Here is a 56,228-nt window from a genome sequence, read left to right on the forward strand (position 1 = left end):
GACCTGCTCAGGACCACCCACCAGCAGTTCGGCGCCGTAGGCCAATGCCTCGTTGTATTCCTTGAGGACGTCGAGCACTTCTTCCTTGGGAACGGAATCGGTTTCGAGCATGGCTTTGGAAACGGCTGCTATCTCATTCCGTTCCATTCGTTTGAAGACTTCCGCCGTGAATTTCTCGCCAAGAGCGAGCAGCACGATGGCCGTTTTCTGTGGTCCTGAAAAATCTGCCATGGGTTTATGCCTCCTGGGTCAGCCAGGTTTTGAGCAGATGCACTGCCTGGTCAAGATTGTCGTCGGACAATTCGATAGCGTGATTCTTGGCATTTTCCAAGCGTCGAGTTGTATCCAGAGCTTCTTCGTCCACTTCTTCCTCTTCAAGGGCCAACCGTTCGGCACCGGGGAGTCCGGCCATTTCCTCGATTTCCTGCTCAGCCACACGGGGTCGAATCAGGGCCATGACGACCGGGCGGACAACCAAAATGAGGAAGAGGAAGATCAACAATCCGTTGAGAAATGGTTTGCCCAGACGCTGGGCATATTCCAGCATGGTCCGCATGAGTGAGTCGCCATCATAGAGTTCTGGTTCGCCAAAGGAGATGTTACTCACTTCGATGGTGTCGCCGCGAGCACTGTCAAAACCGACGGCATTGGCGATCAGGGTTTGGATGCGGGCGAGTTCTTCAGCTGATCTGGGAGTATAGGTCGATTCGCCTGTTTCAGCATTGGTCACCCAAGTGCCGTCCACGATAACCGCGACAGTCAGGCGTTTCAACTGCCCGACAGGCGTGATGATATTTTCTTCCTGTTTGTTGATTTCAAAGTTGGTTGTTTTGGTCTCTCGGGTGGAGTCCTGGGTGGTGCGGGTGCCGGAAAAACCGTCGCCCCGGAAGTTCGCATCGGGTTCGCCTCCGGCCAGAGATGCGGCACCGGCAGTGGATTCCTCACTGGTTGTCTCGGAACGAACCACTGCGCCATCCGGATCATAGACTTCCTTATGGACAGTGCGTTGACTGAAATCGAGGTCCGCATTGACGCGGGCGATGACCTTGTCCGGTCCGACCGCCGGGCCGAGCAGTTCGATGATGCGGCGTTGCATCAGGGCTTCCACGTCGGCCTTATGCAGCATTTGCGCGCTGGACAGGGACAGGCCAGACGATTCGTCGCTCGGCGTGTACAGCGGACGGCCTTTCATGTCCGTAACCGTAATATATTTTGATTCCAAGCCTTCCACAGCCATGGAGACCAGATTGACAATCCCCTGGACTTCATCTGATTCGAGTTGCCCGCTGTCTTTCAACTGGAGCACGATGGATGCGGACGGTGCGGTCTGATCCTCAATGAACAGCGACTTCTGGGGAATGACCAGATGGACGCGGGCTTTGAGCACCATGGGAAATTCTGTGATGGTTCGGGCCAACTCCCCTTGCAGGGCACGCTGGTAATTGATGTGCTGGACAAAGTCGGTTTGTCCAATCTGGACTTCATCGAAAATTTCGAAACCAATACCTTGACCATGCAGGTTGCCTTCTCCGGCGACCTTGAGTCTGAGCTCGTAGACTCGATCAACGGGGACCTTGATGGTCTTGCCGTTGTTTTCAAGGACGTAGTCTTCTTTGGCAGCCTGCAACATGCCCACGACCCTGGATGCGTCCTCAGGGTAGAGATTGGTCATTAATATCCGGTAGTCAGGCTTGTTCATCCAGTAGATCATGAGCGCAAAGGCGATCACCACTGAAGCGGCCAGACCACTGATGAGGATACGTTGGGACATGGAACGGTCATTCCAGAACCCGGAGGCTTTTGACCAATATTCGGCAACAAACGGAGGCATTGTCTCTCTCCAATAGATTGAGCGTTTTCGTTATCTGACGAGTGATGTCCGCTTAGAAGGGCATCTGCATGATTTCTTTATAGGACTGCATGATCTTGTTTCGCACCGCGCCGGTCATCTGCATGGCCATGCTGGCTTTTTGCATGGAGATCATCAGCTCATGAACATTCTGGCTTTTGCCGGTTGCGAATTCTTCGATCATCACTTTTTTATCTGTCTGGAGGTCATTGACCGTATTCAGAGATTCCTTGAGTGTGTCATTGAATGCCTTGGCTGGTTCCTGTGGTTTTTTCAGACTGTTGGTGACAGTGTTGTTGACCGTCTTGAGACGGGAACCCATGGCATTTTGATAGGCGTTGATCGCGACACTTTTGACAACCATAATTCAATACTCCTTCAGGCTTAACCCAAGCCGATTTGCAGGGCTTTCTGGAACATGCGTTTCGCAGCCTGAATGGACTGCACATTGGCTTCGTAGCCGCGCATGGTCTGCATCATGTTGGTCATTTCTTCAACCACGTTGATATCTGGGTACGTCACATATCCCTGCTCATTCGCGTCAGGGTGATGCGGTTCGAAGACCTGCTTGAAAGGTCGTTGATCAGCAGTGACGCCAAGGACCTTGACGCCTTTCAGGTCACGATTGAGTTGATTGTGCATTTCCTGGGCAAATGGTGAGTAGACGGGAGAAGCCTCGAACGACACGGATTTGCGTTGGTAGGGACCACCGTCTTCGGTCTTGGTGGTTCGAATATTCGCCATGTTCATTGAGATGACATTCAGCTGGGCACGCTGGGCCTTGAGGCCGGATGCGCTGATGTCCATTGCTGTCATTAAATCCATATTACTTCGCTCCGTCCATTATGACTTTACCCATACCATTGAAATTCTTTTTGATGACCATGGCCAAGGCGTTGTACCGCATGGTGTTTTTGGCGTTGGTGGCCATTTCCTTGTCCAGATCGACTGAATCCTGCCCGTAAATTTCACGAGCCTTGAAATCCTTCAAACCGTCGCCGACGAATCCGTCCGGGTTGAATGTCGCGGGAAGGTGTGCCTCCGAGGTGCGGGTCATTTTGCCGAGAGCGTCCTGATTGAGGGCCTTTTGCAATTTGTCCTCGAATTCGATGGACCGGGCTTTGTACCCCGGGGTGTTGAGGTTGGCGATGTTGCCGGTGACGAGATTTTGACGTTGCAGTTGAAGGTCCATGACCTTCCCTGTCAATTGAATATGTCGTTCAAAAAGCTGTCTCATGCCTTGCTCCTCCTGCATTCCCTGTGATGTTCTATTTCCTGACAGGCATGTTTTTCCGTCAGGTTCGCAAAGAGATAAGCAACTCTCGTTCCAAACAAATAACATATTGAAATAAAAGAATATTTATTGTACACACACGTCGTAGAGGGTGGAGGGGGCCTTGTCGTTGGCTTGGGTGGTTCTTTTTTCGGTTGCTGTCGGGGCAGATTCTTCCGTCCGGGTGGGCGCGTCGAATGGGCGTTGAAAATGAAATAAGGGTGTTTAGTCTCTATAAAATCAGTATTTACAAAAGTTTATATTGTATTTATGTGATTTTGGAGCTTCTTGAAGACTGATTTTGGCACAAGCATTGCTAAATCAAATGCGGTCAGCTGTGACCGTGTATATTTTTTCACCCTGTTTGTCGGGTAAAGGAGAAATGGAGGGAACATTATGAGTGGCCATTTGGACTACGAAATAAATAAAGAGCTTGGTGAATGCTACCTATTCATGGGTGAGCTGGACAAAGCGGAAGAGTATTACAACAAAGCGGTGAGTTCCAATGGGGTGCATCCTGATCCCTATCTTGGGCTGGCGACCGTTGCCGTTCAACGCGGACAACTCGAAGACGCCATGACCATGTACGAGAAGGCGCATTCCATCGAGCCGTCCGACAAGAGTCTTTCCGGCATCGGGCTTATCCGGCTTGAGAAGGGTGAAACTGAGGAAGCGTATTCCCTGTTCACTGAGGCCATAACCCGGAATCCGGAAAATATGGTCGCCTTGTTTAGTCTTGTTCGGTTGGGACATGAATTGCAGCGTTTGGAAAAGATCGTGCCTTACCTGGAAGCGTATCTTGAAATCGATCCGGACAAATTTGAAGTGCGGTATTCTCTGGCGGGAAGCCTTGTGTGTCTCGATCGGAAAGATGCGGCCCGGGTTCAATTGGAGACGATCCTTGAAGCTGATCCGTCCCATGAGGCTGCCAAGGAAATGCTCGATCAGTTATAAGTCGAGTCGTGTTTTCCCTCCTTTTGGTTTTCCGTTCCGTCATGATTTGTGATTGGTGGAGCGGAGAACCGGCCTAGAAGGACGGGTTGGAAAGGAGAGGATTACTTAACCCGCTGTTTCGATATCAGTTTGCCGGTCGTGCTTTTGGGCCTGCCCTGTCTTTCGAATAGGCGTTTTTTGGCGTTCTGTAGCCATTTTGTTCGATTTTTCACGTGCGTGAAAGCTTGCGTTTGTGGCTTGAATCTGGCACAGCCTCTCAAAACAAGAAGAGAGGTTTATGATGAAAGTGTTACCTGTCAAACGAGCGATCTTATCTGTAACCGATAAGTCTGGACTCGCCGAATTCGGCCGATTTTTGACGGACAATGACTGTGAACTGGTGTCCACCGGAGGCACCAAGAAAATGTTGAAAGAAGCCGGGTTGCCGGTAACGTCCGTGTCAGACGTGACCGATTTTCCGGAAATTCTCGGTGGACGGGTGAAGACGCTGCATCCCCACATCCATGGTGGTATCCTGGCCGACAAGGACAACGAAGGACACATGGAAACATTGCGGGATTTCGGTATCGAACCGTTTGATCTCGTGTGCGTCAATCTCTATAATTTCGCTGATGCCGTGGCCAAAGGTCTGGATCTCAAAGCCGCTGTCGAGCAGATCGACATTGGCGGACCGACCATGTTGCGGGCCACTGCCAAGAATTTTCATTCCATCTGTGTGATTCCCGACCCCAAATATTACCCGGTAGTCCAAAAGGAAATCGAGGAAAACAACGGCATTTCGTTGGCGTTCCGTAAGGAAATGGCTGCATTGACCTTCAAGTTGGTCAGTGAGTACGATGCCATGATTACCAAGTACTTGAGCGAAAACGACGCGTAGAGTGTTTCGTGATGCGCCTTGCGAGAGCGGGCCATTTTCGTCATTGGACAGTCTGTGGCTGTCCGCCGATGAATCTGACCTTTTTCCCCAAACCTTACGGTTTTGAGGAAGAGAGAAAGTGAAAGGTTGCGGCCATTGTGGGAGACGGCCATGTCGTATTCCGCAGGTTTTCTTTCGATTTTGATCGGGTCAGAAAACGTGTCGAGTTTCGTTTGAAAATATTATAAACTTCGCCGAGCAGAAACATGAATCGGCCCAAGGTGCAGTGCTCATTGGGTCGATTCTCGGTTTTGCTCGGCGTTCGAAGTATTTAGGCAATGCCGAAAATCCTTTTTGGCGGGGCCATTGCGAAGAGATGCAAGGAGTATCACCATCGCTCAGAAACCAAAGGGCAACCTGCAAGGGTTGAAACCCAATCAGATAAAACGGCTTTCTCGACTCTATCAACGGCAATTTCCCACATCGTCCTGTTATACCAACGAGCAGGCCCGGGAATTGGCGGAAATCAGTGCGGAGACAGGACGCCAATTGGGCGTGCTTATCGATCGCCAGGGCAAGGTCGGCATGGTGCTGGTCGGTGACAATCGATCAATTTACATTCCCGAACTTCCACGCAAGCGATTGTCTTCAGGCCGGCTTCGTGGTTTGCGGTTGTTGCATACCCATCTTTCCGATGAATCCCTGTCTCAGGAAGACCTGATGGATATGGTTTTTCTGCGGCTTGATTCCGTGGCTGCCTTGACTGTGAAGGAAGGTTTTCCCGAAGCAGTGCAGGCCGCGCATTTGCTGCCACCCAACCCTGATGAAAAGAGTTACGAACTCTATGCCCCCGCGCAATGGGATCGATTTGATCTCGATTTGGGGAATATTGTCGAGGCGTTGGAAGACGAATTTAGTCGGCAGTTGGCAGGACAAGGCACGGAATCTGACGAAAATCGGGTGTTGTTGGTCAGTGTGGACAAGACCCCGCGTCCGGTGCAGGAACTCTCCTTGGAAGAGTTGGCCGAACTCGCGGACACAGCGGGATTGATCGCTGCCGGGACCATGATTCAGCGCGTGCGGAAGCAGAATCCCAAGTTCATCATGGGCAAGGGCAAGCTCGCCGAGTTGGAAGTTCACGCGCTTCAGGCCAATGCGTCGATCATTATTTTCGATCAGGAATTGTCACCCACGCAGATTCGGAATCTGGCCAAGGTCACGGAACGGAAGATTCTGGACCGGACTCAGCTTATTCTCGATATCTTTGCCCAGCACGCCACGAGTCGGTCTGGTAAATTGCAAGTGGAGATGGCGCAGCTCAAATACACCTTGCCCCGACTGGTGGGAAAAAACCGGGCCATGTCTCGGTTGATGGGTGGAATCGGTGGACGCGGTCCGGGTGAGACCAAGTTGGAAATCGATCGCCGTCGAGCCAACGATCGGTTGACCCGGTTGAAAAAGGAACTCAAGCAGGTTCGCAAGCGACGGACCCAGACCCGGGAACGCCGTGCCAAGGCCGGGCTGCCGATTATTTCTCTGGTGGGCTACACCAATGCAGGAAAATCCACGCTGTTGAACACGTTGACGCAATCGAAGGTCATTGCGGAGGACAAGTTGTTCGCCACCCTTGATCCGACCAGTCGTCGTATCCGGTTCCCGCAGGAGCGGGAGGTGGTACTGACCGATACGGTCGGGTTCATTCGTCGATTGCCGCCGGATCTGAAAGAGGCATTTCGAGCGACATTGGAAGAACTGGAATCAGCGGATTTGCTGGTGCTTGTTTGTGACGCGTCCCACCCGGAAGTCGAGGAGCAGGTAGATGCTGTGCGGTCCATTTTGCATGAGATGGAGCTGGACGATATCCCGTCCATTCTCGTGTTGAACAAATGGGACAAGCTTGATGCCGAAGGGCGGGAAGTCATGCACAACGTGTATCCGGACGGACTGCCAGCCGTGGCCGTCAGACGGGCCAGTCTCGAACCAGTGGTTGCGTCGATGTTGCGTTGTATCCCGTGGGAAAGAAAAGGCTACTAATCTTTTTTTGTGTCCAGTTTGGCCGCGCAGGTGCCGCCGACTTTCCATCCATCGTAGGACGTCTGACATTCAAGCGGTTCTACATGGATGGTCACTTCGGCGTGGGCGAGTTGGGATTGAATCAGCCCTTCGATAAATCCGCACAGATCATGTGAGTCCTTGACCGACATATCGCCCGGGACCAGCAAGTGGAAGTCGATGAATCGTTTCTGGCCGGATTTGCGGGTGCGCAGGCCGTGAAAACTGGTGTCGCTTTCCGTGTAGCTGCGAATGGCGTTGGCAATGATTTCCAGTTCTTTTTTGGGAAGTGCATCGTCCATGAGACCGCCGATTGACCGTTTGAGCAGGCTGACGCCGGTGAAAACGATATTTACGGCCATGATGATCGCGATGATCGGATCAAGAATTTTCCAGTCCGGCATGACAATGATGACAGCCAGTCCCGCGACCAGTCCGATAGAGGTCCAGACATCGGTCAAAAGATGTTTGGCATCGGCTTCGAGGGTAATGGAATCAAACCGTTTCGCCGCCTTGAGCATGACTCGGGCGACCGCGTAATTGACCACGGAAGAGAGCAGAGCAAGAATCAGTCCCGGGCCGAGGTTTGTCAGTGTTTGTGGAGAGAGAAAACGGCTGATGGCCGCGTATCCGATGCCGAAGGCTGCCACAATGATGAGCGCGCCTTCAATACCGCTTGAAAAGTATTCCGCCTTGCCATGCCCATAGGTGTGGGCTTCGTCCGCCGGGCGCATGGCTATGGTGATGGCCGTGAGCGCGAGCACTCCGGCAGTGAGATTGACAACGGATTCCGTGGCGTCCGAAAGCAACCCAACAGAATCCGTCATGGCCCAGGCTCCGAATTTGAGAGCCAGGGTCAGAATCGACGCCCCGATCGAATATATGGCGTATCGTTTGGGGGAGTCGGCGGCCATTTCCTATTCCTTTGGTTTGATCCAGGGGTTTTCTTCACCACGAGCCAGTCTGCGGATATTGTCCTTGTGTCGCCAGAACAGGATAACCATGACAATAAGGGCGACCGGGACATACCCGAAATTGCCGGTCAGGGCCATGAAGATGGGCAGGGCCAGTGCAACGGTCAATGATCCCATGGAAACATGGCCGGTCAAGGCGACCATGCCGAGACACAGAGCCGCAGAAAAGAAGGTTGCCCATGGTGCCAGCGCAAAAAACGCGCCGATGGTCGTGGCCACGGCCTTGCCGCCTTTGAAGTGCATGAAGCAGGAAAAAATATGACCGAGAATGGCCGCAAGTGCAACGAAGCTCAAGGCAAGGTGCGAATCGATCCAATTGGCGGCGAACAAGACAGGGAGCATCCCTTTCAGGACGTCCAGTACCAGGGTCATGATGCCGTATTTGGTGCCGCAGAGCCGGGCGACATTGGTTGCGCCGGTGTTTTTGCTGCCACCTTCACGAGGGTCGGTGCTGCATAGCGTCCTGGCGATGACCAGTCCAAAAGGAATTGATCCGAGAATATATGCGATAAGTATGCTGACGATAAATGCCATGATGTGTTCTCCTGAAAGTTCAATCAATTCAGTATAGCTATTTTCTTTTCAGATGAAAAGTGCGTTATTCTTCAAGTGCTTCGCCCAGCCGAATTTCGTTATTCAGCGGATCGATCTTGGTGAAATTGATCTGGAATTGCTGGCCGGGATAGAGCTTGTCACCGAGCATCTTTTTGGGTGCACGGACATTGACCTGCAAATGAGGCATGGCAAGGGTGGCCATGGGACCGGCTTCTTCGACCAGTACCGCTGATTGATATTTTTTCCGTTGTTTGGCGAGGTACACGAGTTTCCAATATCTGGGACGGAATCGTTGCACCGTGCTTACGGACTGAATCCGCATTTTTAGATGAATGATGAGTTTTTTCAGTGTGTCCGTATCCAGCCGAGGCGTGCCGTCCGCAAGGAATGTGCAGACTTGGGACATATTGATGAAATCCGTGTAGCGGCGCAGGGGGGAGGTGATGGGGGCGTAAGCCGGAACACCCAGTGCCGCGTGTCGCTTGGGATTGGTCTCAAGAGTCGGTGGCAACAGCAGTTTGACCGCACGCAGGATGGCTGCCGGTTCCGTGAAGATGCCGGCTGACTCCTGAGGCAGTGCGATGTCCTGCGTTCGATACAGCAAGGGAACATTGTTCTCGTTGGCCCACAAGGCCAGGCCCGAATTGGCCAGAATCATGAATTCACTGATGACCAGTTCCGAACGAGGGCTGGGCGTCTTGAGTGAAATATCCACTGATGCCTGTTGCCCTTCACCAGTGACGGTGACAATGGGTTCGGGCTTGCGGATGACACAGGCACCTGAAGCGATTCGGCGTTCGATCAGTTTTTCGGCGACTTCATGGGCCAGAACCAGTGATTCGTCAGAGCCGTCCCGAATGGCCGCGTCAGCGAATTCATAGGTGATATTGGCCTTGACGGAAATCCAGGCCGTCCGAGGGGTGACGGAGAGCAGTTCGCCTTCATCACTCAGCGTAAAGTCGGTGATCATGCCCGGACGGGTTTCGCCTTGAATCAGGCTGTACAGTCCGGTGCCCAGTTGTTCCGGTAGCATGTGACTGGTGCCTTCTGGCAGGTACAGACTGGTGGCCCGATGCAGGACCGCTCTGTCCAATGGTGAACCAAAGGTCCAGTGAGCGTCGGGGCGAGCCAACGCGATGGAAACGACATAGCCTGTTTCAGTTTTTTCAATACGAAATGCGTCGTCGATATCGCGGGTGGTGCTGGCGTCGATGGAGATGAAGTCATCCACTTCAGCCGGAGCAGCCTGATTGGAAAAGTGTTCTTCGAGTTCGCTGATTTCATTGAGAAAGGATTCAGACCAATCATTGCCCCATGCATATTCGGCCTCGTCCAGATGATAGTTGTGGTGGCGTGGCAGTATACCCCAGCTTTGGGCCAGGAGGAGCGGAAGATGTGGTTGGTCTGGCAACCCTTTACTGATGGCCGCCCAGATTTTTTGTTCTGTCTCATCCAGGGTCTCAGCGACCTTGTGCCTGAGAATCTGTTCAAGGGTGGACACGAGTTCCTGATCCATGGTCGGGATCTGCGGAGTGCGTCCCTGACTGTGAGCCGTCCAGAGGGTCCGAAGCAGTTCTTGTCCGGCAGAGGAGACCGCTTCCCGGGCCTTTTCCTCGGCTTTTTGGTGCATCTTCAAGGCGACTTTCTCAGCAGACCAGATTTCGAAATTCGGTGGGCGGAACTTGAAATGGGTTTTTGCCTGGAGCATGGCCCGACCCAAAGCCGCCAACTGGTCAGGGGTCGGCTCTTCCCACAACAGTCCGGCAAACCACGTCAAGGGGGCTGCATCCACTTCGCCCTGAGCGAGTTCCCAGAGTTCCATGACATCGAGTCCGGCCTGGATTTCTCCCCGGGTTGCCTGATGGTCATTGAGGGTATTTTGGATGTCCTGCCGGGATAGGTCCGGTGAGCATATCGGTCCGTGCCAGGGGAGGAGGCGAGCCTCTGGAAGTTTCATTTCGCGTTTGTTGATGGTGAGCAGGCGGAGCTTGCCGGAGGCCTCTTCGAGTACCCAGGCCAGTTGCGGCTGATCGCCATGCATGAATTCCACCACGGTTCCGGGACGAAGAGTCGGGCTGAAGGATGTTCTTTTTGCCATATATTTTTCGATGCCTTTTGTGGTCAAAGAGCCGTCATTGTATCATGAAAGGATTGTCAATGTCAGTGGGGTCGCGTAAGAGTGACCCATGAATATCACACCCATTGAAATCGTTGGCTTGATTGCGGGTTTTTGTACCACGTTTTCTTTTTTGCCGCAGGTTATCAAGACCTGGCGAACCCGGTCCGTGGACGATATTTCCCTACGCATGTATCTGTTGCTCTGCTTTGGCATTGTGTTGTGGCTGTACTATGGCCTGACAATGCGCTCCGTGGCGTTGGTCCTTACCAATGGGGTCAGTTTTATCCTGACCGCGTCCATTCTTGTCATGAAACTCCTGTTTGGTAAACGCCGTTAACAGACCTGCCGTGGGGGCGTAAAAAAGGCTTCGCCGAACGTCTTGCTCGACGAAGCCTTGGCTGTATTCGTGGACGACAGGATTAGTGTTTGAAGGAACGTTGACCGGTGAAGACCATGGCCACCTGCGGGCTGGCCTCGTTCACTGCGGTGATGACTTCGCTGTCGCGGATGGAACCACCGGGCTGGGCAATGGCTGTCACGCCCTGGTCCATACACAGATCCACACCGTCGCGGAACGGGAAGAAACCGTCAGAGACCACCACGGAACCGGGCAGGCCACCACGGGCCTCTTCTGTCCGTTTCTCAATGTCGGTCAGCTTGGCTTTCATGTCCGCATCCTTGATGGCTGCCAGTTTCAATTCAAACAGCGACATCCCCAATTCTTTGGACGCGAGCAGGTCAGAGTGCTTGATGTATGCCTTTGTCACGGCCAGAAGCACGCAACCGACGCGGTCCTGTTCGCCGGTGCCGATGGCTGTGGTCACGCCGTCCTTGACAAACAGGACGGAGTTCGAAGTGACACCAGCTTCCACGGCCCAGGCAAAGAGCAGGTCGTCAGCTTCCTGCTTGCTCGGAGCACGGGCAACAAAAGAATTTCCGTCTTTTTCCGCAGTGGCCGGAATGAAGTCGTCGGCCTTGAGAATGGCGTTGCGGAAGGAATACTGCAAGACGATGCCGCCGTCGGACAGGGCTTTGATATCCAGGAACGGCATCGTGGACAGACTTTGTACCTCTGCAATGCCGGGGATTTCCAGGATTCTGAGATTTTTGCGTTTTTTGAGTTCTGCCAGAGCGTCGTCATCGAACTTCGGTGCGGCAACCACTTCAAAATAGACGGAATTGATAAGCTCTGCTGTGGCCAGATCAATGGGACGGTTCACGACAACCGCACCGCCGAAAGCGGCGATTCGATCCGTCTCAAAGGCGCGCTTCAAGGCAACGGTGATGCCTTCATCGGTCCAGGCCGCGCCGCAGGGATTGTTGTGTTTCAGGATGAGTGCGGCGGGTTTTGCTGACAGGTATTGCAGAATATTCAGCGCGTTATCCACATCGGTCAAGTTGGTCTTGCCGGGGTGCTTACCCGCTTGGAGCATGTGCTCCTCGGTTAATGCGGAAACCAGGCCCTGGCCTTGTCCGATAAATTTGACGCCACCCACTTCAAGCTGACCTTCAGCCAGTTCGTAGAGTGCTGCGGGTTGGTCCGGATTTTCTCCATACCGCAAACCCTTGGTTTCCCCATCGATTTCCCAAGTACGTTTCTTGAAAACCAATTCCTGGTCGCCCAGCGTGAGTTTCATGTCCGCTGGAAAAGGGTCCTGCTGCACGGTATGGTACATTTTTTTCAAATCACTCATTGTCAACTCCCTGTTGTGCTCATGTGAGGGGGCGGTCATATCACAGCTTGTTTCGACGGGCAATAATCGTTCAAGGCCCTTCGTGGAAATCGGTCAATCCTCTTCAGAGACGAACTGTCCTTGAATGGTGGTGATGAACGCACGGGAAAAATCGTGGTGCTGGGATGTGTGAACCGGGCGTATTGTGAAGCGAATCGCACAATTAAATGGAAATGTGTGTGGCTATAGATGGTTTCTTGACCGCAAGGATTGTATGACTGCATGGTATGGAAACAGCGGTCTGAAGTGGGATAGGAAAGATTTTTGGGGCCAAAGTCATGGCTGTTTTGTGCAAAAACAGGCATGACTTTGCCGTGGCGGTGTGGTGGGATGTTTGGTATGGAGAACATCCCGGCTTTTGCTGTTGTACAAATCAAGGAAAATCGATGTCTGAAAGTTATATGGAAAAGGCGCTGTTGAAATTGGCCCGTCAGATCAATGCGTTTGACGAGGCTTCACTCATGAGCCTTTGGGAGAAATATGCGGAAAAGGTCCGCCATTTCGAACCCACCAAACGGTGGGAAGAATCTGTAATCGTGTTTAACCTCATTCAATCCACCCGACTGAAAAATCAGCTTTTCAATTACAATTGGGCGCAGTCTCGTCTGCCGGACGCAGCCTCGCATGAAATAGATTTTGCCGCGTTGACCTCCCCGGAACATTCTGGAACAGCCCCGGATTCCGAAGCGTCGGGTGCGGGACCCGAGTTGGTCGCTGATGAGCGGAAAAAACGTCACACGGGGAAGTTGCTGACATTGACCCCCAAAAAAAACACATAATTGCCAGTGCTGTCAGTTGACAGACGCACGACTTTATACTTACGGATGATAACCGTTTGTGCGCGCAATTTACGCCGGTTCAAGATATCCGGCTATTCAAGGAGCAATTCATGGCCAATATAGTGGTTTTCGGTTCCCAATGGGGGGACGAGGGTAAAGGCAAGATCGTTGATATGCTCGCCGAGAAGTCGGACGCGATTGTCCGTTTTCAGGGCGGGAATAATGCCGGTCATACCTTGGTAGTCGATGGAGAGCAGTGCATTCTGCATCTGATTCCTTCCGGCGTTTTGCATCCCGGTAAGCAGTGCCTTATCGGAAACGGTGTTGTTTTGGATCCGGTTGTCTTTTGCGAAGAACTGGACAAGTTGGCGGCAAAAGGGGTGGACGTGTCACCTGCTCGCATGATGGTGAGCAAGAAGACACACGTCATCCTGCCATATCATTGTCACATGGACGCGGCCCGGGAAGGAGCCAAGTCCTCTGACGGCAAGATCGGCACCACCGGACGAGGCATCGGTCCTTGTTATGAAGACAAGATGAGTCGGTGTGGCATCCGTGCCGGAGATTTCAGTAATCCTGAATTGCTCAAGGCCAAGATCACGACCGCACTTGTGGAAAAGAATGTGCTTTTTGAGCATCTGTATGGGGTAGAACCTCTGGATGCCGAAGCGGTATTCAATGAAATTTTGCCTGTGGCCGAGCGAGTGCTTCCCTATTTGGGCGACGTGTCGTCCGCCATTCAGGAAGCCCAGGGGCATGTCCTGTTCGAAGGCGCGCAGGGCACCCATCTCGATATCGATCACGGCACCTATCCGTTCGTGACATCCTCCAATACCGTGACCGCCAATGCCGCATCCGGCTCGGGCTGTTCGCCGCGAGACCTGGAGCGTATCATCGCCATCGTCAAGGCGTACACCACGCGTGTCGGTTCCGGACCGTTCCCTACGGAGCAGTTCGAGGAAGACGGTACCTACTTGCAGACCCATGGACACGAATTTGGGGCAACCACTGGACGGAAACGTCGGTGTGGTTGGCTTGATCTGGTGGTCCTCAAGGAGTCTGTCCGATTGAATGGACCGACCGAATTGGCCATCACCAAACTGGACGTGCTGTCCGGCTTGAAAGAAGTCAAACTCTGTGTCGCGTATGAGTACAACGGCGAACGAATTGCGTATCCGCCGCAGGAACAGAATGGTTTGGCCCATGTCACGCCCGTGTATGAAACCATGCCCGGATGGGATGAGGACATCACCGGCGCACGGAGTTGGGATGACCTCCCGGCCAATGCCGTGGCGTATCTGAAACGGATTGAAGCGGTTTCCGGTGTGAAAATCGGTATCGTGTCTGTTGGTCCTGATCGGGTACAGACCTTTTAAGTTTGGAGGTAGGACATGTCATTGAAAGGTGATCCGCTGGCTGCTCTGGTTGGGCACGACCACGCGGTTAAACGCCTCAATGCCATTGCTCACGACCCTCCCCAATCAATTGTCATCGAAGGTGGCGACGCGGATTCCCGCGTCGCCCTTGCCTTGTATTGGGCCATGCGGTTGAACTGCGCGTCCGGCTCCGTCCCGTGTGGACAGTGTGCGGCGTGCAAGCAGATCGGTGATCTTGCCTTCAATGATTTGGTGTTTTTTGATGGTCGGGAAGGGCTGATCAAGGTTGATCCGGTTCGGCAGATGCGGTCCACCTGGGGGCAGCCGCCCAATGGTGACGGCTACCGGGTGACGATTTTTGCCGAAGCCCAGATGTTCATGACCGAAGCGGCCAACGCGTTGCTCAAGTCACTTGAAGAACCTCGTCCCGGCAATGTCTTTGTCCTTGCCGCTCCGCAACGGGAACGGTTGTTGGAAACCTTGATTTCCCGGTCTTGGGTTGTCACGCTGGCTTGGCCAGATGTGCGTCAGAATTCGCCGGAAGTTTCTGAATGGGTTCAGGCTTTGGTGACATTTTGGCAAACTGGCCGAGGCTGGTTCGCCCGAACTTCATCCAAGGGGGCCGTGGACAAACATCTTGCCATGCAGGTGGTGCTCGGAATGCAGCGGGAACTCCGCGAAGCCATGTCCGGCTCGTGCGGAACTTCAGTGTCTGTTTCGTTAGCCAATTCTCAGGATTTGCCCTCGTTGAGACGGATCGGTCTGGTGCTCGACAAGGCCCAGGAAGCCTTGAATACACAAGTGCCAGTCAATCCTGCCATGGTGTTGGATTGGGTGGCCACACGGATGGTAAAATAAATGCATATACTTCCATTTTCCAATCATGACACTGAGGCGATCGTTGCCTTGATTACGTCTATTCAGATCGATGAATTTGGTGTGGAGACGTCGGCTGAAGATCAACCGGATTTGCGTACCATCCCGGAATACTATCAACATGGTGCGGGGAATTTCTGGCTGGCCTTCGAAGGGGATGAACTGGTGGGCACCATTGCCCTGCTGGATACCGGAAACGGGCTGTGTTCACTGCGAAAGATGTTTGTGAAAAAGGCATATCGTGGCAAGAAATATCATGTGGGGGCCTCTCTGATGCAAACGCTGCTCGACTGGGCGCGGGAGCGTGTTGTTCAGGCCGTGTACCTCGGGACTGTGGATGTGTATCATGCCGCGCACCGATTTTATGAAAAGAACGGATTTGTCGAGATTCCCGGAACTCAGTTGCCGCAACAGATTCCGGTCATGGATGTGGATGTGAAATTTTATCGGTATACTTTTTAATTTTTTCGGCAGTGAAAAGAAAGCCGCCCGGACCTGAGTTGGTCCGGGCGGCTCTTTTTTTGTGTCGTGTCGAACGGGTTATGCTTCGACCTTTTTACCCAGGAAGCGGACTGCCAGTCCGGTCAGGGCGATGCCGACAGGCAGAGTGATGTAGACCGGCATTCCGAGACCAGCCGGAATGTAGCCTGCCACAACAGCGATGATCGCAACCGTCGAGGCATACGCGAGCTGCGTCTTGACGTGATCGATATGGTCACAGGCCGATCCCATGGAAGACAGGATGGTCGTGTCCGAGATCGGGGAGCAGTGGTCGCCGAAGATCGCGCCGGTCAGGACTGAGCCGATGTTCAGGATGACGTAGTTCGGATCGCCCTGGAGCGCAAAGGCGAGCGGAATGGCCAACGGCATGAGGATCCCCATGGTGCCGTAAGATGTTCCGGTGGCGAATGAAATGATCGATCCGAGGACAAAGATGATGGACGGCAGCAGGAAGGGCGGCAGTGTGTCGGACAACACATTGACCAGATACACGGCGGTGCCCAGTTCCTTGATAACGCCGGACAGGGACCATGCGAGCAACAGGATGACGGCGGTGATGTTCATGGACTTCACACCCGTGACCCAGGTCTCGATGGCTTCCTTGATGGGCAGAATCCGTTTCATGACGGCCATGGCTATGGCGACCATGCTGGCGATCAGTGCGGCCTGGAACAGCACCACGGAGGCATCGGATGCGCCGAAACAATCACGCATGGATGCGAAGCTCAGCGGTGAGGCCTTGATGGCCGCCATCTGTGCGGGGTCGTCAATAGCTCCATATCCGTTGAAATAGAAACCGAGGAATGCGGTGACGATCAGGGTTCCGATGGGAATGATCGCGTTCCAGATGGACAGTTTGATACCCGGAACCGGTTCGAGACTGGATGACTCTTCGGCTGCCATGGGGGTGGAATTGTCGGCAATGACCTTGCCTTCGGTCCGGGCACGCTTTTCGGCTTTGTACATGGGGCCGAATTCCCGCATGAACCAGATGGTGAAGAGGATGAAAACCAGAATGAAAATGTTGTAAAAACGGAATGGAATGGTTTCCACGAAAACGCCATATGCGTTGGCGTCGATAGGAATCATCTGGTATCCGTCACGGATCAAACCGACTTCGTAGGCCACCCAGGTTGAAATCAGAGCGATACCCGCGATAGGAGCGGCTGTGGCATCGATGATGAATGCGAGTTTTTCGCGGGAGACCTTCATGCGGTCCGTGACCGGGCGCATGATTGGGCCGACGGTCAGGGAGTTGGCGTAATCATCGAAGAAGATGAACAGACCCATGAGCCAGGTGACGAACTGGGAACTGCGGGGTGTCTTTGCCCGTTTGACCAGTGCATCGGCAATAGCCTTTGCGCCGCCCATTTTTGAGACCAGGGCGATCAGTCCACCGATAGCCAGGCATTGCAAGATGATACCTGCGTTCCAGCTGTCGGCCAGAGAACCGAGTATTTCGCCGGAAAACCGCAGGAATGCGTCGATCAGGGCGTGGTAGATGTCCCACCCTCTGATATCAAGCATGAAGCAACCGGAGAATACGCCGAGAAAGAGTGACAGGACGACGTTTTTGGTGATGAACGCGAGAACAATGGCAACCACAGGTGGAATCAGCGTCAGCAGACCGAAAATTTCGGCATTGGCTGCGCCTTTGGAGGCGTCGGCAGCCATGGCGGGGACGGCACACATGGCCATGACCGCAAGACAGCCGAGAGTAAGCGTCAGAAATTTTTTCATGAAATCCTTTCCTTGAACAACAGTTAGACAAAAAACAATCGGGTTGGTGCAGGGTAAAAGCGATGCTTTGAGCGCTGCGCGCACTTGCATAGACCATATATCAGGACTTGTCGATATAAAGTCCGAAGAAGAAGAGTCCTCTGCGTGAAGAGTGGGTCGTGACGGGCCTTCTTGAGGTGGCGGAGACGGACGGGGTTTGTCCGTTTTGGCATTCGGTATGTGGTTTCCTTCATGGCGAAAGCGTGAGCGAATAGTGCTGTAATATTCAGCGGATGGTGAAAGAGGTGCGAAGCAGGAGCGTGTCTCGTTGTTGAATATCAGCGTCTTCGGATGACTCTTTCAGACCTGAAAAACAGTGTGGTAGTAGGCTGGGAAGCCGCTTAAACGCTCGTTTTAATCCCAAAAAGACTTTGACTCGAATATGACAATGGCCTATCGTCGCCGACTATTACTGATTACTATTTTAGAGCATTCAATCAACCTTTCAGGAAAGATAGTTATGTATACACTGCGTACTCTTCCGGGAGACGACGTTCGTCAGATCATGTGGCGTTTTGCTGAACGTTTCGACCTCCAGATGTCGGTGCAGTCCGCCCGATCCATTGCCCGCAGCACGGTTGCCAAACTCGTGGCTGAAGGCGCGCGTAATACGCACGAGTGGACCGATCAGAAAAATGATCTTCTGACTGCATTCGATCAGTCCGGTTTGACCGCACTGTTCATGGACCCCCATCAGGGTGGTTTTATCGAAGGCCCCAAGAATTTCGCCCTGGCCCTGGTCGCTTTTGAGCTGGCCTGGGTCGATGCCGGTGCCGCAACGTCCTCGTTGGCATCCAATCTGGCGTTGGCTCCCATCCATGAGAAAGGCACTCCCGAACAGCGTGATTATTATATGTCCAAATGTGTCCCTCCCCAGCCGGGCGAGGACCGTGAAATCTGGCGTGGCGCATTCGCGTTGACCGAGCCGCTGCCATACGTGGGGGTGGATACCGGCGTATTGTGCGGCAAGGCCTCCGTGGCCGACTGGACCGACGGCGAAGAGCCGATGCTTCAGATCGACAAGCGTGGCCGGTTCATCACCAACATGGATTTCGCCAACTTCGTGACCGCTGCCGTTGAATCGAATGACGATCGGATCAAGGGAACCTTCATGGTCATCCTTGAAGATACCGATGAAGGTATTTTCGATCGAGGCGCACCGACCTTGAAGATGGTGCATCAGCTGTCCTCCACTCGTGATCCTGTCTTGAATCTCAAGGTTCCGGCCTCTCGGATTATCGGTGGATACGATGTGGTTGATGGCGTGATCGTTCCCAAATACAACCATTCCGAAATTATCGGGGCCGTGTTCCACCGGACCCGTATCCCCGTTGGGCTGATGACTTCGGCCAAACTGATTTCTGCTGTGGAGCCGGTCATTCGGTATCATCGAAATCGGTTTCGTGGTGGTGACGCCTGTTCCGAAGGCTCTCCCCGTTTTGACAAGGGGCTTCAGATCAATGAGGACGCACTCCAGCGGCTCGTCGATCTGTGGGCGTCCGGCGAAGCAGGGTGTTCCCTGGCCTTTGGCGCGTCCCGTCTGGCCGATCGTTTTGATCCCATTGAAAAGGCCAAGGAAGCACATTTCGAAGCGGAAGGCGTGACCTCTGTTCGCAAACAGATGGGCGTTTTGCGCAAGCTCAAGGAGCAGGTTTTCGAGTTCATTGATCTTGAATACACCCCGGAAGCCGAGCGCGATCAGGTCCGGTATGCCGAGTTGCAGTCCGACACATTGGTCCAGTATGCCTATATGGAAGCCCTGGCCGGTGTGCTTAATCCCGGTGTCAAGCTGTGGAATACCGGCGAAGGTGCCAACAAGATGCGAGAAGCCGTGGCGTTGGTCGGTGGATACGGTATCACCGAAGACTGCCCCGGTTTCCTGATGCAGAAGTGGACGGATTGCCAGCTCGAAGCGACCTACGAAGGGCCGGAAGCCGTGCAGCGTCGTCATCTGACCATGACCATGACATCGGATGTTTTCCAGCATATTATGGAAAATTGGGTGAAACAGATGCAGACCGCTGGTCAGCAGGTACCCGGTTTGGGTGGATATGTCATTGCCTCGGCCATGGAGCTGTGGCAGTGGACGCTCAATCATCTCAAGACCGCCAAGGATGATGATGGCCGCAAGCTGTATCATAACAAACGCCAAGGTGTGACGTTCGCCATGGCCGATGCGCTTGGCTGGTTGCTTGGACCCTATTATTTGGCCATGGATGTCATGGAATTGATCGAAAAGGGTCCCATGTCTCCAACGCTGGCTGAAGGGCTTGATGATCTGACCGGATTCTACAAGGATCTGTGTCATATTCAGGCCGCCCGTGCCGCAGGTGAAGTCGCTCGTATCTGCACCGAACTGGTCTACGGATTCAACACCTGTTCGTGTAACCAGCCGGCTGCCGAACCAGGTGGCCAGTCCACATGTGCCGGTCGTGAAGATCTGGTTGATTTCCGCGCATTGAAGGCCAAGGTCGATATGTGCATGGCAGGGTCTCGCATGGCGAAAGATCGTGCCGGACATGCCCTGACCGAGGTCATGATCCCGGAAGCGCTCGATTATCCCATTGGTTAAATCATGTTTGCGAGGGGAAAATGTGAAAACATTTTCCCCTCGTTTTTTATTGATAGTTCAGTGAAAGAATGACTGTTCGCACGCCAGTATCTGTGCTGGGCGACAGCCACGGTTTCGGATATTTCCAAGCGTCCTGTCCCAGGAGGCTTGAGCCGTCGGAGGCATTTGTATGAGTGATGAAACTCCCAGAGCAGCAATGGAAACTGATATCGTCTGCGTCGGCTTTGGTCCGGCTGCGGGCGGTTTTTTGACCACATTGACCCGTGGCCTGATGAACGAAGACGGAACCCCGGTGGCCGAATCCAAGGCCATGCCCGGGATGCCGCCGCAGGTGATTTGTTACGAACGTGCCGACGACATCGGGTTTGGCGTGTCCGGCGTGGTCACCAAAGGGCGGTCCATCTCGGCCAGTTTCCCCGACCTTGATCTTTCGCAGATTCCCATGGCCCACGAGGTCACACAGGAAAAAGTGTTGTATCTCAAGGACCCGGTCGGAGCCAGTCGTCGTCCCATTGCCTTTAAAATGGCGGACAAGCTTCTGTCCCGGTGGATGAAGGACGATGCGTTCGAATTGCCGTACATTCCCCCGTTTTTGGAAAAACATCCGGGCATGATTTTTTCGCTCGGTCAATTTAATCAATGGATCGGTGGAAATTTGATGGGAACCGGACTCGCTCAGGTCTGGCCGTCCAGCCCGGTGGCGGAGCCGCTCATGCAGGGCAAGGCTGTCACTGGCGTGCGCATGGTCGATCAGGGCGTGGAAAAAGATGGGACGCCCGGTGCCGGTTTCATGCCCGGTATGGACATGAAAGCCGCTTTAACCGTGGTTGCCGACGGTCCGGTCGGACCTGTGGGTCAGCATCTTGACCGACAGCTCGGTTTGCCAGCGGGCAATCACCAGCGAGAATGGGCCGTGGGCATGAAATGTGTGGTTGATTTGCCCGAAGGGTGTGAATGGGAGCCGGGGACCGTGCTGCACACGATCGGCTACCCCGAACCGGAAATTTTCGGCTTTTTGTATGTGTATCCCGGCAATGTGGCTTCTCTTGGCATTTTTGTGCCGTCATGGTTCGACAACCCGGTGCGGACCGCCTATCGCTACATGCAGCATTGGATGATGCATCCGTATTTGTGGAAGCATCTTGAAGGCGGCACCATGCGTTCCTGGGGCGCAAAATCCTTGAACGAATCCGGCCGACGCGGTGAACCGATCCTCTGTGGCGATGGTTTTGCCCGTATCGGCGAAGGGTCCGGTTCAACGAATATCCTGTCTGGTTCCGGTGTTGATGAAGCATGGGCCACCGGCGTACAGCTCGGTGAATCCGTGCTTGAATTGCTGAAGGACGGCAAGAAATTCACCAAGGAGAATCTGGAAGCCACCTACGTGGCCAAACGGCGTGCATCCTGGGTGGAAGAAGAGGCCGTGGCTGCGGAAAAGGCCCGCGAAGGATTCACCAAATCGGTGGTACGGGGCTTCATGGGCATGGGGCTTACCGGCTTGACCAAAGGGGTGCTGAACATGCCTGGCAAACAGATTCGACCGCAGGACCGGATTCCGACCATTGAGGATTATTACAAGGACTTTATTTCAGAGAGCGAGATTCGATCGATTCGGGAAACGTGTGCCAAGCAAGGCTCCAGCCTGCATGATGCGTTGATGGATCGGGTCGGTTGGCCCGAGATTCCGCTGGATGGCACGCTTCTGGTTTCCCAGCAGGATGCACTGCTCATGGGCGGCAAGGTCCAGGCCAATCCCGGATATGCCGATCATGTGCGTTTTGCCGATCCCGCGACGTGTGCCGCATGTCGGGAACAGCTCTGCATTGAGGCATGTTCCGGTCAGGCCATTGATACCAATCCCGAAGGCGGGGTGCCGCTGTTTGATCGAGAGAAATGTGTGCACTGCGGTGCGTGCATGTGGAATTGCAGCAAATCCAATTATAAAGATCCGGAACGGACCAATGTGCAATTCCGGGGTGGCTCTGGAGGGCTGCATTCCGCGGAAAATTAGGATACAGACACAGCGTGAAAGTGATTTTGAGAGCATCCCCTTTGCGAATTCTTTTTCGTAAAGTGACAGAAAAGTTTTGGAGCGTCCAAAGTCCCTTTCTTCAAATGGGCTTTGGTCCCGCCGAGAGCGACTCGCTATAGGGCCGCCAAAGGCATAGATCGGGCGGCATGAGAAAAACGAGTGTCGCCATGTACACCAAGGAGAAACTGAATGAGCAATGAATTCCACATTGTGGTTTGCGGTTCGATTGTCCCGGACCCGTTGCAAACGCTCGCCCCTCAGGATGGTCCCAATGGTCCTGTCCTGCAAAATGAAATGATGCTCCCTGCGGTTCTTGATCCGTGGGCGGGCCATGCCTTGTATGAAGCTGCCGATCTGGCGGCAAAACATCCCGGAAGTCAGGTCTGGCTGGTCAGCCTTGGTCCCAAGGCCAAATTGCAACAGGTCATGATGGCCGTGTCGCAGAAGGCTCCCTTCCAGTTGGTCGTGGCCGATGGTTCGGCCTCTGGTTTCGAGGATGGTTTCGAAACTGCCAAAACCCTTGCGGAGACCATTCAGGGTATCGCCGGGTTGGATATGTCGAAGCTGCTGTTGTTCGGTGGCTGGCAGTCCGCGTCTCGCGGGTCTGGTGCCGTGATGCAGATGGTCGGCGAAATGCTCGGAATGACGGAACAATTTCAGGGTGTTGATAAGCTGACTGTTGGCGACGATGGGGCTCTTGAAGTCTTGGAACGCATCGAAGGCGGCGCGTATCAGAAGTCCGTGGTGGACGCTGCTCCGGCTGTACTGGGCTGGGCCACTGGTGATTTGCCCGAACCGCCGAACAACCCGCAGATTGGTATGCAGAATATGCAGAAAAACATGCCTGCGTTGCAACAGGCCAAGCCTGCCGATCTGTCTGGAACCAGCTTGAAATTCAGTGCTGTGGACGTGCCGCAACAACGTCGTGAGACTCGCGTGGTCAAGGACGTTCCCGTTGAAGAAGTGGCGAAAGAACTCGTCGAATGGATCAAGGGTTAGGGGGGACGAACATGACTGTTTTATTTCTTGCTCATACTGAATGTGACAATTCCCTGCATAAATCGGCCCTTGAAGCGTTGACCGCTGCCAAATCCCTGGCCGATGGATTGGGAACCGATCTGGCTGTCGGCCTGGTTGGTGCCGATATTGCCGGGGCAGCCGAGTCCATTGGTGGATGCGGTGCTTCTTTTTATGGTGTGGCCGGTCCAGAATTCGCGGATGCGCGTTATGCTTCTGACGTTGCCGCTGCCGAGGCCCTGTCCACGGCGTGTTCTGCTGAAATCGTGGTGGCTCCGGCCACGTCCCGTTTCAGCCGAGCCGTGCCCGGACTGGCTGTTCGTTTGAATGGTCGGGTTGATACCCATTTGTCCGGTCTGGACGTGGTTGACGGTCAGCCTGTTGCCAAGCGGTGGTTCTACCGGCAGCGCATGGAAGGTACCTTCACTCGTGACGAACGTCCTTGGGTGATGACCATTGATTCCGGCTGCGCTGCGGCGTTTGAAGGAGCCAGTGCTGTTGAAGTGACGCCTGTGGCGGTGGACGTGTCCGGTGTGCGGACCACGGTGGCGGGAATTGAATGCGTGTCCGAAGACGAGCAGACCATCCGGCCTGATGCCGAGATGCTGCTTGTCGCCGGAGCTGGTTGGACCAAAAAACAGGCCGACGGCGCAACCCACGTGGATGTGGCTGAAACAACCATCATGGATTTTCTGACAGGCACCAAGAGTTCGCTTGGTTCCTCCAAATCTTTGGTGGATATCTCGGGAGAAGGTGGCGCGATCATTTCTTTCCTGACACACATGCATCAGGTTGGTCAGACCGGTTCGACTCCGCGACATGCCAAGGGATTGGCAACGTGTTGTCATGGTGAAGAACCGCATGTGGTCGGTTGGCGTTTCATCAACGAACGTCGTGCCATCAATACCGATGCGAGTTGCGGCTGGGCACAGGGCAAATGCGATGTCCTGTACGTCGGCGACGCATTCGAGATCATGAAAAAGGTGAACGAGTTGCTTGGTTAATTCCAGCGAATAGTGCTATATCACAAGCCGTACCCGTTTTTCGGGTGCGGCTTTTTTCGTGAACAAGACCTGTTGAAGTGAGGAACGTGTCATGAAGATCAAGAAGATTGTTTCAGTCCTTATTCTGAGTGCCCTTGTTGCCATCTTTTTTGTGAACTTGAATTCGTCGTTGCCGGACGGGTATGTCAACATCGACGCTGTTTCCGCGCAGGCCCGCCTTGAGTCTGGGGCTGCCGTGACTGTCCTTGACGTCCGCACTCCTGCGGAATTCAAGGCCGGACACATTCAAGGTGCCGTGAATATCGATTATCAGGGGAAATTGTTTGAAAGTCAGCTGGAGGGATTGGACCGGGACGCGCAGTATCTCGTGTATTGCCGAACGGGCAACAGGAGTACTTCTGCATTGAAACTGATGCACCGACAGGGTTTTTCCATGGTTTGGCATTTGGCGCATGGTATTGAGGACTGGACGAAAAAAGGACTGCCACTAGACAAATAGTTTTTTTAGGGAGACCTGTGGGTCAGGCGGGCCACACAGTCCAGCAAAGCGGCTTTTCTGACGGGTTTGGGAAGAAAATCAGTACAGCCCGCATTGAGTGATTTTTGGCGATCCTCTTCAAAGGTATTGGCCGTGACCGCGACAATGGGAGAAGGTGACAATCCTTTTTCCGTTTCGTACGAGCGAATGGCCTCAGTAGCCTGCCAGCCGTCCATGACCGGCATCAAGATGTCCATGAGTACGAGATCATAGGTCGTTGATTTGAATTTATCCACGGCTTGCTTGCCGTTTTGCGCAAAATCAAGAATATACTTTGTGCCTTTGAAATAGAGGGAAAAGAGCATGGCGTTGCTTTCGGAGTCTTCGGCAATAAGAATGGTGCTCGGAGATGACGGGAGAGTGCTTTCTGTGGAATTCTCGGCAGACCTGGACATGATACAAGGTGCTCCTTTTGGGGATTTGAGACATTTCTTCGCATATCTGAAAGAAAAAATCCACAGGAAGGGACGCTTTATTGTCCTGGTTCTGTCTTTTTGACCTGTTTATGTGGAAACTTTTATGATGTGTGACGATGATTGCGCATGGTCCAGATTGATTCTCCCGTATACACGATCAGTCCGGCCCAGATCAGGGCGAACGTCAGCAGATGGCTCGATGTGAAGTGTTCTTTGTAGACAAAGATGCCGAGGAGAAAGGTGAGCGATGGGGCGGAGTATTGGAGGATGCCCAGCGTTGTCAATCGGAGACGGCGTGCGCCATAGGCGAACCCGATCAGCGGGATGGCAGTTGCGGCTCCGGCACCGATGAGGAGCAGGTCGATTTTTGGACTGACAGCGAGGAAAGACGCGGAATTGTCCAGTTGCATTGTGACCAGATAGCCCAGGGCGATCGGGGTGAGTATCAACGTTTCCAGAAATAGCCCGGGGAGTGATTCCACGGACGCGATTTTTCGTAGCAATCCGTAGAAGGCGAACGAGATGGCGAGGGTCAGGGATATCCACGGGAAGTGACCATAGCTGAAAATGGAGTTGGCAACGCCGAGGGCTGCCAGGCCAATAGCGATGACTTGTAAAGGCTTCATCCGTTCTCGGAAGAAAACGAATCCCAGAAGCATGGTGACCAGCGGATTGATGTAATACCCCAGACTTGTTTCAAGGACATGGCCGGTGTTGACCGCCCATATGTAGAGAAACCAGTTGCCGCCGATGGTGAGACTGCTGAGCGCGAGGATGCCGATGTCCTTGAGTGACCGCATGGACGCAAAGGTCGTGTTCCATCCTTTGAGAATGGTGACGACCACGGTGATGAAAGCCAACGACCAGACGATGCGGTGGCAGAGGATCTCAAATGGATTCACGACGGCAAGGGATTTCCAATAGATCGGAAGCAATCCCCAAGCGACAAATGCGGCCAGAGCCGCGAAGAAACCGTTGGATGACGGTGTGGAATGGTGATTTGGCATGATGTCTTTTGGCTAACTCCCGATAGGTGAGGGGAATACGCTGATTGTCCTTTGAGGTAAAGGGGAGGGCGGGTGACTTACTATGGCGTGTCGCACAAAGCGTGTGTGAGGTCCCCGAGTGTCTGCACGCCTTTTTTGACCGTGTCAGTCCATGGAATTCCGTAGCTGAGACGGATATAATTCGAGAATTTGTCCTGTGTGGAGAAAATCGCGCCCGGTGCGATGCCGATTCCGTGGTCCCGAGCCTGAAAGAATAATTCGACAGTATCGATGGCATGAGGCAATTCCAGCCAGAGTACGCCCCCACCCTGCGGATGTGTGACTCTGGTTCCCGTCGGGAAATGATGTTCCAGATGCAATTGCATGATGTCCAGATGCGTTTCCAGCGCGGTTTTGAGCTTTTTGAGATGACGATCCATTCGGCCCTGCCGGAGGTATTCCGCAATGGCCATTTGGGACAGGGAGGCAGAGGACACATTGGTCGTGGCCTTGATTTCAAGGGCTTTTTGTCGAAATCGTCCGGGGAGCATCCATCCCACTCGATAGCCCGGTGCAATGGTTTTTGAAAACGAGGAGCACAAGAGCACCAGTCCTTTCGTGTCATGTTGCTTGAATGTGCCTGGTCGTTTCGATCCAAAGTGGAGATCGGTTGAAACATCGTCTTCGATCAGTGGAATATTACGGGCGGCAAGGAGTGCGACAATTTCTTTTTTTCGGGCATCCGATGTCAGACTGGAATCAGGGTTGTTGAAATTGGGAGCAAAAACGCAGGCTGCGATGTCAAACATGGTGAGGGCGTGGTGCAAGGCTTCTGGCAAAATGCCGTTTTGCGGACACGACGGGATCTCGATGGCGCGGAGACCCAATGTTTCGAGCAGTTGGAGAAAACAATAATAGGTCGGAGACTGGATCAGTACAGTGTCTCCCCGACGGCAGACCGACCGGAGTGAAATGTACAGGGCTTCGAGACAGCCTGCGGTGATGATCGGATCGTCTGGCGCAACTGCAATGCCATGTTCCATGGAACGGTACGCGATTTGATTGATAAGACGCGGATCACCGGAAACAGGAGCATAGTCCATGGCCCGGCCCGGTTCGTTTCGAATGATGGATGCCGTGATCCGTCCCAATTCCTTGAGTGGAAGGAGTTCTCGGCCCGGAGCAACCACGGCCAGCGGGACGGTCCCTTCTTTGCCCACGGATTCCAAAACCGTTTGAATGAGACCACTGCGAGTCACGGGCCGAGGGCTGTCCATGGGCGTTGATTTTTTTTCGGTCCGAGGGAGTCGGGCGGATTCACGACACACGAAAAATCCGGATCGGGGGCGTGACTCGATGAATCCCTTGCGTTCCAATTCAAGGTATGCCTGATTCACTGTTGAAATCGAGACGCCTGTCTTGCTGCTGAGGGCTCGCAGGGAAGGCAGTTTGTCCTGCAACCCCAGCGCACCGGAGTCGATCATCGACAAAATATGTTTTTCAACGGCTTGGTAGCGATATGCGTTCATGGGGACCTCAATCTGTTATGCCTCTTTTTAATATTATCTGTATCTGTACTGATTACAGCTTTTCCGCTTTACTGCAAGGTGCGGATACCGCAGATTACTCGAGTTATGACTCGACAAACATTCAGAGAGAAAATCACGATGACGATTGAAGCTGTGGCTGGAAAAGAAATGGACTCGCCCATGATGTCGGCGATCAAGCAGGTTTCGCCCATTATCATGGGATATATACCAGTTGGTGCGGCCTATGGAGTGCTGGCACATCAGGCGGGCCTGTCCATGCTGAATACCGTGCTCATGTCGGTCTTGGTCTATGCGGGATCAGCACAACTGATCGCGGTCGGCATGTTTGCCGCAGGCATGGCACCATTGTCCATTATCGCAACGACCTTTGTGGTCAATTTGCGTCACCTGCTCATGAGCGCGTCGCTCGCTCCGAATCTCAAGACCTGGAAAAAGTGGGAGTTGGCCTTGTTTGCCTACGAGATCACGGATGAATCCTTTGCGGTTCATTCGGTCCGGTTCACCCGTGGCGATTTGAACAAGACCACCTGTTTCGGCATTAATTGTCTTGCGCATACATCCTGGATTCTGGCTTCGTGGATTGGCTTTGTGGCCGGAGCGTCCATCCCAGATGTGGAACCGTTGGGAATCGATTACGTATTACCGGCCATGTTCATTGCTTTGTTGATTATGCAGACAAAGAACAAGATGCATGTGTTGGTTGCGGGATTTTCCGGGTTGATGGCTGTTATCCTCGTGCAGGCCGGGGCAGATCAATGGAGTGTCATTCTGGCAACGGTGATTGGTGCAACCTTTGGCGTGGGAGTGGAATCATGGACCAAAAAGTAGTTTTTTTCATTTTTCTCGGCATGATGGCTGTCACGTATGTCCCGAGGGCACTGCCCATGGTGGCCTTGGCGTCTCGTTCGTTGCCGATGCCTGTGATTCGCTGGTTGTCGTATGTGCCAGTGGCGGTATTGTCTGCCATGTTATTCCCGTCCCTGTTGCTCAAGGACATGCATCTGCACTTCGGGCCGGATAATTATTATTTGTGGGCCGCTATTCCGGCATTTTTGCTGGCCTGGAAGACGCGGAGTTTTTTTGGCACCGTGGCATTGGGTATGGCGTTGGTGGCTGGAGCCAGATACTTTTTCGGCTAAGTCCCTTCACGAATTCCATCTTCTGGGTCGAGGAATGGCGGTTCTATGTCGCTGTTTTTCGACCCTTCGATTTGAGAGGATTTTTTTTGAATAACGAATGGTGATATTCGTTATCCTGTTTATAGCTTCTCGAGCTTGACCCCGTGCTGGAACATGGTATTCACTCAAAACCGCACGAGAGGTGCGTCTTATTGTGTCCAGTTACCGGGAGGGTATGTGAGCGATCCTATACAAACTTTGAAAGATCTGTTGGACGTGTCAGTCCGGCAGTATGCGGAACGGCCGGCACTCGCTTTTGTGGGCGGAGAGCCAATGACCTATGCGCAATTGGGCCAGAACGTGTTCGATTTGCAGACATTGTTCAGGCATATTGGTATCAAGCCGGGCGACAAGGTCGCCATTATTGGCGAAAATATGCCCAATTGGGCTGTTACCTATTTTTCCATCACCACGATGGGGGCCATCGCTGTTCCCATTTTGCAAGAATTTCACCCCAGCGCCGTTCATCATATTTTGCGCCATTCCGAAGCCACGATGGTCATCGCGTCTCGACGGTATTTGCACAAGGTCGAGGAAGAAGATTTTTCCGCACTCAAGACCGTGATGGTCATGGATGATTTTTCCATTGAAAATAGCGAGGGCGAAGCCACTTCCTATTCCGATGCCCTTGAGGCTGCTCGGGAGCGTCTGGAACAGTTCAGCGAAGCCGCCATGGAGCGGATGGAACACCTGAGTGAGGCCGCTCGGGAGAAACTCAGCGATTCCACCAAAGACCGTATGGAGCACTTTGGCGAAGCTGCCAGGGACAAGGTCGAAAGGCTTGAAAAATTGAGTGAATCTGCCTTGGAAAAGGTAGAGAAGTTCAGTGATACCGCTTTGGAAAAAGTGGAGAAAATCGGTGGTTCCGCCAAAAAACAGGTGGATAGATTCAGTGATTCCGCACGGAAACTGATTGATCGTACGACGGGGAAGAAATTTGAATTGACCGAAGAATCCGTGGCTGCGATTTTGTATACATCGGGGACAACGGGCCATTCCAAGGGAGTGGTTCTGCTGCATCGCAACTTGGTGCAGAACAGTCTGTCGGGTGTGCAGGTCGTCCCGGTTTTCGAGACCGATCGATTCCTGTCTGTTTTACCTATGGCCCATACATATGAGTGTACCATTGGGCTTGTCATTCCGCTCATGAGTGGGAGTTCTGTCTATTATCTGCAAAAACCGCCGACTCCCAAGACCCTGTTGCCTGCCATGCAAAAGGTTCGGCCAACAGCCATGAGTGTGGTTCCGTTGATCATCGAGAAAATTTACAAGAGCCGTATCAAGAACAAATTGAAGGGTTCTGGTGTGATGCGTGGACTGATGAAGCTTGGAGCCACTCGGCGGAAGATTTCGCAGGTAGCGGGTAAAAAGCTTATTGAAGCCTTTGGCGGGGAGTTGCGCTGCATGTGTATTGGTGGTGCTCCGCTTTCGCCAGAAGTTGAACAGTTCCTCATCGATGCGGAAGTGCCGTATGCCGTTGGATATGGGATGACCGAGACGTCACCGCTTTTGGCGGGAGCCTCGCCCGATGCGCAACTCCTTCTGGCTATTGGTCCGCCGGTTCCAGGAGTGCAGATCGTCATCGCCGATCCCGATCCGGAAACAGGGGAAGGCGAGATTCTGGCCAAAGGGCCAAACGTGATGCATGAGTATTACAAGGCGCCTGTGGACACGAAAAACACCTTCACTGAAGATGGGTGGCTCAAGACTGGCGATCTCGGGAAATTTGAAGATGGCTATCTGTATATCAAGGGTCGATTGAAAAACATGATTCTTGGTCCCAGTGGTGAAAATATCTATCCCGAGGAACTCGAATCCATCATCAACGAATGTGATCATGTGGTCGAATCCATGGTCTATGAAAGTGATGGGAAGGTCGTGGCCAGAATCCATTTGAATCATGAAACGCTGGACAAGACCTTTGACGTCAAGAAGCTGATCGAGTCCGAGGTTCGTGCCAAGGTGAAGAAATTGCTCGAAGGGATTCGCAAAGAGGTGAATTCCAAGGTTTCATCTTTTGCTCGTTTGCATCGGGTCATCGAACAGATGGAACCCTTTGAAAAGACTCCTACCCAGAAAATCAAACGATTCTTTTATCTGGATCGGTAAAACGTTTATGTACAAAGGCGCGTCACTGTGGTGGCGCGCCTTTTTTTTTATGGAGTGTTGGATTACTTGACGTCTGCGGCAATCTGCATTCGCACGATGGCGTCGGGATCCTGAACTGAACCGCTTCGTCCAGCGCCTTTTTTGATGGCGTCCACAAATTCCATACCGCTCGTGACCTGACCAAAAACGGTGTATTGCCCGTTGAGGAATGGAGCTGGAGCAAAACAGATGAAAAATTGGCTGTCCGCACTGTTCGGGCTTTGTGCGCGAGCCATGCCAACGGTTCCCCGTTCAAAGGGGGTGTCGGTGAATTCCGCAGGCAGATTCTGGCCTGATCCGCCACGCCCTGTGCCGGTCGGGTCGCCGGTCTGGGCCATGAATCCGGAAATCACACGATGGAACACGATGCCATCATAGAACTTCATGCGGGTCAGTTCCTTGATGCGGGCCACATGTTGGGGCGCGAGATCAGGTCGAAGTTCAATGACGACCCGGCCATCCTTGAGGTCCAGATACAGTGTGTTTTCCAAGTCTGCGGCGGAAGCTGCGGACAGGGTGAGCAGGGAAATCAGGGCAAAGGCACAGAGTGCCTTCAGGGAAGTTTTCATAATATATCCGTTGTCAGGTTAAAAGGTTCTTTGTGCATTGGCGTGCTCGGTCACATGATTGTGACGTTCCCGCACGGGCTTTCGTGTCTGGAAATAGCGATTTTTTGTATGGAATGGAAGCCTGCTGCACCCTGTTCGGACCAACTGGACATCGACTGGGGAAAAAGTTCCCTGTCTGAGAGAGTTTTGAATGGGTGGTGTGTACCGGACTGGGTTAGGGGATGTCTTTGGGGAGATAGCGTGAAAGATAGGTCAGAAGTTCGTTTCGATCGAGGGGTTTTGCGACAAATAGGGTGGCTCCGAGTCGGAGCAGGTTCGAGATGTCGTTGATGCCGACCACGGCAGACATGATGATAATGGGAAGATTGACGAATCGATGGTCTGCACGGAGGGTCTTGATGAGTTGTTGTCCATCCATTTCAGGCATCATGATATCTGTCAGCAACAAGTCGATATCATTGTGTATCAATGTTTCGTAAGCGTGCCTGCCATGGGGGCTGACAAAAACGGCGTGCCCCTGCTCTTCAACTATTTTGACAGCCAGTTTTTGTGAAATCCTGTCGTCTTCGGCTATGAGAACTTTGGCCATGATTTTCTCCTTGTCTCACACAACGCATCACTGATGCAGAGCGATCTCATTCAGGAATGACCAGACAGAAGTCATTCACCTTTGACTGTAGCAGGTCATGAAAAAAAGTAAAGGCCAGTACCGTATAAAGCTGACTTCTCATTCAACAAAAAAAGAACCGCGCCCGAAGCCGGTGTCGTCGGGCGCGGTTGTCATTTAAAGTTTTTTAACGTGCATGCAGTCACCAAACTCACAACTGACCTGATAATTGCCGCTGCTGGTTTCCACGGTGTAGTCATTGCCGGGAAAGAGCGTACACGCCGGTTCGAATCCATCATTCACCATGACGTTTTTGGCTTCTCCATTGGATTCGAAACGGATTGTGGTCCCGTCGGCGACTGTAATCATTTCTCCATGGCCGACATCTACCGGCAGATCTGCTTCAGTCAAAGACATATGCTCCTCCTTGTTGCCAGAACAGAAATCCACCATGTCTTCACCTATACACAGCCAAATGAAAAATGAACAGGAAAACCATTGAGCATAAGAGTGGGACTGGGTAATGTGCTGTGTGGATTGTATGAGACTGTTTCAGGAGAAATGTTGTGAATTCGACTATCCTTGTCGTTGATGAAAATGTTGCCATACGAACGGCGATTCAAGAGATCCTTGTCGCCGATGGATATCAGGTCTGGGCGGCGTCCAGCCTGACGTCGGCGTCGGCACTGATGGCGCGGCAGGAGCCGGATGTCTTGTTTGTGGCTTCTGAATTGTGTGGAAAGAAAGAATGTCCTTTGTTGGGCGAAGCCGAGCGGTTGGGGTTTCAGGTATCGCTCATTGTGTTGATGGATGCGACATGCGCTGATCCCATGGCCTCGGTCGATGCGACACATGCCTTGGCATATTTGAAAAGACCTGTTGACAGATCGCAACTCACAATGATTGCCCGACTGGGAGTTATCGCCAAGAGGGAGCGTGTGCAGGCTCGGCGACGTCATGCCGAAATGATGCGGATACAGCGTGTGACCCAAGCCCTGTTTGATTCGGATGATGGGGCTTTTATTGTCCTGGATGAAGCCGGTCTCATAGTGCAGTCCGGTGGCCTTGTGGACGCGTTTATCGATCCCGTTATCAAACGTGCTGTTGGCAGGGAGTATCTGGGAGTTTTGCCCGAGCGATTTGCCAAGCGACAGGCCGGGGCATTGTCCGAGGCCCGAGGATTGATGCGGCCTGTTCGTTTTGAAGAAAAACGGGGCGATATTTTCGTGGAATCCTGCGTCACACCGCTTGTGGTCAGTGGGGAGGTGACCGGGTTCGTGCTTTCAGTTCGGGATGTTTCAGCCAAACGGCGGAATGCTCCGGGTGTTGCCGAGGCCGCGAAACAGTATCAGAGCGTGTTCGATGGGGCGGTTGATGCCATCCTGTTGATTGATCGGGAAAGTGGTATGGTTGTTGATTGCAACAGTGCCTCGGCTCGGATGTTGGGGGGGGATATCGAGTCCATCTGTGGTCGAGATATTCGAACCGTGATGGATCACCCGGATCGGACCATGAATGCCATGAAAACCGGGGTCAAACGAATTTCTTATGAATCTTTCCGGCGGGGAAACGGGACCTTTTTCCCGGTCGAGTTGTCCTTAAGTTATTATGTCAACGATGGTCGGTCGATGTGTGTGTTGTCTGGGCAGGATATCTCCCGGCACAAGGTGGTCGAAGAGGCCCTCCGTGAAGGAGCCAGGCTGTATCGAGCGATTGTTGAGGATCAGACCGAATTGATTTGTCGTTTCAAGGTCGATGGGACATTGAGTTTTGTCAATGGAGCGTATGCCCGGTTCTTCGGTGAAGATGAGGACGATGCTATTGGCTCAAATGTTTTTGTTCGCCACAAGGATGCGGGCAGTTATGCCATCACCGATTGGTTGAGTACGGTTTCTCCGGACAATCCCGTCTTTGACATGGAGATAGCCTTAAAGCGACACGATGGTGAATCGCGATGGATTCACTGGACCAATCGGGCTGTGTTCAACGATCGGAAAACCGCGATCAAGGTGCAGGCCGTTGGCCGTGATGTGACGGAGCGTAAACAGGCCTTGGACGCTTTGGAACAAGCTAATACGGAAAAGGAACAGTATCGTCTGAACCTTGTGGCCACGTTTAAATCCATCCCCGATGCCATACTGACCGTGGATAGTGATATGGTTATCATGGCGTCCAACAGGGCGGCGTCGTCGTTATTCAAATTTGATCGGGGGCGGATGCGCGGTCTGAACTTGGAAGATCTGGTCGAGGATTCCGGAAATCCTTGTGTCGGTGTTTTGAAACAGGTCTTGAAGACCGACAAGCCCGTGCGAGGATATGAGATCGAGCTGGCCATCAGAGACCTTGGCGAGCGTATGGTGGAAATCAATTGTTCACCCCTGGTCGATCAGGGCAAACAACACAAGGGCGCTGTCTTGGTGGTCCGGGACGTGTCACACGTCGCTGATCTGGAAAAACAGTTGCAACAGCGGCACGGGTTTCGAGGCATTGTCGGGCGAAGTTCCGCCATGCAGGATATGTATCAATTGCTGGAACAATTGTCCTCGCTGGAATCGAGCGTCCTTATTTTGGGAGAATCCGGTACCGGCAAAGAGCTTGTGGCCGAGGCCCTGCATTATGGCGGGACTCGGGCCGGGAAATCATTGGTCAAGGTGAACTGCTCGGCCCTGTCGGAAAGCCTGCTCGAAAGTGAATTGTTCGGCCATGTGCGCGGTGCTTTTACCGGGGCCGTCAAGGACAAGGTCGGGCGGATTCAGGCGGCTCAGGGCGGCACGCTTTTTCTGGATGAGATCGGTGATATTTCTCCATTGCTTCAACTCAAATTGCTCCGTTTTCTTGAGCAGAAGGAATATGAACGGGTCGGTGAGTCCAAAACCTATTCAGCGGATGTGCGCATCCTCGCGGCAACCAATGTCGATTTGCTGGAATCTGTTCGGCAGGGCACTTTTCGGGAAGATTTGTACTATCGGTTGAATGTCATGCCCATCACCCTCCCTCCACTGAGGGAACGGCAGGCAGATATCCCCTTGTTGGTCGATCATTTCCTTCGGTTTTTTTCAGACCATTTTGGCAAATTTTTTGAAGGTGTTTCGCAGGAGGTCATGGATTTGTTCATGGGATACAGTTGGCCCGGCAATATCCGTGAATTGCGTCATGCTCTTGAACACGCCTGTATACTCGCTCCGGGAAAAATCGTGACGTTGAAACATATCCGAAAGGATTTGATGGGCGATGTGGTCAGCCGTCCCGCTGTGGTATCGGAAGCTGTTCCCCCCTCTACCGGGACCTTCTTTTTGCGCAAGCCGGGCAAGGAAGACATCCTTGCCGCCCTTCAGCAGACTCATGGCAACAAGGCCCGGGCAGCACGGCAATTGGGGATTCATCGGGCGACCCTGTATCGCAAGCTCAAGGCGTGGGGAATGTGATCTGTCTCGGCGTCATTTGCTATTTATAACCATTATAACGGGATGATATGATGCGTTTTTCGGAGTTGCTTGCTAGAGTGTGTCCATTATGGAAAAGAGACAAGTATACTCCAGTGAGACTCGACAGGGCGGGTATGAGAGGGGCTTTTTAACGGTCAGGGTCATGGAGCCTCAAACCGTTGATCGAACTTTGTCCCAGAGTAAAAAACCGGTGTTTGTCGCATTTCTTAAACGGAATGAGCGCTTCGCGAAACAGATTGGCATTGTGAGTGAGATGGCCATGATTCATAGAAATCGTGTGCAGTGTTTTTTATATGATTCGGATTATCTGGACACGGCGCAGGATCAATTTTCAGTTAAAGGCACGCCCACGTTTGTGCTTTTTGATAAAGGGCGGGAAGTTGATCGGTTGATCGGGGAATCTGATGGTGAAACGTTGGATGATTTTATTATGGCGGTTGCTTCTAACGCATAACCGGCGAGAGAGTGGAATAATGGGCGTACCTTTTGAGGGGGCGCCTTTTTTTTGTCTGGGTGTTGTGGCACAGCGGCGGTGCTTGACAGGAAAGAGAGGCTTGGGATGGATAGAGATGAAGACTTTTTATGTTGATATATGGTATGGGATAAATGGTGCGCTGTCTTTTGCATGATTCCCATTGAAATAACAGGGGATCAACGATATCAAGCGGCAGGCCGGAGGGGATTTTTTCATAAAAACCGTGACTCGGGAGAAAGTATGAAGCCGATCGCAAGGGAAATTTTCAGGACGTACGATATCCGTGGTATCGTGGATCAGGATTTTGACGAAGAATGGGTGGAGCAGCTTGGAAAAGCGTGTGGCACCTACTTTTTGGATAACGGATCGAAAACAGCGGTTGTCGGATATGATTGTCGTCATTCATCCCCGGCATATGCCTCGGCCCTGACCGCTGGCCTGAACAGCGTGGGGGTGGATGTCATTTCCATCGGCCAGGTTTCGTCCCCGGCATTCTATTATGCGGTCACCACCCTTGGTGAAACTGCGGGTGTGATGATTACAGCCAGCCATAATCCATCGGAATACAATGGTTTCAAAGTCTGGCAGGGCAAGTCCACCATTCATTCGGAAGAGATTCAGGATGTGTATGAAGTCCTGAAAAAAGGGGATTTTCCGGCCGGTGCGGGCACTGTTTCTCACGTGGATATCCTTCCTGAATATATTAAGGAACTGGCCGCAGACGTGACTATTGAGCGGCCTTTGAAAATCGTTGTGGACGGTGGCAATGGAGCTGGTGGGACATTGACCGCAGACGCGCTTGAATTGGCGGGTGTGGAGGTTGTCCGGTTGTTTTGCGAGCCGGATGGAGATTTTCCGAATCATCACCCGGACCCGGTTGTCGAAAAGAATATGGTCCATTTGCAAAAGGCCGTGTTGGCTGAAAAAGCGGACATCGGTATCGGTCTGGACGGTGACGGTGACCGGATTGGCGTGGTCACGGAAAATGGCGATTTACTTTTCGGCGACCAACTTGTGGCCATTTATGCGCGTGATATTTTGCAGGATTTTCCTGGCGCATCCATTATCGGCGAGGTCAAATGCTCGCATCTCATGTACGACGATATCCGGGCTCACGGCGGGGATGCCGTCATGTGGAAGACCGGCCATTCACTTATCAAGGCGCAAATGCGTGAGATCGACGCCAAGTTTGCCGGAGAGATGTCCGGACACATGTTTTTTGCCGATCGATATTACGGATTCGATGATGCGACCTATGCGTCCTTGCGCATCGCTGAAATCTTGTCCAAATCCGAAAAGACCATGAGCGACCATTTGGCGACGTGGCCCAAGACCTATTCCACGCCTGAAATTCGGGTCGATTGCCCGGAATCCATGAAAGCCGAGGTTGTGGGCAAGGCGGTTGAGTATTTCAGTGGCAAATTCGATGCCATCGATATTGATGGTGTCCGTGCGATTTTCCCAGATGGTTGGGGATTGTTGCGGGCCTCCAATACCCAGCCCGTGCTCGTGCTTCGGTTTGAAGCCGAGACAGAAGCGCGGTTGGCAGAGATCAAGGGAATGTTTGAAGCAAAGCTCGCGGAATGGATATAACCTAAAGCTGACACGAAAAGAAACCGATAAAGGGTTTCGGCATGAGCCGAAACCCTTTTTTATGTCTGAGATATCTCGAACGGACAGTGTGTGAAAATCTGCTCACATGTCGATACGTCTCGCAAAAAAATAACGAAAAAGTAGATTTATTCTGTCACAGGGCGTATCTAGGTTTGATACAGTCATGGAGTTTTTTGTGTATAAAACGGGCCTATTCCTTTTTGTTTTTATGGTTGTTGCATGTCCTTCGAGTGCTGAAGAACTCAATATGCAAGTCATTATTTATCCGCCGCTGGCATATGAAGTGGACGGTGCTTTACGTGGTGTTGCACCGGATGTTGTCCGGGCGATTCAAGGGCAGGTGGGTGATACCAATACGCTGAAAGCCGCCCCATGGCTTCGCGCATATACTCAGACACAGACTGCGAAACAACAGGCGTTGTTTGCCATTGTCCGTATTCCGGAACGGGAGAAACTCTTCAAATGGGTCGGGCCGATTTTTGGCGAGGGTGACTATTTTTTCAAACGCGGAAAAAGCGCGGTGGCTGTTGAGAGTTTTGAAGACGCTCGTCGGGTTGAGCGAATTGGCGTCCGAAAGGGTGGCTACACGCACCAGTTGTTGCAATCCCGACAGTTCCATAATTTGGATATGAGTCCCACCTACGATTCGAGTTACAAGAAGCTGTCTCAAGGTCGTGTCGATCTGGTGCTGATGGGCGAGCGAACTTATGTGTATATGGTAAAAAAGGCCGGATTGGACCCGTCCGTTTTTGAACGCGTGGGTCCCAAAGTCGCGGATTCCTCCGCCTGGCTCGCCTTTTCCCGCGATGTCCCGGACGAGACGATCAATCAATGGCAAAAAGCACTGAACACCCTCAAACGAAATGGCACATACGATGCCATCATGGCGCGACACTTCACGTATTGAGTAAGAGTTGACTGAGAAAAGAAGAAGGACCGGATACGTTGGTGTTCGGTCTTTCTTTGTGTGGGTAGTGAAGAGTGAATAATATTGTACAGAAAACGGAAACCGATCTGTCAGTAGAATCTACATTGGTGGTTGGAAAAAGTGAAAAGGCCAGAGAGGGGGCTTTGTTATATTGTTATATTGTTATACGCTGTCGTGCACATGGGCATTTTTTTCTTACTTTTTTTGCTATAATTTGAGCATATTTCAAGTTAAATTGGGCGGCTTCGTATGTCATACCTACTAGCGAGTTGCATAGTTTTTCTTTTTTTTCCGTATTTTGTTCACGTACAATTTCTTTCAGCAAAATTCGTATTTTGCCGCGGCGTTTGTTGGGAATATCAAGCCTATCCTTGCATAGCGCAAGACCTGTTACTATTTTTGTTTTTTTTGTTGAATAAAGTTTTTGTTTGTGAGGTTTGTATCCATAATGTGCAATGATTTTATCAATTTCGAAGCAGTTTTTTTTGGGTATTTTATTCCCTGAAAAAGTGACGTCGTCCACGTATAAAGTCATGGTGAGTCCGTGGCTTTTGCTAAAAAAAGAAAGCTCGTCAAACATGGTTACGTTTGTCCAGAATGACATTAAGGGGCTTATGCACGACCCTGTAGGGAGAGCCCTTTGGAAGGCGCATAATCTTGTTAAGAGGTGTGCCACGTCTCCACTACACTGCATGGTTTCATAAAAAAATGGTAAATACGTCCGAATGTGATAGAGTCATAAAAGCTTTTTATATCTACTTTGTAAACAGTGTCATTTGAAAGATGTGCTTCTGCGTTTGTTTTGTACGACTTCCCCTTCGTGGCAGAATGAAGGTAGGTGGGGGTATCAATTCGTTTTAACAAATTTAGGATGCGCTGATGGATGCTTTTAAGATGGGGTCGAACTTCTTGTACCAGACGTGCTTTCCGTTTGAAATATGGATGATCCAGTTTATTTTTCGAGGATAGGTTGTAAACTTTATAGTTATTATTGCTTTTTGTTAGCTCACGAAGTTCTGAAAGTGGCCGTCCTATGAGGTCAGCAAGCTTTCGTTTATTTCTTAATTTGTAGAACGGTGATTGTGAAAGGGAATATTGTGATGTCATGGTTACCTAGGTAAAAAACAAAAAAATCAGAAAGAGTTAGCTTCCAAAATAAGTGCTGATGAAGTCAATCACTTGCTGTATCATCATGAGTCCTTTCGCTAAAGCTATTAGGTTCCCAATCCTCAATGGATTGTTGTCATGACTTTGGCTCACTTTGTTCTTCTGCGCTCTTCCAGCGGATGAAATCTTACAATGAACATTTAGTTCAATATGCATATGGATAGCTCCTTGTGTTTCGGTCTCGGCAAGATTGCCTTTGACCATACTCTCGTCACAAGGTCCTTATGCAGGGGGGAGCTGGAAGTTTTTCCTCTTTCTGGCTATCCGGTCGACTCTATGGCCGTCTAAGGTGCGTGTAACTATACTTTCGTATCGTCACGTTCTCCCGTCGGCATCCATTTTCACGGTCGGCTTCAAAGTGTCAAAGATCATCATGATCTTCACGGGATTGTTGAATCCCAACTGATGAGAGATTCTGCCCCTGATTTGCATCTGTTTTTTGAATAATTCACAGATAGGATACTGTCAATAGAGTTGCCTGTATTAATTCAATATCGACTTTTTTTAATCTAAAACACGGGTGGAAATTTGGCCATGGGAAAGAAAAATCCTTCCAGCATTTAAACTGAAAGGATTTTATATTTCTGGTGGAGACGAAGAGATTTGAACTCTCGACTTCTACCTTGCGAAGGTAGCACTCTCCCAACTGAGTTACGTCCCCTTTGAGAAAAAAAGTGATACTCCTTTTCGATGTGGGAAACAACCCTTTTGTGTGGGGGATTTAAAAATTTAAGCTATTCAAGAGTCTTGCCACGCGATGTGCGTAGGTGTGTTCTCGTCGTATGCAGTCGCGCCAGGCCGATCGAAGTTCTTTTTTGGCCGGGGTTTCCTCATGATATCGGGCGAATAGCTTTCGGATTTCCTCGGGTCGGGAGTACGTTATCTGCTCGACCAGTTCCTTGGGGAAAATGTTCAGGCCGGGGGTGGCGTCGGAAATCAGGAATCCTCCGGCACACCAGACGTCGAAATGGCGTTGGGTCAGGCCAGCCGGGAGTTGCATTCCCGTGACGTTCAGGGTGACTGACGCTGTGCGATAGATGGCGGGAAGGTGCGCGTAATAATCAACCACCGGGCGGGTGTCTGCCGTGTCGATGGAGGTCCAGCCGTCATCACCAAAAATGGTGATATCCCCGGCTGCGGTCAGACAATCATTTTTCCAGAGCATACTTGCCATTTCCGCCCCGGCACCGATGTGGCGAACCTGATTGCCGGGCCAGAGCTGGATGTTTCGCAAATGCTTGCGCCACCAGAAATAATCGAAGCGCGGCGGTGGAGTGGTCGCGTCTCGTGGGCGCATGAGCGTCGGGTCAACGTGGATCCCGGCGAAAAACTTGTCCTTGTCCGGGAATTCGGAGCGACCGACAAAGACAAGGGCGTCTTCGATATCGTGCGCATGGGGTGGCAATTGGCCGTGCGTCTCGAAAAAATGGGGACTTGCAGCCAAGGGAAGATGCTCGACCCAGCGTGCCCCGGTGTCCTTGAGCGGCTCGATAAAACTGTGGTCCGTGACAAAGAGTTTTGCCGATTTCCAATACCCGGATTTAACGCTGGTCAGCAGGTTGAACGGGTTGTCCACCATCCAGACCGCGACCTCCACACCGGCTTCTTTCAGGATGTGAAAGCAGAGACCGGAGTGGTCAAGCCCTTTGAAATTGATTGAAAGAAAAAGGTCCGGTGTGCCGTCTTCAAGCAGTTCCGGCAGCAGTGCCCCCGGGTGCTTGCCCAGGGCCTCGTGGTCGATGAACCGGACCGCATATCCGGCTTTTTCAAAGGCATGTCCAAGCTCCTTGCCAAGCAGGTCGGTTTCGCGGCTCGGGAGCCAGACCAGGCGTTGCGGACGGGCTACCGGATTTTTGCAGAGGAGCAGCCGGGCGGTGAGCGGTCCGTAAAATGAAGGGAAGGCCCGTTGTGCCGGGAGATAGCGGATGACATGGGCGTTGGCCGCAAGCTCGGCAGTAAATGCGTCGGCGGCAATCCTGATGAAATTGTCGGGGATGGTCCGGTTCCAATCGTCGTCGGTCTGGTCAACATATTCCTGACATTCCACAAAATAGAGTGGGTCGGTGTCGGAAATGCCAAACCAGTCGAGGAGTTTGTTCGGCTCTGGTCCCAGTCCCAGAAAGACCACCGGGCACTCGTCCGGGCCGTCGTTGACGAACCATTCAAACTGTTTTTTGTCGGCTGGCATGGATTTTTTCATGCCGATTTCATCGATAATGGTCTGATAACGGGGTCGGGGCACGTGCGTCACTTGGCTTTTTCGGCGGATTCGGCTAGGAATCGCTCCACGCCGGATGTAAGGAGCGTTGCCATGAAACAATATCAGGATAAGTACTTCAAACGAGCCAAAAAGGAAAATTACGCCGCCCGCTCGGTCTACAAGCTGAAGGAGATGGATAAACGATTCCATATCTTCAAGCAGGGACAGACCGTGCTCGACCTTGGCGCTGCGCCGGGTTCCTGGACGCAGTTCGCCGGGGAAAAGGTGGGAAAGCGAGGCCGTGTGCTGGGCGTGGACTTGCAGTCTACCAGGCATTCTTTTGCAGAAAACATCACGTTTTTGCAGGCTGACGTGTTTTCGGATTCGCCGGAATTGCTGGAAGCCATCGAACCGTTGGCCCCTTTTGACGTCATTATTAGTGACATGGCTCCAAAAACAACGGGAATCAAGTTCGCGGATCAGGCGAATTCATTGGAGTTGTGCCAACGCGCTTTTGAGGTGGCCCAGAAATACCTCAAAAAGGGCGGTAACTTTGCGGTCAAGATTTTTGAAGGTGGCGAGATCAACGACTACCGAAATGAGATCAGGCCGCATTTTGGCAAGATCAAGAACTTCAAACCCCATAGCTCGCGCGCTGAAAGCAAGGAAATATTTATTGTCGCGCTTGGCTTTCGGGGCAGAGAAGCGTAGACTATTCGATCTACAATAGAAACAAAATTTGTTGAGAATATTCAGGAGGAAACATGGCCGGACATAGTAAATGGGCAAATATTCAACATCGCAAGGGACGCCAGGACGCCAAACGGGCGAAATTTTTTACCAAAGCTGCCAAGGATATTATCCTGGCTGCCAAGGCCGGCGGCGGCAACCCCGAGGATAACTCCACGTTGCGTTTGGCTATTCAGAAAGCCAAGGCCGTGAACCTGCCCAAGGACAAGATTGACAACGCCATCAAAAAGGGAACCGGCGAGCTGGATGGTGGCGACATTCTGGAAATCTTGTATGAAGGGTATGGTCCCGGTGGCGTTGCCATGATGGTTGAAGTTGCCACGGACAACAAGAATCGTATTGTTGCCGAGATTCGGCACGCTTTTACGAAACACGGCGGAAACATGGCTGAAGCCGGTGCGGTTTCGTACATGTTCAACAAGAAAGGCGTCATTGTCTTCAACAAGGAAAAGTACACCGAAGACGACCTGATGGAAATCGGTCTGGAAGCGGGTGCCGAAGATATCATTGATGACGGCGATTCTTTGACTGTTCACACGGAGCCGTCCGATTTCATGGCGGTCCAGCAGGCCTTTGTCGATGCCGGTATGGAGTATGAATCCGCCGAAGTCGATCAGGTCGCCGAAAATCTGGTGCCAGTGGATATTGCAACCGGCAAGAAAGTCATGGCTCTGTTCGAGACGTTGGAAGACAACGACGATACGCAGAAAGTGTATCTCAACGCCGACTTCCCGGACGAACTGTTCGACGAAGAATAGCATGAGTGACAACGGTTTGATTGTCCTTGGCCTGGACCCTGGAACGCGAGTGACAGGTTACGGGTTCGTGCGAGAGCGTTCAGGGCAGGTTGAACTGGTGGAGACCGGCACCATTCGCACCCCGGTCAAGAAGGATATGGCTGTCAGGTTGGGCGTTATTTTTGATCGGCTTCAGGAGCTGATTGAAAAACATGCACCGGCCGAGGCGGCTATTGAAAATGTATTTGTTTCCAAGAATCCCTCGTCCGCCCTGAAATTGGGGCAGGCGAGGGGTGCCTGTATGGCGGCATGTGCGACAAACGGCATCCCCATGGGCGAATACGAACCCACCAAGGTGAAGAAGAATATTGTCGGAGTGGGCAACGCCCCCAAGTCCCAGGTCGCTTTCATGGTCGCCCACACCCTTGGCGAGAAAAAACCGGATTGGCCCGAAGACGCATCCGACGCGTTGGCCATCGCCATTTGTCATTTGAATGAACGGCGTATGCGTCATCTGACGGGCTTGTAGTTTTATTCGTTATTTCCTTCTTCACCGTGTCTACTGCGTCCGATTGTGAGCGCGCAGCCGGTCTTTTCTCGGCAGCGTGCTTGTCATGTGACATGTTCTTGGGTGTTGGTCCGCAACAAGTCTTTGTCATCCGCATCGAATTACGGTAGAAAATCGTATTGAACGGAGGATTTTCATGATCGGATATGTGCAGGGAACAGTTTTGTCGGCTGACGAAAGTGGATTGGTGGTCCTGACGCCTGGTGGCGTGGGGTATACTGTGGCCGCACCGACTTCGGTGATTGCGAAGTTGCCGGGCAAGGGCGGTGAGGTCGAGTTGTTCATTCATACGCAGGTGGCGGAGAAGGCCATTGACTTGTTTGGATTCTTGACCGCCGATGACCTTGCGTTGTTTCGGACGCTGATTTCCATCGATAAGCTGGGTCCCAAGAAGGCCTTGGCGATCTTGTCCATGTTCGACGCCGATCATTTGCGGGAAATTGCCTTTCGTGAAGACGTGAAGATGTTGTCAACGGTTCCCGGTATCGGGCCGAAATCCGCCAAACAGATTTTGTGGAATCTCAAGGACAAGGTGGACAAAATCAAACCGGCTGTCGGAACGGCTTCTGTTTCGGCCCAGCAGGGACCGCAGGGCGAATATATGGACACGCTGGCCGGGCTGAAAGGGTTGGGATATGCCGAAGATGAGGTTCGTCCGATGATTATCGCTCTTTTTGACGAAGAACCCGACCTTGATGCTGCCGGTGCCATCCGTGCGGTGCTCAAGAAAATCAATGCGGCGCGTTCATGAGTAAAAACACGCTCCCCGAGGAAAATGTCCGTCCGAAGAGCTTGAGTTCTTTTATCGGTCAGGAAGATTTACGCAGCAATCTTGATGTGTTTATCAAGGCCGCGCGTGAACGGGAACGCTCACTGGACCACACGCTTTTTTATGGCAATCCCGGTCTGGGAAAAACCACCTTGGCGCGGATCATGGCCAGTGAACTTGGTGTGAACATGGTGTCCACTTCCGGTCCTGTTATTGAACGGGCCGGTGATCTTGCGGCTATTTTGACCAATTTGGATCGCGGCGACATCCTCTTTATTGATGAAATTCATCGTATGCCCGCCACGGTTGAAGAAGTTTTATATCCGGCCATGGAAGATTTTCAGATTGATCTGGTGATCGGGTCCGGTCCCGGTGCGCGGACAGTGAAGCTCGATCTCGAACCCTTCACGCTCGTTGGCGCGACCACGCGGCTTGGATTATTGACGTCACCGTTGCGCGATCGATTCGGGTGTATTTTCCGCATAGAATTTTATCGCCCCGAGGAATTGGGACAGATTGTCGAACGGTCCGCGACTATCCTTGGCGTGGAGGTTGAGCCGGAAGGCGCGTTTGCCATTGGAAGCCGGGCGCGTGGTACCCCTCGTATTGCCAACCGGCTGCTTCGTCGGGTGCGAGATTATGCCGTGGTCCACGGGGATGGCGTGGTGACCAAAGAGCTTGCCGAATCCTCCCTTGAGCGACTGGATGTGGACCAATATGGACTGGACCACATGGATCGCAAGATTTTGACGCTGATGGTGGAAAATTTCAATGGCGGGCCAGTGGGACTCAAGACCATTGCCGCTGCTTGCGCCGAGGAAGTGCGCACCATCGAGGATATTTATGAGCCGTATCTCATTCAGTGCGGATTCCTGAAACGGACACCTCGTGGGCGTGTGGCAACAGCCAAGGCGTATCAACATCTCAAATTGCGTATGGAAGACGATCGACTGCCTTTGCTGTAATTTTCGGACACAGGGGGTGATCCTCGAGAAATGGCTTGTCACTGCTGCATCTTTTGGTACTATGTAGGTGAATGATAACTACTATGGAGGTATCGAGTATGGACAAGTGGGAATGCCCCTGCGGGTACGTGTATGATCCGGCGGAAGGTGACGCTGAGAACAATATCGCCATCGGCACGAAATTCGAAGATTTGCCGGACGATTGGACCTGTCCGGAATGTGGTGCCGAAAAGGAATATTTCGAAAAACTCTAGCCTCGGCACACACTGCTTGCAATCTATCGCCAAGAGCGTATAGTTGAATCAGTCAAAGGAGTGTTTTCAGGTAACGCCCTACAAACCGTATGATTCTGTGAATCGGACAGTGTTTCCAGGCAACCTTCAAGTAAACTTCATCCTTTGGTAGAGGCCCGGATTTCGGTAACCTCCCTACAAATGCTTCGAACGAAAGCCCCCGATTTTCGGGGGCTTTATTTTTGGGGAAAGGCTGTCGTGAAAACTTTGCTGGTGGGAGAGCGAAGAGATGGTCAGTTGAGGCATTTCAACACGCGTGTGCAGATCAGACCGGCGACGAGCCACACGATGACGCCGGTCAGGCCGACGGAGCCTCCAAGCAGTGGATGGGCGGCTGGGACAAGCAGTATCCAGATACCATACCCTTGGGCATTGACCGCGCCGTGAATGAATCCCGCGAGCAGGGATGACTCGTAGTGCAGGGTCATTTCATTGAGAAACAGGCCGAACGCGAAACAGAGAAGGCACATCATGAGGATACCGGCCACGGGGTATCCCGGATAGTTGAATCCGGCCAGAATCAGCGGGGCGTGCCAGAGCCCCCAGAGCAGGCCGAGGAGTGGATAGGCGTATCGTTTCCCTAGTGGCATGAGTCGAGGGAGCAGAAAGCCCCGCCAGCCAATTTCTTCCCCCAAGCCAAAAAAGAGGTTGAGGAAAGGGCCGACCACAATGGACATGGGCAGTATGACGTGAAGCAGTGAATCCATGGTCACGCCATCGGCGTTTTGAGAGAGGGGCGGCGTGAAGTCGCCATATCCCAATGCCCAAGTGAGAAGATACATCCCGGCGAAAAGTAGTGGAACAAGGATGATGGTCAGGAAATAGGCCCCCAAGGATGTTCCGATACGCAGCCGTAAAGTTTCCCGCAGCGCGCTGAATGATTTTCGTTCGATACCGGTGACCAACAGGGCAGCGAGTCCGGGAATCCACATGATCCCCATGAGCCAGAGCGCGGGACCGGACAGGGAATCCAGGGTGTCAAAGCGCATTCCGTTGGCGATGAGTGTGGCTTCAATGGTCCATGTCGCGCCAAAAGTCAGCACTAGAAATGCCAAAAGCGAGGGCAGTCGATGGGTGTCAGGATGTTTTTTCATAGGATTCAATCAGGGAAAAATACCGCGAGCGGCATGTGTTTTCGATGGTGAGCAGCTTTTCAAACGGCTCCTTGAAATCGCGAGTTCCAGCCGTGAACAGTCCGTGCCCGTGGACAATGGCCGCGCCGGAAGATGCCATGGCCGGGGGCAGGGTGTTGCAGAGTCCGGTCGGCCCGGTGCCAACCTCGCCCGGGACAATGGGAATGCCGTCAACTGATCGGCATTCCGGGCATTTGATATGACATTCGCCCCGATGCGGGCAGTCGGTTTTGTCGCAGCTCATGGACATGATGACTGTGAATTTCGGGTGCCCGTGCAGGATGCAGTCGAAATCTGATCGCCGGTAGACATCCTCATGGGCCGAGAGTTCCGACGATGCGGTCAGTCCGGTGGTGGCACTGCCGTCCATGGGACAGGGGTCAATGCAGCCTTCAAGCATATCCAGAGAACTGCCGGTTTGCGAGATGAAAAGCGTGGTGTCGAGGCGGGCTGAGATATTGCCGAAAAAGGAATCAACCAAGCCGTATCCCACCACATGCCGACCGCTTTCGGCCATGGCGGCGAGGGCGGTATCTTCATCGGGAAATGGTCCGGGCATCAGGTTCGGCAAGGTCGTGTGAGGGTGTGGCAGAGAGCCTACAGCCGTCGCAAAAGCGTCTCGGTATTCGTCATCAAGCGTTCCGGCGCGCAATTGGTTCAAATAGTCGGAAAAGAACAAGACAAAGCAGGCGAAGATCGTTGAGGAATAAAAGACAAACCCTTGTTCCGGGCTGACGGTCCCGCACGAGATGATGCCGTGACCGGGGATGATGACTGCCTTGCGTTTCTTGAGGCTGGTGGTCATGGCCGAGGCGGAAAATTCGCGACAGATCGGAATGTCATGGAGAAAGGTCCGGGTTTCCGTGTCTTCCGGTCGAATGGCCTGTTGAGTGCGATTGGCCAGAAAGTCGAGGATGGTCGCATAGGGTTCGGCTGGCTTGGAAAAGACCAGTGAATTGATGGACAGGGTCTCGAAGAGTTTTGCGAATTCATCGGTGCGAGGGTCTTGTCGGTTCCAGACCAATTCGGCGTCAAGCCCGCCGATGAGCGGGGCATTGGGCGGCGTCAGTCCTTGCGTGACCAATTTGGTCGCGTACATGTCGCAGAGTTGTTTCATCGATCAAGCCCCAGTCGGCGAGTGGTGTCTGGAGTTGGCAGGCCATTTTCGTCCAAGCCTCTGATACGATAGTATCTGGACCGGGCTGTATAAAATTCATCACGGTTCAGAGGCGGGATGGCAATGCCCCGTCCCGAGGTCCCGTGGTCCGTAAAGAAACGGGCTGGCAGATCGTCGTCTGTGGCTGAGAATCCGTGTGCCGCATTCATGATTCGTTCATTGTAGATGATTCGCTCGCCGATTTCCAACAAGTCCTGTCCTGAGAAGGAAACGCCAGTGACCGCGATGAACGCCTTGGTGTATTCTTCCAGACTGGCAGCTAGAAAGGTGTATCGGCAGGCGGTCAGGGAATCCACCACCGCATTCAGGTCTTCGGCGAGTTTGATGATGCGCGCCTTGCCATTGAAAGAAAATCGATCCGTGGCAACGGGTTTTCGGAGAATTTCGTGACTCAGAGCATTGGCCCGTGAATGACAGCCCCCCCGGGTATTGGTGGCATAGGCCAGGGCCATACCATAGGCTCCGCGTGGGTCATAGGCCGGGAGCTCCATCCCTTTGACGGACATGGACCATTCCGGGTGCCCATGCGCCTTGGCATATCGTCGTGACCCCTGTCCCAATGCGTGATCGTGGGCCATGGCCGAGATCGTGTCCAAGAGTGTGGTTGATGAGAAATCTTCGCCAGTGTGTTCCCTGAAACAAGCTAAAGTTGCTCCGGTAGATATCGGGTCCAGCCCGAGCTGGCCGCAGAGGGTGTGGGCGGAAAGCGCCAGTTCTTTGTCTGGATTGTCGATCAGGGCGGTGAAGTGTGCCATGGCTTCATAGTCCGGCATGGTGCGGCCGTTTCGAGCGATTTTCTTGCAGCGAATATGACACCCGCTGCACCCGTGAGATGTTGGGGTAAAAGCCGAGTGAAATGCAACCACGTTGCAGCGACGGGCGTGGGGCCAGCGAGTTTTTTGGAAATTGTCGGTCGGCATCATGTTCCGGGAGTCCATGAGATCAAACAGCGCACCAGTTCCCCATTCGGAAAATCCATGCTGGCCCATCAGGACCGGAGAGGCTGCGGTCAGTCGCATGATGTCTGTGCGGGTCTCATCAAGAGCGTGTGGATCATGCACCGGGACTTCCCCCGTGCCGTGGACCGTGAGATATTTGAGATGCTTGGTTGCCCATATCAGTCCGAGGCCGCCACGTGCCGCAGCGTGATGACGATCGATGACGATGGAGGCCAGTCGGGAGCCGTTTTCCGCTGCCGGGCCAATGCAGGCCATGGCTCTGTGGTGTTTCTGGGAGGATTCGAGGTGGGCGAATACCTCGTCTATTGGTGTGCCCCACAGGGGCGTGGGCACGATACGGACATCGGCATCCGAGATTTCGATACCGCAGGGGGTGTCACTGTGTCCGGTAATGATCAGCCCGTCATACCCGGCGTGTTTCAAGTGCGTGGCCAGGGTACCTCCGACCGAACAATCGCAGATGGCACCTGTCAGGGGCGAGCGGGACATGATGGTGCCACGGCCCGATGTTGGGGCAGCTGTGCCGGTCAGTGGGCCGGTGAAAATGAGGAGAGGTAATGCCGGATCAGTCCAGTGCCGGGTGGCGTGCGGGGCCAGAAAGTGCCCGGCCATGCCTCGACCGCCAAGATAAGTGCGGTATATCTCGGTGTCCGGATGCTCAAGCGAGACCGTTTGAGTGGTCAAATTGATATGCAGGACGGTGCCTGTCCAGCCGAAAGGTGTCTTCATGGCGAGAGAATTTCATGAACCGTTTGAAAAGGCAACCGGGTCGGCGTCTTGACCCCGTCAATGAAATGGGTATTCTTGATCGCCGGAGGACCCATGGCCGAAAAGAAGATAGATAAAGCCCGTCGAAATTTCCTGTTCGGGGCAGTACGTCGATTCAAAAACGAAGACCCGGATCAGATCGAAGCCTCGACCGCTGAGTGTGTGGATTTGATCAAGCAGGCCAATGCCCTGTATGTGGACGGTGACTTCGAAGCCGCGCGCGATGCGTATCGGGACTGTCTCAAATCCGACCAGAACGACGCGGATATTCGCTATCGACTGGGGGTGTGTCAGTACCGGGTCGGTAAATATCGGCAAGCCAAGTTGGAATTTGAACGGACACTGCGCATTGACCGGACTTATCAGGACGCGTTTTTGTATCTGGGGTTGACGCTGGTTCGACTCGGAAAACCGGAAAAGGCTCCGGCATTGTGGTCACAGTATTTCAACATCAAGGCTGTGGTCGTGCAACGCGAATTGAATTTACAGATCGGTTTATTGGAAAATGGGGAATCCGATCCTGCTGACACCATTGCCGAGGCCGTGGAAAAGGCCATTGAGCAAGCTGGTTCTGCGGTGGGATAAAAGAGGATGCGATTGGCGTTCGCCGTCTTTTCCGAACGATCGAATATTTGAAGGAAAGCTCAGAATCACGTGGTGGTCCTGAGCTTTCTTCATACTTAACGTGTCGTGTGATGGTCCGCTCAAGCGGGTCAGCAGTTTCCTTTGACTTTGTCCGTACTTGCCTGTTGCGCGACTTTGGTCATTTGGGCACGAATGTAATTGGCTGCGACATCACCGAGATCGTTGGTGTCGGACGCGGCCAGTCCGTGTTCGTGAAGATCCTTGTCAATTTGTTGTTCCATCCGTTCGGATTCGAGAAACATGATGTAGGCGAGGACCAGTGCGGCATTGTTATTGTCACAGCCGTCACAGAGTAGCTCAATGTTTTCCGGGGCCACGGTTTCAAGCAACCTATCAATGAACATGATGATCCATTTTTCATACAGATCGTGCATGATCGGAGGGATGAGGCCGGCTATTTTTTCTGGAGCGTTGCCTGAAATGCCAGTCACAGCCATGAATTCGTTGAGTGCTTCAAGGCGTCTGTTTTCATCCTGTTCCTCCACCTTGTTTATGATGGTGGCAAAAATATGTTCACGTATTTGTTTTGGCGTCATGCTCATTTGGGAAAAACTCCACTGTTTATCAATCTCATTTCGTCATTCATAACATAGCGTAATGTGCATCTTCGAGCAAGCCGATGAGAAAAATCCGTTTTCTTTTAAACAGAATAGGCGTATTCACATGCCCTATATCAAAATCGAGCTTCAAGGATGCTCCATATGGAATCTCTTATTACCACACTTGTGCCATTTCTCAAGGTCCTGTTCGCTTTTATTCTCATGCTTTTCGGAATGCGGATGAAAATCGGTCTCGGCCTTTCAATTCTCATTGGTGGAATTGTCATGGGGTTCTTGTTTGGTCTCGGTCCGGTCCCCATCGTCAAAACAGGCCTTGTGGCCTTGACGCAGGAGAAATTCCTTTTTTTGCTCGCTATTGTCGGCCTGATTCTCGTGCTGTCTGATGGCATGGAACGGTCGGGCCAATCCCGTCGGCTTATGGGAGCGTTGTCCGGGTTCCTGAAAAGTCCACGGCTGCGATTGCTTTTTTTCCCGGCTCTTATCGGGCTGCTGCCCATGCCGGGCGGGGCGATTTTTTCTGCGCCCATGGTCAAGACTGTGTCCGAAAATATGCGGATCACCAATTCGGATCGGGCGGTCATCAACTATTGGTTCCGACACGTCTGGGAACTGGTTTGGCCCTTGTACCCGGCCATTATTCTGACACTTGGTCTGGCAGATATTCGTATTGTTGATTTGTTGTCCTGCACCTGGCCCGGAACGCCGGTCATGCTGTTGGCGGGGTGGTGGTTTTTCCTGCGCCCCGGCGTGCTGGATACCAGTGAATTGGTGGTCGAAGTCGTGCCGGAAGTCGGCAACAAGAGTGTGGCTCTTCGAGAGGGGATGCCGCTGTTGATCGCCATTGTTGGTGCGGTCAGTCTGGAAAGTCTGATTGATGTGTTTTTCCCGGCCATTCCCTTTGAGTTCGGTGTGATTGCCGCATTGGTGGCCGCAGTCCTTTGCGTGATGGTACAGAATGCGGATTTGGGACCGGGTTTTCTCAAGGAAGTGGTCAAGAAAAAGAGTCTGTGGTCCATCATTTTTGTCATCATGGCGATTTTCGTGTTCAAGGATATCATGAACGAAGCCGGAGTGGTCACGGAAATGGCCCGAGTGGCTGGTGGTGAGGCCGCTTTGTTTGCGTCCGCCATGTTCCTGCCCTTTTTGGTGGGTATGGTATCCGGTTTGAGCATGGCCTACGTGGGAGCGTCGTTCCCCTTGCTGCTCGGTGTTTTGCAATCTTTGGGAATGCAGGATCAGATGATGCCGTATTTGACATTGGGCATTTTTTCTGGATTGACCGGTGTCATGGCGTCACCTATTCATATCTGTTTTGTCCTCACATGTGAGTATTTTCAGTGTGATATCGGGCGTACCTGGAAGAAAGTTATTGGCCCGAGTATCGTGTTTTTTCTGTCCGGCATTGTTCTTTTCTACTTGTTGAAATAACGCAATAAGATCGTGCGACTTGCTGAATGTTCCTTTTTTCTGTAAACAGCGAGCCTTTGTGGTGGCGTATTTTAAACATGGACGAGGGGGACGATGAATGAGCCAGTACGGTGACATCTTTACTGACGACCTGTTGCTGACGATTTTTCCCGCAGAGCGGACCGATGCCTTTTTCGAGGCGTTGTTTGGTGAAGCGGAAGAGGGAAGTTACGATATTGGACTTGGCTATGTCGGAGAGAATGATTCCGGCCTTGAATTCGAGATGCAACTCAAACAGCGGCCGGGGAAATGTCTGGCGTGTAACCTGACATTTGGGTTGCCGGAAGTTTTTGCCCGTCATCCCATTATCAATATGCAGGGTGTGGCGGATGCCGTTGCCCAGGCCATTGGCCAAAAAACAGCTTCGTGGACCTTGGGCGCAACGCGTCAGGTTTCACGTGAATTGTCAGTTATTCCATTGACGATTCAGCCTGAATAGATTCTTTGTAAAAGATATTGAGAAAGCGGCCCGGAAACCACGGTTTCCGGGCCGTCTTGCGTTTGAGATTAGAGCGTGTCTACCTGCAACGGTTGTCCTTTTTCCGGGGCCAATCGCAGAGAGAGCGCGTCCTTGGAACACGCCTGAACGCACACGCCGCACCCCATGCATGTGTCTTTGCGGATCACGGCGGAATTGGCGTCAAAGCCGATGGCCTTGAATTGGCATTTTTCAGCACACAGTCCACATTTCACACATTGGTCCGCGTTGACATGCGCGATGTACCCGGAGGAACAGAGCATGTTCATGCCGAGTCGTTGGGCTTCCATGGCCCGACAGCAGCAGGAGCAGCAGTTGCAGATGGCGTAGAACCGACCAAGCATGGCGTCCTTGAAGAATGCGTGGGACACATGGCCCCGGGCTTGTTCTGTCTTGATGATGCGAACCGCTTCGTCCTGAGAAATCTCACGAGAGGTGTCGGGATGGTGTTCCAGCATGAATGACACGAGCGGTTCCCCGATCAGGATGCAGACATCGATGGGAGTACACGGATTTTTCATGCTTCGGCGACAGGGGCAATCGATCACCGCGATTTTTTCCGGTGTATTGAGGATGATTTCGCGGGCGCGGGTATACGGGAGCACCTGTTCGGGCACCTCGGTATTGATAGGGCGATTGAGCGTGACGAGCTTGACGGCTTCATTGAGCGGGAGGGCCTTGCCGTGATACGTATCGCTCCAGGTTGGTTTTTTTTGATTCGGATCACCGGTCCGATTGTTCTCGTTTTCCTGAAATGGTGAATGTTTGTTGATGATAAGGACCAGCGGTGCCCATAAAACTCGCCACCAGGGCGCCTTGTCTCCGGCAAGTCCAATATACTGATAAATCCAGCGGCCATACACATACCCGTGGATGAATTCGAAAAGGGAAAGTCCCTGCTCTCGGCAGTTATGATAATAGTCAATGGTGGATTGTTTGACGAAGGGTATTTTCATATGGAGTACAATGGTTGTATGTGCAACTGAATATCTTTAAACTTTACCGACCTGCACGATAAAGTCAACCGGATCGGACACGACTTTCTCGTGTTTTTTTGCTAGGGAAGAGATGATCGGGAAGGAGAAAACCCATGAAGAATGAACAGATGGCGTTGGCTCGGGAGCGAAATAGGCTGGCTATCAGCCGAACGCGGCTTGCCAATAAACGAACCTTTCTCGCGTGGTGTCGGACAGCACTCGCTTTCATGACGTTTGGATTTTTGCTGGAAAAAATCGATGTCTTTCTCACATCGGGGCATCGGTCCATTACAGAATCCGTGCGTGCCGAATTGGGTGTGCTTGGGCAACTGGCGTTCATCGGCGGTCCTGTCTTGATGCTGTTCGCCGGGTGGCGATATTATCGATTGGAAAAGGAACTCGGTCCTTCCGGTACCGGGCTTTTCATTGTCCCGGAAGTGGTCTTGTTTGGCTGTATTCTGTGCGGCGTCCTTGTGTATGTTTTTTGGTAACAGACAGCAGGCCTTGTGTGACGAATGGGCACGAAAAAGGGGAAGTCCGTGTGGACTTCCCCTTTTTTTTTGATGTGTGGTGGAAATTTAGCTTTCCTTGGGCTTTTTTTTCTTGCCTTCTTCGCGATGGCGGGCCAGCGCGGACAATTCCATTTTCCGGAGACGAATGGAAATCGGTGTGACTTCAACCTGTTCGTCATCTTTGATGAAGTTCAGGGCATACTCCAGTGTCATGGGCTTGACCGGAGTCAGGATGACAGCTTCATCCTTGCCGGATGCGCGCATGTTGGTGAGTTTCTTTTCCTTGCTCGCGTTGACGTTGATGTCGTTGTCACGATTGTGCTCACCAATGATCATTCCTTCGTAGACCGGATCGCCGGGAACGATGAAGATGCGGCCACGGGGTTCGAGGTTGAACAGGCCGTAGGCAACGCCTTTGCCCGCACGGTCAGCCACCAGAGAGCCGGTGTAGCGTGAGCTGAATTCACCGCGGTGTTCACCGTATCCCTCCAGATAGGAGTTCATGATGCCGGTGCCTTTGGTGTCGGTCAGGAATTCATCGCGATAGCCGATAAGTGATCGGGAAGGGACGGAAAATTCAAGGCGGACCCGGCCTGTGCCATTGTTGACCATGTTGGTCATGCGGCCTTTGCGGGTCTGAATCTTTTCGGTGACAATGCCCATGAAGTCTTCGTCGCAGTCAACGAACAGGTGTTCGATTGGCTCCATTTTGACGCCGTTTTCTTCTTTGATGATGACTTCGGGACGACCAACAGACAATTCGAATCCTTCACGGCGCATCTGTTCGACCAGAATAGCCATCTGGAATTCACCACGGCCTTTGACCAGATAGGCGTCGCGGCTTTCGGTTTCTTCGACTTGAATCGCCACGTTGAGCAAGGTTTCCTTGTGGAGGCGTTCCTTGATCTTGTTGGTCTGAACGTGCTTGCCTTCCTTGCCTGCCAAGGGAGAGGTATTGATGCCGAAACGCATGGAAACGGTGGGTTCGTCAACCGTGATGCGGGGCAGGGCCTTGGGAGAATTTTTGGTGCAGATGGTGTCACCAATGTGAACGTCTTCAATGCCGGCTACGACAACGATGTCACCGGGTTGGCAGACCTCGGTCGGGACGACTTTCAGGCCATCGTAGGTCTGGAGCTTGGTGACTTTGAGCGGCAGGACTTTGCCTTCGTCAGCCAGACAGATGAGCTGATCATTGGACTGGGCTGCACCGTGGTGGATTTTGCCGATGGCCAGACGACCCAGATAGTCGGAGTAGGAAAGATCAGAGACAAGCATCTGAAACGGTTCGTTCGGATGGTATGTCGGGCCAGGCACTTTTTCGACGATCATATCCAGCAGGATATG

General features: G+C 52.6%; 54 protein-coding genes and 1 tRNA gene (2 of these 55 cut by a window edge). 30 read left to right on the forward strand and 25 right to left on the reverse strand.

Annotated elements, in window-relative coordinates; genetic code table 11:
- The 5 genes in view from fliG to flgB are tightly spaced (at most 52 nt apart) and all read right to left on the reverse strand, a layout consistent with a single transcriptional unit that may run on beyond the window.
- Positions 1–231: the beginning of a flagellar motor switch protein FliG gene (gene fliG, locus GO013_RS08990; RefSeq protein ID WP_163810299.1), read on the reverse strand. The gene continues 768 nt to the left of window position 1, outside the view; 231 of the gene's 999 nt are visible here — the first part of the coding sequence; the start codon lies at positions 229–231; its stop codon lies off the left edge, out of view.
- Positions 232–235: 4 nt separating this feature from the next.
- Entirely contained in the window at positions 236–1,831 is a 1,596-nt protein-coding gene (fliF, locus tag GO013_RS08995; protein WP_163810301.1) for a flagellar basal-body MS-ring/collar protein FliF, read from the reverse strand.
- A 52-nt stretch (positions 1,832–1,883) separates the two neighbouring features.
- Complete coding sequence (gene fliE / locus GO013_RS09000; RefSeq protein ID WP_163810303.1) at positions 1,884–2,213, reverse strand: flagellar hook-basal body complex protein FliE; 330 nt, start codon at positions 2,211–2,213, stop codon at positions 1,884–1,886.
- Between the two features lie 20 nt (positions 2,214–2,233).
- On the reverse strand, positions 2,234–2,674 hold the full coding sequence (flgC, locus tag GO013_RS09005; protein ID WP_163810305.1) for a flagellar basal body rod protein FlgC: 441 nt from the start codon (positions 2,672–2,674) through the stop codon (positions 2,234–2,236).
- A gap of 1 nt (position 2,675) precedes the next feature.
- Positions 2,676–3,086, reverse strand: coding sequence for a flagellar basal body rod protein FlgB (flgB, locus tag GO013_RS09010; RefSeq protein WP_163810306.1), 411 nt, complete (start codon positions 3,084–3,086; stop codon positions 2,676–2,678).
- A gap of 432 nt (positions 3,087–3,518) precedes the next feature.
- Between flgB and GO013_RS09015 the strand changes: the two genes are divergently transcribed.
- The 3 genes from GO013_RS09015 (at position 3,519) to hflX (ending at position 6,966) form a co-directional block, all read left to right on the forward strand.
- Positions 3,519–4,076, forward strand: a complete 558-nt coding sequence (locus GO013_RS09015) for a tetratricopeptide repeat protein (RefSeq protein ID WP_163810308.1) — start codon at positions 3,519–3,521, stop codon at positions 4,074–4,076.
- Between the two features lie 280 nt (positions 4,077–4,356).
- Positions 4,357–4,953: an IMP cyclohydrolase gene (locus GO013_RS09020; protein WP_163810450.1), complete on the forward strand. Its 597-nt coding sequence runs from the start codon at positions 4,357–4,359 to the stop codon at positions 4,951–4,953.
- A gap of 564 nt (positions 4,954–5,517) precedes the next feature.
- Positions 5,518–6,966, forward strand: a complete 1,449-nt coding sequence (gene hflX, locus GO013_RS09025; protein WP_343219558.1) for a GTPase HflX — start codon at positions 5,518–5,520, stop codon at positions 6,964–6,966.
- On the opposite strand, the gene GO013_RS09030 is transcribed toward hflX, so the two are convergent.
- The 3 genes from GO013_RS09030 to GO013_RS09040 all read right to left on the reverse strand — a co-directional run bounded on the left by GO013_RS09030 (position 6,963) and on the right by GO013_RS09040 (position 10,611).
- Complete coding sequence (locus GO013_RS09030; RefSeq protein ID WP_163810310.1) at positions 6,963–7,898, reverse strand: cation diffusion facilitator family transporter; 936 nt, start codon at positions 7,896–7,898, stop codon at positions 6,963–6,965. The two genes, hflX and GO013_RS09030, sit on opposite strands and share 4 nt — an antisense overlap.
- Before the next feature lie 3 nt (positions 7,899–7,901).
- Positions 7,902–8,492 carry a glycerol-3-phosphate 1-O-acyltransferase PlsY gene (gene plsY / locus GO013_RS09035; protein ID WP_163810312.1) on the reverse strand — a complete coding sequence of 197 codons (591 nt, stop codon included), beginning with the start codon at positions 8,490–8,492 and terminating at the stop codon, positions 7,902–7,904.
- 64 nt (positions 8,493–8,556) lie between these two features.
- Positions 8,557–10,611 (reverse strand): ribonuclease catalytic domain-containing protein, encoded by a 2,055-nt coding sequence (locus GO013_RS09040; RefSeq protein WP_163810314.1) that lies wholly within the window; start codon positions 10,609–10,611, stop codon positions 8,557–8,559.
- Between the two features lie 88 nt (positions 10,612–10,699).
- On the opposite strand from GO013_RS09040, the gene GO013_RS09045 reads away from it, so the two are divergent.
- Entirely contained in the window at positions 10,700–10,969 is a 270-nt protein-coding gene (locus GO013_RS09045) for a SemiSWEET transporter (RefSeq protein ID WP_163810316.1), read from the forward strand.
- A gap of 82 nt (positions 10,970–11,051) precedes the next feature.
- On the opposite strand, the gene GO013_RS09050 is transcribed toward GO013_RS09045, so the two are convergent.
- Complete coding sequence (locus GO013_RS09050) at positions 11,052–12,326, reverse strand: IMP cyclohydrolase (RefSeq protein WP_163810318.1); 1,275 nt, start codon at positions 12,324–12,326, stop codon at positions 11,052–11,054.
- Between the two features lie 425 nt (positions 12,327–12,751).
- Here GO013_RS09050 and GO013_RS09055 point away from each other — a divergent pair, with 425 nt between their 5' ends.
- From GO013_RS09055 to GO013_RS09070, 4 genes are all read left to right on the forward strand, one after another.
- On the forward strand, positions 12,752–13,144 hold the full coding sequence (locus GO013_RS09055; protein WP_163810320.1) for a hypothetical protein: 393 nt from the start codon (positions 12,752–12,754) through the stop codon (positions 13,142–13,144).
- Positions 13,145–13,254: 110 nt separating this feature from the next.
- The gene (locus GO013_RS09060) at positions 13,255–14,520 is read left to right on the forward strand and encodes an adenylosuccinate synthase (protein ID WP_163810322.1); all 1,266 of its coding nucleotides are present in this window, start codon (positions 13,255–13,257) and stop codon (positions 14,518–14,520) included.
- 15 nt (positions 14,521–14,535) lie between these two features.
- Positions 14,536–15,378, forward strand: coding sequence for a DNA polymerase III subunit delta' (locus tag GO013_RS09065; RefSeq protein ID WP_163810324.1), 843 nt, complete (start codon positions 14,536–14,538; stop codon positions 15,376–15,378).
- On the forward strand, positions 15,379–15,858 hold the full coding sequence (locus GO013_RS09070; RefSeq protein ID WP_163810326.1) for a GNAT family N-acetyltransferase: 480 nt from the start codon (positions 15,379–15,381) through the stop codon (positions 15,856–15,858).
- A gap of 78 nt (positions 15,859–15,936) precedes the next feature.
- On the opposite strand, the gene GO013_RS09075 is transcribed toward GO013_RS09070, so the two are convergent.
- The gene (locus GO013_RS09075) at positions 15,937–17,637 is read right to left on the reverse strand and encodes a Na+/H+ antiporter NhaC family protein (protein WP_163810328.1); all 1,701 of its coding nucleotides are present in this window, start codon (positions 17,635–17,637) and stop codon (positions 15,937–15,939) included.
- Between the two features lie 499 nt (positions 17,638–18,136).
- On the opposite strand from GO013_RS09075, the gene GO013_RS09080 reads away from it, so the two are divergent.
- The 5 genes from GO013_RS09080 (at position 18,137) to GO013_RS09100 (ending at position 24,800) form a co-directional block, all read left to right on the forward strand.
- Complete coding sequence (locus GO013_RS09080; RefSeq protein WP_163810330.1) at positions 18,137–20,248, forward strand: acyl-CoA dehydrogenase family protein; 2,112 nt, start codon at positions 18,137–18,139, stop codon at positions 20,246–20,248.
- A gap of 169 nt (positions 20,249–20,417) precedes the next feature.
- The gene (locus GO013_RS09085; protein WP_163810332.1) at positions 20,418–22,259 is read left to right on the forward strand and encodes a 4Fe-4S ferredoxin; all 1,842 of its coding nucleotides are present in this window, start codon (positions 20,418–20,420) and stop codon (positions 22,257–22,259) included.
- Between the two features lie 210 nt (positions 22,260–22,469).
- Positions 22,470–23,279 (forward strand): electron transfer flavoprotein subunit beta, encoded by an 810-nt coding sequence (locus GO013_RS09090; protein WP_163810334.1) that lies wholly within the window; start codon positions 22,470–22,472, stop codon positions 23,277–23,279.
- Positions 23,280–23,290: 11 nt separating this feature from the next.
- The gene (locus GO013_RS09095; RefSeq protein ID WP_163810336.1) at positions 23,291–24,301 is read left to right on the forward strand and encodes an electron transfer flavoprotein subunit alpha; all 1,011 of its coding nucleotides are present in this window, start codon (positions 23,291–23,293) and stop codon (positions 24,299–24,301) included.
- 91 nt (positions 24,302–24,392) lie between these two features.
- Positions 24,393–24,800, forward strand: coding sequence for a rhodanese-like domain-containing protein (locus tag GO013_RS09100; RefSeq protein ID WP_163810338.1), 408 nt, complete (start codon positions 24,393–24,395; stop codon positions 24,798–24,800).
- Positions 24,801–24,805: 5 nt separating this feature from the next.
- Here GO013_RS09100 and GO013_RS09105 read toward each other — a convergent pair whose 3' ends face one another.
- From GO013_RS09105 to GO013_RS09115, 3 genes are all read right to left on the reverse strand, one after another.
- Entirely contained in the window at positions 24,806–25,234 is a 429-nt protein-coding gene (locus GO013_RS09105; RefSeq protein WP_163810340.1) for a response regulator, read from the reverse strand.
- A gap of 122 nt (positions 25,235–25,356) precedes the next feature.
- Positions 25,357–26,262, reverse strand: coding sequence for an EamA family transporter RarD (rarD, locus tag GO013_RS09110; RefSeq protein WP_163810342.1), 906 nt, complete (start codon positions 26,260–26,262; stop codon positions 25,357–25,359).
- 80 nt (positions 26,263–26,342) lie between these two features.
- Entirely contained in the window at positions 26,343–27,770 is a 1,428-nt protein-coding gene (locus GO013_RS09115; RefSeq protein WP_163810344.1) for a PLP-dependent aminotransferase family protein, read from the reverse strand.
- A 138-nt stretch (positions 27,771–27,908) separates the two neighbouring features.
- Here GO013_RS09115 and GO013_RS09120 point away from each other — a divergent pair, with 138 nt between their 5' ends.
- The 3 genes from GO013_RS09120 (at position 27,909) to GO013_RS09130 (ending at position 31,078) form a co-directional block, all read left to right on the forward strand.
- A complete protein-coding gene (locus GO013_RS09120) occupies positions 27,909–28,619 on the forward strand; it encodes an AzlC family ABC transporter permease (RefSeq protein ID WP_163810346.1) in 711 nt (236 codons plus the stop codon).
- Positions 28,604–28,930 carry an AzlD domain-containing protein gene (locus GO013_RS09125; RefSeq protein WP_163810348.1) on the forward strand — a complete coding sequence of 109 codons (327 nt, stop codon included), beginning with the start codon at positions 28,604–28,606 and terminating at the stop codon, positions 28,928–28,930. Before GO013_RS09120 ends, GO013_RS09125 begins: the two co-directional genes overlap by 16 nt.
- Before the next feature lie 216 nt (positions 28,931–29,146).
- Complete coding sequence (locus GO013_RS09130; RefSeq protein WP_343219557.1) at positions 29,147–31,078, forward strand: AMP-binding protein; 1,932 nt, start codon at positions 29,147–29,149, stop codon at positions 31,076–31,078.
- A gap of 62 nt (positions 31,079–31,140) precedes the next feature.
- Here GO013_RS09130 and GO013_RS09135 read toward each other — a convergent pair whose 3' ends face one another.
- The 3 genes from GO013_RS09135 to GO013_RS09145 all read right to left on the reverse strand — a co-directional run bounded on the left by GO013_RS09135 (position 31,141) and on the right by GO013_RS09145 (position 32,710).
- Positions 31,141–31,686, reverse strand: a complete 546-nt coding sequence (locus tag GO013_RS09135; protein ID WP_163810351.1) for a peptidylprolyl isomerase — start codon at positions 31,684–31,686, stop codon at positions 31,141–31,143.
- 214 nt (positions 31,687–31,900) lie between these two features.
- Positions 31,901–32,275, reverse strand: a complete 375-nt coding sequence (locus tag GO013_RS09140) for a response regulator (RefSeq protein ID WP_163810353.1) — start codon at positions 32,273–32,275, stop codon at positions 31,901–31,903.
- Positions 32,276–32,470: 195 nt separating this feature from the next.
- The gene (locus GO013_RS09145; RefSeq protein WP_163810355.1) at positions 32,471–32,710 is read right to left on the reverse strand and encodes a hypothetical protein; all 240 of its coding nucleotides are present in this window, start codon (positions 32,708–32,710) and stop codon (positions 32,471–32,473) included.
- Positions 32,711–32,859: 149 nt separating this feature from the next.
- Here GO013_RS09145 and GO013_RS09150 point away from each other — a divergent pair, with 149 nt between their 5' ends.
- From GO013_RS09150 to GO013_RS09165, 4 genes are all read left to right on the forward strand, one after another.
- Entirely contained in the window at positions 32,860–35,718 is a 2,859-nt protein-coding gene (locus GO013_RS09150; RefSeq protein WP_163810357.1) for a sigma 54-interacting transcriptional regulator, read from the forward strand.
- A gap of 163 nt (positions 35,719–35,881) precedes the next feature.
- Positions 35,882–36,193 (forward strand): thioredoxin family protein, encoded by a 312-nt coding sequence (locus tag GO013_RS09155; protein ID WP_163810454.1) that lies wholly within the window; start codon positions 35,882–35,884, stop codon positions 36,191–36,193.
- A 261-nt stretch (positions 36,194–36,454) separates the two neighbouring features.
- The gene (locus GO013_RS09160) at positions 36,455–37,807 is read left to right on the forward strand and encodes a phosphomannomutase/phosphoglucomutase (RefSeq protein ID WP_163810359.1); all 1,353 of its coding nucleotides are present in this window, start codon (positions 36,455–36,457) and stop codon (positions 37,805–37,807) included.
- A gap of 268 nt (positions 37,808–38,075) precedes the next feature.
- Positions 38,076–38,735 carry a transporter substrate-binding domain-containing protein gene (locus tag GO013_RS09165; RefSeq protein ID WP_163810361.1) on the forward strand — a complete coding sequence of 220 codons (660 nt, stop codon included), beginning with the start codon at positions 38,076–38,078 and terminating at the stop codon, positions 38,733–38,735.
- 175 nt (positions 38,736–38,910) lie between these two features.
- Here GO013_RS09165 and GO013_RS09170 read toward each other — a convergent pair whose 3' ends face one another.
- The 3 genes from GO013_RS09170 to GO013_RS17545 all read right to left on the reverse strand — a co-directional run bounded on the left by GO013_RS09170 (position 38,911) and on the right by GO013_RS17545 (position 42,165).
- A complete protein-coding gene (locus GO013_RS09170; RefSeq protein WP_163810363.1) occupies positions 38,911–39,336 on the reverse strand; it encodes a hypothetical protein in 426 nt (141 codons plus the stop codon).
- 1,172 nt (positions 39,337–40,508) lie between these two features.
- Positions 40,509–40,584: transfer RNA gene (locus tag GO013_RS09175), tRNA-Ala, on the reverse strand.
- 60 nt (positions 40,585–40,644) lie between these two features.
- Positions 40,645–42,165, reverse strand: a complete 1,521-nt coding sequence (locus GO013_RS17545) for a glycosyltransferase (RefSeq protein WP_163810364.1) — start codon at positions 42,163–42,165, stop codon at positions 40,645–40,647.
- A gap of 69 nt (positions 42,166–42,234) precedes the next feature.
- Here GO013_RS17545 and GO013_RS09185 point away from each other — a divergent pair, with 69 nt between their 5' ends.
- From GO013_RS09185 to GO013_RS09210, 6 genes are all read left to right on the forward strand, one after another.
- Positions 42,235–42,834, forward strand: a complete 600-nt coding sequence (locus GO013_RS09185) for an RlmE family RNA methyltransferase (protein ID WP_163810366.1) — start codon at positions 42,235–42,237, stop codon at positions 42,832–42,834.
- A gap of 53 nt (positions 42,835–42,887) precedes the next feature.
- Complete coding sequence (locus GO013_RS09190; RefSeq protein WP_163810368.1) at positions 42,888–43,631, forward strand: YebC/PmpR family DNA-binding transcriptional regulator; 744 nt, start codon at positions 42,888–42,890, stop codon at positions 43,629–43,631.
- 1 nt (position 43,632) lies between these two features.
- Entirely contained in the window at positions 43,633–44,139 is a 507-nt protein-coding gene (gene ruvC, locus GO013_RS09195; protein WP_163810370.1) for a crossover junction endodeoxyribonuclease RuvC, read from the forward strand.
- Between the two features lie 175 nt (positions 44,140–44,314).
- Positions 44,315–44,929: a Holliday junction branch migration protein RuvA gene (ruvA, locus tag GO013_RS09200; RefSeq protein WP_163810372.1), complete on the forward strand. Its 615-nt coding sequence runs from the start codon at positions 44,315–44,317 to the stop codon at positions 44,927–44,929.
- Positions 44,926–45,912 (forward strand): Holliday junction branch migration DNA helicase RuvB, encoded by a 987-nt coding sequence (gene ruvB / locus GO013_RS09205; RefSeq protein WP_163810374.1) that lies wholly within the window; start codon positions 44,926–44,928, stop codon positions 45,910–45,912. Before ruvA ends, ruvB begins: the two co-directional genes overlap by 4 nt.
- 98 nt (positions 45,913–46,010) lie before the next feature.
- The gene (locus GO013_RS09210; RefSeq protein WP_163810376.1) at positions 46,011–46,166 is read left to right on the forward strand and encodes a rubredoxin; all 156 of its coding nucleotides are present in this window, start codon (positions 46,011–46,013) and stop codon (positions 46,164–46,166) included.
- 272 nt (positions 46,167–46,438) lie between these two features.
- Here the strand turns inward: GO013_RS09210 and GO013_RS09215 are convergent, their stop codons facing one another.
- The 3 genes from GO013_RS09215 to GO013_RS09225 are packed head-to-tail and all read right to left on the reverse strand — an operon-like array spanning position 46,439 to position 50,203.
- Positions 46,439–47,299, reverse strand: coding sequence for a CPBP family glutamic-type intramembrane protease (locus GO013_RS09215; RefSeq protein ID WP_163810378.1), 861 nt, complete (start codon positions 47,297–47,299; stop codon positions 46,439–46,441).
- The gene (locus GO013_RS09220; RefSeq protein WP_163810380.1) at positions 47,283–48,455 is read right to left on the reverse strand and encodes a class II aldolase/adducin family protein; all 1,173 of its coding nucleotides are present in this window, start codon (positions 48,453–48,455) and stop codon (positions 47,283–47,285) included. The genes GO013_RS09215 and GO013_RS09220 overlap by 17 nt, the downstream gene beginning before the upstream one ends.
- Complete coding sequence (locus GO013_RS09225) at positions 48,452–50,203, reverse strand: aldehyde ferredoxin oxidoreductase C-terminal domain-containing protein (RefSeq protein ID WP_163810382.1); 1,752 nt, start codon at positions 50,201–50,203, stop codon at positions 48,452–48,454. Before GO013_RS09225 ends, GO013_RS09220 begins: the two co-directional genes overlap by 4 nt.
- A gap of 93 nt (positions 50,204–50,296) precedes the next feature.
- On the opposite strand from GO013_RS09225, the gene GO013_RS09230 reads away from it, so the two are divergent.
- A complete protein-coding gene (locus GO013_RS09230; RefSeq protein WP_163810384.1) occupies positions 50,297–50,827 on the forward strand; it encodes a tetratricopeptide repeat protein in 531 nt (176 codons plus the stop codon).
- A 128-nt stretch (positions 50,828–50,955) separates the two neighbouring features.
- On the opposite strand, the gene GO013_RS09235 is transcribed toward GO013_RS09230, so the two are convergent.
- Complete coding sequence (locus tag GO013_RS09235; RefSeq protein ID WP_163810386.1) at positions 50,956–51,429, reverse strand: hypothetical protein; 474 nt, start codon at positions 51,427–51,429, stop codon at positions 50,956–50,958.
- A gap of 159 nt (positions 51,430–51,588) precedes the next feature.
- Between GO013_RS09235 and GO013_RS09240 the strand changes: the two genes are divergently transcribed.
- Positions 51,589–52,875: a DUF401 family protein gene (locus tag GO013_RS09240; RefSeq protein WP_163810388.1), complete on the forward strand. Its 1,287-nt coding sequence runs from the start codon at positions 51,589–51,591 to the stop codon at positions 52,873–52,875.
- Positions 52,876–52,972: 97 nt separating this feature from the next.
- A complete protein-coding gene (locus tag GO013_RS09245) occupies positions 52,973–53,353 on the forward strand; it encodes a pancreas/duodenum homeobox protein 1 (protein WP_163810390.1) in 381 nt (126 codons plus the stop codon).
- A 68-nt stretch (positions 53,354–53,421) separates the two neighbouring features.
- Here GO013_RS09245 and GO013_RS09250 read toward each other — a convergent pair whose 3' ends face one another.
- On the reverse strand, positions 53,422–54,348 hold the full coding sequence (locus tag GO013_RS09250; protein ID WP_163810392.1) for a 4Fe-4S binding protein: 927 nt from the start codon (positions 54,346–54,348) through the stop codon (positions 53,422–53,424).
- Positions 54,349–54,482: 134 nt separating this feature from the next.
- Here GO013_RS09250 and GO013_RS09255 point away from each other — a divergent pair, with 134 nt between their 5' ends.
- Positions 54,483–54,860 carry a DUF202 domain-containing protein gene (locus GO013_RS09255; RefSeq protein WP_163810394.1) on the forward strand — a complete coding sequence of 126 codons (378 nt, stop codon included), beginning with the start codon at positions 54,483–54,485 and terminating at the stop codon, positions 54,858–54,860.
- Between the two features lie 87 nt (positions 54,861–54,947).
- Here the strand turns inward: GO013_RS09255 and typA are convergent, their stop codons facing one another.
- A protein-coding gene (gene typA / locus GO013_RS09260) for a translational GTPase TypA (RefSeq protein WP_163810396.1) crosses the window boundary here: on the reverse strand, positions 54,948–56,228 show its 3' portion. The gene runs 564 nt beyond the window's last position; only the last 1,281 of its 1,845 coding nucleotides appear in the window; its start codon lies off the right edge, out of view; its stop codon occupies positions 54,948–54,950.

Source organism: Pseudodesulfovibrio sp. JC047, from assembly GCF_010468615.1.
In the GTDB taxonomy this organism is placed as follows: domain Bacteria; phylum Desulfobacterota; class Desulfovibrionia; order Desulfovibrionales; family Desulfovibrionaceae; genus Pseudodesulfovibrio.

What these genes read in the sequence shown, in the direction of transcription:
- GO013_RS09170 (WP_163810363.1), bottom strand. Translation starts at nt 39,336, where the DNA reads ATGTTTGACGAGCTTTCTTTTTTTAGCAAAAGCCACGGACTCACCATG.
- GO013_RS09215 (WP_163810378.1), bottom strand. Translation starts at nt 47,299, where the DNA reads ATGAAAAAACATCCTGACACCCATCGACTGCCCTCGCTTTTGGCATTT.
- GO013_RS09235 (WP_163810386.1), bottom strand. Translation starts at nt 51,429, where the DNA reads ATGAGCATGACGCCAAAACAAATACGTGAACATATTTTTGCCACCATC.
- GO013_RS09075 (WP_163810328.1), bottom strand. Translation starts at nt 17,637, where the DNA reads ATGAAAAAATTTCTGACGCTTACTCTCGGCTGTCTTGCGGTCATGGCC.
- ruvC (WP_163810370.1), top strand. Translation starts at nt 43,633, where the DNA reads ATGAGTGACAACGGTTTGATTGTCCTTGGCCTGGACCCTGGAACGCGA.
- GO013_RS09115 (WP_163810344.1), bottom strand. Translation starts at nt 27,770, where the DNA reads ATGAACGCATATCGCTACCAAGCCGTTGAAAAACATATTTTGTCGATG.
- fliE (WP_163810303.1), bottom strand. Translation starts at nt 2,213, where the DNA reads ATGGTTGTCAAAAGTGTCGCGATCAACGCCTATCAAAATGCCATGGGT.
- fliF (WP_163810301.1), bottom strand. Translation starts at nt 1,831, where the DNA reads ATGCCTCCGTTTGTTGCCGAATATTGGTCAAAAGCCTCCGGGTTCTGG.
- GO013_RS09120 (WP_163810346.1), top strand. Translation starts at nt 27,909, where the DNA reads ATGACGATTGAAGCTGTGGCTGGAAAAGAAATGGACTCGCCCATGATG.
- flgB (WP_163810306.1), bottom strand. Translation starts at nt 3,086, where the DNA reads ATGAGACAGCTTTTTGAACGACATATTCAATTGACAGGGAAGGTCATG.
- GO013_RS09105 (WP_163810340.1), bottom strand. Translation starts at nt 25,234, where the DNA reads ATGTCCAGGTCTGCCGAGAATTCCACAGAAAGCACTCTCCCGTCATCT.
- GO013_RS09160 (WP_163810359.1), top strand. Translation starts at nt 36,455, where the DNA reads ATGAAGCCGATCGCAAGGGAAATTTTCAGGACGTACGATATCCGTGGT.
- GO013_RS09015 (WP_163810308.1), top strand. Translation starts at nt 3,519, where the DNA reads ATGAGTGGCCATTTGGACTACGAAATAAATAAAGAGCTTGGTGAATGC.
- GO013_RS09165 (WP_163810361.1), top strand. Translation starts at nt 38,076, where the DNA reads ATGCAAGTCATTATTTATCCGCCGCTGGCATATGAAGTGGACGGTGCT.
- hflX (WP_343219558.1), top strand. Translation starts at nt 5,518, where the DNA reads ATGGTGCTGGTCGGTGACAATCGATCAATTTACATTCCCGAACTTCCA.
- GO013_RS09050 (WP_163810318.1), bottom strand. Translation starts at nt 12,326, where the DNA reads ATGAGTGATTTGAAAAAAATGTACCATACCGTGCAGCAGGACCCTTTT.
- flgC (WP_163810305.1), bottom strand. Translation starts at nt 2,674, where the DNA reads ATGGATTTAATGACAGCAATGGACATCAGCGCATCCGGCCTCAAGGCC.
- GO013_RS09085 (WP_163810332.1), top strand. Translation starts at nt 20,418, where the DNA reads ATGAGTGATGAAACTCCCAGAGCAGCAATGGAAACTGATATCGTCTGC.
- GO013_RS09185 (WP_163810366.1), top strand. Translation starts at nt 42,235, where the DNA reads ATGAAACAATATCAGGATAAGTACTTCAAACGAGCCAAAAAGGAAAAT.
- GO013_RS09210 (WP_163810376.1), top strand. Translation starts at nt 46,011, where the DNA reads ATGGACAAGTGGGAATGCCCCTGCGGGTACGTGTATGATCCGGCGGAA.
- GO013_RS09220 (WP_163810380.1), bottom strand. Translation starts at nt 48,455, where the DNA reads ATGAAACAACTCTGCGACATGTACGCGACCAAATTGGTCACGCAAGGA.
- GO013_RS09020 (WP_163810450.1), top strand. Translation starts at nt 4,357, where the DNA reads ATGAAAGTGTTACCTGTCAAACGAGCGATCTTATCTGTAACCGATAAG.
- GO013_RS09065 (WP_163810324.1), top strand. Translation starts at nt 14,536, where the DNA reads ATGTCATTGAAAGGTGATCCGCTGGCTGCTCTGGTTGGGCACGACCAC.
- ruvA (WP_163810372.1), top strand. Translation starts at nt 44,315, where the DNA reads ATGATCGGATATGTGCAGGGAACAGTTTTGTCGGCTGACGAAAGTGGA.
- GO013_RS09080 (WP_163810330.1), top strand. Translation starts at nt 18,137, where the DNA reads ATGTATACACTGCGTACTCTTCCGGGAGACGACGTTCGTCAGATCATG.
- GO013_RS09040 (WP_163810314.1), bottom strand. Translation starts at nt 10,611, where the DNA reads ATGGCAAAAAGAACATCCTTCAGCCCGACTCTTCGTCCCGGAACCGTG.
- GO013_RS09240 (WP_163810388.1), top strand. Translation starts at nt 51,589, where the DNA reads ATGGAATCTCTTATTACCACACTTGTGCCATTTCTCAAGGTCCTGTTC.
- ruvB (WP_163810374.1), top strand. Translation starts at nt 44,926, where the DNA reads ATGAGTAAAAACACGCTCCCCGAGGAAAATGTCCGTCCGAAGAGCTTG.
- GO013_RS09060 (WP_163810322.1), top strand. Translation starts at nt 13,255, where the DNA reads ATGGCCAATATAGTGGTTTTCGGTTCCCAATGGGGGGACGAGGGTAAA.
- GO013_RS09140 (WP_163810353.1), bottom strand. Translation starts at nt 32,275, where the DNA reads ATGGCCAAAGTTCTCATAGCCGAAGACGACAGGATTTCACAAAAACTG.
- GO013_RS09250 (WP_163810392.1), bottom strand. Translation starts at nt 54,348, where the DNA reads ATGAAAATACCCTTCGTCAAACAATCCACCATTGACTATTATCATAAC.
- GO013_RS09030 (WP_163810310.1), bottom strand. Translation starts at nt 7,898, where the DNA reads ATGGCCGCCGACTCCCCCAAACGATACGCCATATATTCGATCGGGGCG.
- GO013_RS09100 (WP_163810338.1), top strand. Translation starts at nt 24,393, where the DNA reads ATGAAGATCAAGAAGATTGTTTCAGTCCTTATTCTGAGTGCCCTTGTT.
- GO013_RS09245 (WP_163810390.1), top strand. Translation starts at nt 52,973, where the DNA reads ATGAGCCAGTACGGTGACATCTTTACTGACGACCTGTTGCTGACGATT.
- GO013_RS09055 (WP_163810320.1), top strand. Translation starts at nt 12,752, where the DNA reads ATGTCTGAAAGTTATATGGAAAAGGCGCTGTTGAAATTGGCCCGTCAG.
- GO013_RS09230 (WP_163810384.1), top strand. Translation starts at nt 50,297, where the DNA reads ATGGCCGAAAAGAAGATAGATAAAGCCCGTCGAAATTTCCTGTTCGGG.
- GO013_RS09225 (WP_163810382.1), bottom strand. Translation starts at nt 50,203, where the DNA reads ATGAAGACACCTTTCGGCTGGACAGGCACCGTCCTGCATATCAATTTG.
- GO013_RS09255 (WP_163810394.1), top strand. Translation starts at nt 54,483, where the DNA reads ATGAAGAATGAACAGATGGCGTTGGCTCGGGAGCGAAATAGGCTGGCT.
- GO013_RS09095 (WP_163810336.1), top strand. Translation starts at nt 23,291, where the DNA reads ATGACTGTTTTATTTCTTGCTCATACTGAATGTGACAATTCCCTGCAT.
- plsY (WP_163810312.1), bottom strand. Translation starts at nt 8,492, where the DNA reads ATGGCATTTATCGTCAGCATACTTATCGCATATATTCTCGGATCAATT.
- GO013_RS09190 (WP_163810368.1), top strand. Translation starts at nt 42,888, where the DNA reads ATGGCCGGACATAGTAAATGGGCAAATATTCAACATCGCAAGGGACGC.
- GO013_RS09090 (WP_163810334.1), top strand. Translation starts at nt 22,470, where the DNA reads ATGAGCAATGAATTCCACATTGTGGTTTGCGGTTCGATTGTCCCGGAC.
- GO013_RS09135 (WP_163810351.1), bottom strand. Translation starts at nt 31,686, where the DNA reads ATGAAAACTTCCCTGAAGGCACTCTGTGCCTTTGCCCTGATTTCCCTG.
- GO013_RS09155 (WP_163810454.1), top strand. Translation starts at nt 35,882, where the DNA reads ATGGAGCCTCAAACCGTTGATCGAACTTTGTCCCAGAGTAAAAAACCG.
- GO013_RS09070 (WP_163810326.1), top strand. Translation starts at nt 15,379, where the DNA reads ATGCATATACTTCCATTTTCCAATCATGACACTGAGGCGATCGTTGCC.
- GO013_RS09145 (WP_163810355.1), bottom strand. Translation starts at nt 32,710, where the DNA reads ATGTCTTTGACTGAAGCAGATCTGCCGGTAGATGTCGGCCATGGAGAA.
- rarD (WP_163810342.1), bottom strand. Translation starts at nt 26,262, where the DNA reads ATGCCAAATCACCATTCCACACCGTCATCCAACGGTTTCTTCGCGGCT.
- GO013_RS09125 (WP_163810348.1), top strand. Translation starts at nt 28,604, where the DNA reads ATGGACCAAAAAGTAGTTTTTTTCATTTTTCTCGGCATGATGGCTGTC.
- GO013_RS09045 (WP_163810316.1), top strand. Translation starts at nt 10,700, where the DNA reads ATGAATATCACACCCATTGAAATCGTTGGCTTGATTGCGGGTTTTTGT.